Here is a 55063-nt window from a genome sequence, read left to right as displayed (position 1 = left end):
GTATGTCTCACCGTTCCACTTGCCCAAGGTGCTGGGCAGGTTCTTAGACAGATCCGCCGAGAGCTTCAGCGGCGTCAGATATTTCGACCACGCCCAGTTCGGGACGTTCGGCCCATCGATATCGACGATGCATGGCAGCTTATTCGCCGATGCAGCAGCGACCACGGAGTCGTTGTAGGAGTCCTGCGGGAAAGCCTGGACCTTGACCTTGACCTTGGTCTGGCTCTGGTTGTAAGCGTCCACGACGGACTGGATCGCCCCCAGTTCATCCGGGTTCCCGGCGTTGTGGGTCCAGAGGGTGAGTTCGCCGTTGGCTCCGTCCTTGGAGTTTCCGGTTCCTGACCCGCAGGCGGCGACGCTGCCAATGAGGGCGGCACCGGTTAGACTGGCGGCCAGGAGCCGCTTGAGACGATTGTTCATTGTTGGTGAATCTTTCTGCTTGATTCTTGCGTGGATGATTCGGTTCCGCACAAGGGAGCGTGGCCGTTGCTGCGGCCGCGCTCCCTTTTATGTGCGCACCAGGGTACTTGCGTGGGCCGCTGCCCTCAGATCTGCAGCGGCGGAGCGACAGACCCGCGCTCGATCAGCGGGCAGTCGAACATTGTGTGGACGGGTTCCGCCTCTTCCGTCCCTTCGATCTCGTCCAGGAGCCGGGTTACGGCCCAGCGGCCCATGCCGTAGTGGGGAAGTGCCACGGTTGTCAGACCCGGCCACAGGCCCCCGGCGATCAGTTCGAGATTGTCAATCCCGACAACGGAAACGTCGTCTGGAATCTTCAGACTGAGGGAGCCGGCGGCCTGGTAGGCGCCCATGGCCATCCGGTCATTGAAGCAGAACAGTGCCGTCGGACGCTCGGGACGGGAGAGCAACTGGTATGCAGCGGTTCTGCCGCCGTGGGCCTCGGATACAGCTTCGACGACCAGTGCCGGATCGAATTCGATGCCGCTCTCCCTCAACGACTGCCGGTAGCCCTGGAAACGTTCGTGCGTGGCGGGAATGTCATCGATGTTGTTGATGAATCCGATGCTCCGGTGCCCGGCGTCGATCAGGGCGCATACGGCGGTCCGTGCGGCCTCCACTTCATTTGGGACCACAGAGGACACGATTCCGTCCTCTGAAACGGCATCCAGAAGGACGGTCGGCACTCCAGCCAGTTCGGCCGGGAGCCCGATCCGCTGATGGTACATCTTCGCGTAGACGATGCCATCGACCTGGTGCTGAAGCAGGGTGCTGATTTGCCGCTTCTCCAGCTCACGGTCGCTGGCGGTGTCCAGCATCATGAGGAGCCACCCGCGCTCATACGCAGCGTCCTGGGCCCCCAGAATCATCTCGCCGGCAAAAGGAGTCGTCGCAATCTCATCGCTCACCAAACCCAGCAGGTACGAACGCTGGTTGCGGAGCCCGCTCGCCAACCTGTTCGGGGCATAACCGAGGTTTTCGGCGACCGCCCGGACATGTTCCCTCGTCAAGGCATTGACGCGGGAGCCCTGCGTATCGCTCAGGGCGTGCGACACCGTGGTGACGGAAACCTGTGCAGCTTTTGCCACGTCCCGGATGCCTACTTTTGCCACCAGTCTGCCCCTTTGCAAATCGTTTTGTATGTCGTGTAAGTCACAGTAGCCAAAACGGTTTGCACTGTCAACCATCAAGAGCCTGATAATCGGGGCCACACGTCACAGAAGGGGACGGCTCAAGCGGCGCCCCGGAAACCCGCGGGTGCCGATGTTGTCGCACAAGCCGGTCATCCGTGTCGTTGACAGGCATCGCTCAACGACTGTGAATCGAAACGCTAAATGGGTTCTTTTTGCAGCGCTAAGTGGCGCTCCTAGCAGTCGGCACCGCGTCGATCTTCAGATGCGCCTTTGTGACTCGCGGTACAACGTCGTCCAGGGCACCCGGAACAGCTCGGGCAGTTGGGACTGCTGAGGCTTTGATAGCAGGTGACTACGGCGTGCGTTGGACGATGCGGTACACCGTGCTCCTGGTGACCTTGGATAGCTCAGCGATTTCGGCGGTGGTGTGTTGTCCTCCCTTATACAGGGAGGTGAGGTGGGTTTATTGAGTTTGGGTTGTTTGCCGCGGAGCCGGCCTTTGGCTTTGGCGACCTGCGTGCCTTCGCGGTGCGGGCCCGGAGGGCGGCGAGGCCGTTGCGCTGGGCGGTCGGGTCCTGTTCGTTGGCGGATACCCGGGCGCAGCCGATGATGTGCGCGGTCGTGGGTGCAACTGTAGCTGTTGAGCGACACCTAAGCGGGACAGTTTTGCGGGGGAGGTAGACGCGAATCTCGGATTCCAGCATTTGTATGGGATTTTTCGCGCGGCGGGGGAGCGGGTCAAGGGTGTTGCGGTGGGGAACCGGGTTGCGGGCAGTGTGAATGGCGCATCGTCCCTACAGGCCGCACGCAGCTTCTATGGCCCATTATTCGGCTGGACCTTCGGTGAGCCCTCGCCGGTCGGCTACCGGATGGTGAACGGCGACAAGGGTGGCCTGTGGGACACCACGTGGGTGGGCGGAAAATCCTGGGCGATCTTCTACGTGCAGGTCGACGATGTGAAGGCGGCGATAGCCCAAGCCGAGTCACTCGGCGCGAGCGTCGCCGTCCCGTTCGTCGACAACGGCACCATCGAATTCGCGCACCTCCTCGACCCGCAGGGCAGTCGTTTCGGCGTGTGGCGACCGAAACAATCGACCTGAACGGACGGAGGCGGGTGCCGCGGATCAAGTTTGGCAGGGGACACAGCAACCCGTCTTGATAGACGGGACACTCCACGGACACAGGCCAGGAACTGTGTGCCCTGCCGACGGCTCGGAACGTCGACGGCGGCCGCAACGTCCATCGCGACAAGAGGTGAGGCCCTTCACGGCCGATAAGCAGTTTTCGCGCACCCGCGCTTCCGAGAAAAGAAACTACGCCTCGACGAGAATTACCAAGGTCTCGGGCAGTACGCCGTCATACGCCATCGCCTCGGCCCCGGCCTCGGATTGCATCATGGCCGTGAGGGCATCCATGTCGGGAACGTCCATCAGCACCGCCACTTGCGTCGGATTCTGTGGGTTGACGAACGTCCGGATGTTGGTGACGCCGAGGGGTCCGAAGACCTCTTCGCGTTTCGGTGAGGCAAGCCAATGGTCCTTGTCCTTCACATCGTGGTGGCCGATCACGGTTGGCATAGCGCGTCCTCTCGAAAGGGGGCGTGCGGTCCGCAGGCCCACTGCGCAGAACGCTACTGGTCGTTCCGCACCGAGACAAGGGCATTAGTGCCCGCATCTCGCTCAGTCTGCGGGCTGCCCGCAAGGGGTCGGCGGATTCAAGCGGTCATTGCAACAGGAGGTTTTCGATCAGTTCGATCGGTTTCTTGAACTCTAGTCTTTTACGCGGTCGGTCGTTGAGTTCCTGGGCAACCCAGTCGAGGTCTGCGGGGCTGTGGATGCTCAGGTCGGTGCCCTTGGGGAAATATTGGCGCAGCAGGCCATTGGTGTTTTCGTTGATGCCGCGCTGCCAGGGCGAGTGCGGGTCGCAGAAGTAGATCTCGATGCCGGTGTCGATCTTCACGGTCTTCCAGTCCTGCATCTCGATGCCCTGGTCCCAGGTCAGGGAATGCCGCAGCGACTCGGGGAGTGTCTTGATCTTCGCGGTCAGTGCATCACGCATCTGCTCGGCCTTGTACCCGTCCGGCAGGTGTACGAGCATCGTGTAATTAGTGGTCCGCTCGACCAGCGTCCCAATCGCGGACTGGTTTCCTTTACCGATGATTAGATCGCCTTCCCAATGCCCTGGCACGGCACGGTCCTGAACTTCGGGGGGACGTTCGGAAATGTTGATCATTCCCGGGATCCGGTTCTTGCGCTGGCCGGCCTTGCGGCAGGGCTGCCTGATAGCCCGCCCGGTGCGCAGACACACGGTCAGATCACGCTTCAGCGCCCCGCGGGACTGCACGTAAAGGGACTGGTAGATCGTCTCGGGTGACACCCTCATCTCCGGCTCCTCGGGGAACTCAACCCGGAGTCGTCCTGCGATCTGCTCGGGTGAGTACTTCTTTTTCAGGTCCTCTTCCACCTTCGCACGCAGCGCCGTGTTCGTGTGCAGTTTCGCTGGTTTCGGACGCGAGGCCCGTTCGTAGGCCAGTGCGTGCGCTGAGGTCGCCCTGTAAGGCATCCCTGCCGCCGAGTTACGCCGCAACTCCCTGGAAACCGTGGAGGCCGCTCTGCCGACCACGGCTCCGATCTGCCGCAGAGATTGACCCTGGCCACGCAGTATTGCGATCTCCTCCCGCTGGGCGAAGGTCAGACACCGGCCCTTCAGATCACGGCCCCGCCGGGGCCTGACGCCACCGGCCTCAAGCAAGACCCTGCGCCCGGTGCGCCGGCTCGTATTGATCGGAGCCACGGCATCGGTGATGAAATCGCCCGCCTGCATCCCGGCCCAAAAAACCTGCAAGAGATCAGGCCTCAAATGAATTGAATACCCCGCCATAACAACACCCATCCGCTAAGTGTTGCAATCACCGCGAGAACCCAAGGTCCGGCAGGTGGGAACGCAGGCCGTCATTGAAAGCTGCGATTGATCCGCCATCCTCAACCTACAGTCACGGCTAACGGGCGTGAAATCACGGACGATCCGCGAGGAAGAGCCATCATCTCCGGCCCCGGGCTAACCGGCGGGAATAAGGTCGATCCGGAGTTCTGCTGGTGAGAGGTCGCTGAAAGCGACATCGGACGCGACCGTGACGATGAGCTCGTTCCAACCTTCGTGAGCGGGATGGACTACCTCATCATCGGCGTCCCCGACTGAAATTCTGCCACTGGCTATCATTAGCCTTCCTCGGAACACCTCGGGCCTATCCGTCGAGGTCGGCTCCGGCTGGGTCAGAAGGCGAACGAGCACTTGAGCCTCGGCCCAGTCGAATTCGCCCTCGAACGAGTCAATGTCCTGTGCATGACGGATGAGCGCGACCACGCCATCTTCGTTGGACGAAACAGCCATCCCTGGGTCCACGTCCGGGAGCTGGCTTCCAGACACGGCATCGGCGATGACGACGACTCCCCAATGAAACGGCCGTCGGATGCACTGGTCGCGAGTGGCTGCATAGCTAGAAGGCTACCCGGTGGATGAGTGGCTGAGCTCCGGGGCTTTCTCTCCGGCTCAACTGTTGCTCAACTCGCAAAGACGACCCGACGCGCACTGGGACAGATCACAACTTAAGCGACGCATGGCCGGGCCACCCCAACGGCGGTACTCTTTCGGAATGCGACCCCTCCGGTACTCCATCAACGTCACATTGGATGGTTGCTGTGATCATCGTGCAATCCCCGCGGACGAAGACGTGCATCGTCACGCGGTGGAGAACCTCAAACAAGCCGATGCCCTTCTCTTGGGCAGGGTGACATACGAAATGATGGAATCAGCGTGGCGGCCACAGGCGCCTGTGGGTGCGAGACCGGATTGGATGGAATCCTTCGCCCAGGCGATCAACGCGGCAAAGAAGTACGTCGTCTCGAGCACCCTGGAGCAGGTCGATTGGAACGCTGAACTCGTGAACGGGAAGCTGGGCAAGGCCGTTCAGCAACTCAAACTGGAGCCGGGCAAGGGATTGTTCGTGGGAGGTGTGAAGCTCCCATTGGCGTTGACGGAACTGGGATTGATCGATGAGTACGAGTTCGTGGTCCATCCCAGGCTCGCGGGCCACGGGCCGACGTTGTTCGCGGGGCTATCGAAGCATGTCGACTTGAAGCTCGTGGGCCGACTGCCCTTCGGCTCGGGGGCAGTGGCCATGCGGTACGAGCCGAGACGGTAGGCATCGAGCTCGCAAGCCTAGCCCGAATCGCGGAGCTTGGCTCGGCGCTCGGGCAGCAGATGCATTTTTTCTTTTTTTGCCGCTTTCCGTTGGTCATACGTGCCCGCTCCGTCGGCCCAACCGTCCAGCGGGCTGCGGCGCGCCGATCGACTTTGCTCGGCGCCGCGCTTATTTCCTCCCACAACCCGTCACTGGTTTTGCCCTTCGGATTGCCCCGGCTCCGGCCAGCCACCGCTACGCGATGCGTGCCAGCAGGCAAACAACATGGTGGGCGAGGGAAGCCGGTGCGTCAGGCACCCACCCCGCCGCAACGAAACGGAGCATCACTTCAAGAGCACAGAAACCATGACCCGCACGGTCGCGAACGGTACCGCCGAACCGGTAACCACCCCGGTCATTCCCGCTGATGACCGGACCGGGGACGGGTACGACTGGATGGACACCCTCGAAGGTACTGTGTGGTCGGTCTTGCCGGCGTGGGACAGCGACGGCTGTGATGCCATGTCCTGGCCACGCATCATACGCTGTCGCCCGCACCCGTGACGGGAACGGGGGACTGTTCGGCTACGGAACCTGCGTCCAAGGGGGGATACTTTCACACTGGTTTCGGTCCCAGGACGCTGCTCCGAGGCGGTCACCGCCGAGGATGTTCTTCCAGTGGCCTCCTGCCAGTCCGACGGCCCGGACAACCTGCCCGCCACCGCAGCCCAACTGCCGGCGCAGGACCGGAAGGCCTATCCCGGCTGGACCGACTAGAAACACCTCTGGTGTTCCCGGCTACCGCGGGCCGGTGAACCCCGGCGGCACGCCAGAATCCGTTGACAACATCATGGAGACTCCTTATCAGCGCTCGGATGCCTTCGCGGCTTTGATGGCCGCCTTGGCAGCCTGCTTGCTTGCGCGCACTTTGTTCAGCGACTCGGGGTCCACGATGTCGGCGACAGAAAGAAATGCGCTCTCCTGGCCATAGGGGCTAGCAGCCTCACGCCAGCCTTGTGCCTTGAGTCCGCACTGCTTGCCGAGTAGTGCGAGGAAGATCTTTGCTTTTTGCTCTCCGAAGCCGGGCAATCCCTTCAACCTGCGCAGCACCTCCTGGCCGTCAGGGTCGTCCTGGTTCCAGATGGCAGTTGCGTCCCCATTCCAATCACGCTGCACGGTCCTGGCGAGGTCCTGGACGCGGCTGGCCATGGAGCTAGGGAAGCGGTGGACGGACGGACGCTCCTTGAAGATCTCAACGAAGCCTGCCGGGTCATGTTCGGCGATTGCGGCAGGGGCCATGGACCCGATGCGCGTCCGGATCTTCTCGGGTCCGGCAAACGCCGACTCCATGGTCACCTGCTGGTCAAGCAGCATGCCGATTAGAAGTGCGAACGCGTCGTTGCTGAGCAGTTGGTCCGCGGCGGGGTCGCCGGTGATGTGCAGTTCCATGCGCCCATCCTCCCACCTGCTCGGGGCCGCGTCATGGCACCTGTAGGGGTTGATGACGACAGCCAACTGTGCAGGCTGGGCCTACGGCGGGTTGAGTAGTCCCTCCCTGCAATGGAAAGTGACCGATTCGCTTTGACTATCGGTTGACACCTTTCGTCGTTCTGCAATGGCGCGTTCGCTGCTGGTGCGCCGAGGACCTTGTCCGGTCTCACCAAAGTTGTCCGTTTTCGCATCCCATCTGTGGCCCTACGGATGCGGGTCTGTATCCCTTCAAATCCGTCAGTGTCCACCCGAAGGCGTCCGGTGAACGGCCGGCCATCGGGCATCGCGATTTTGCACTCAGGCCGGGAGTTGAAGCCTTGCGAGGAACCGACCTGACTGCCTGTTCGTGGCTCTCTGACGCCTTGGACCATGCCGGAAGGCCGACTCGATCTGAGTACTGATCCCGTACTCTCCACACGGGTTACCGCCAAGTCGAGTAGTAGTTACGCATGACATGCCTCGGGCACGATGCGAGAGTGACGTTGACGTTCTACTACTCCACGGGGGAGCCACAAGTGAAGAGACCACCCATTCACCTCCGGGGCTCGCGACTGATGAAGCAGAGCGTGAAATCAATCTCGCTGGCCCTCAAGCGTTTCTGCCCTCACGAATTGTCACCGCCAAGTGAGATCCTGCAACATGGCGACTAAACGTCGTCGCTCAAGTAGCGCGGGCGCCGGCGCCGTCGGGTGTGGCCCCTTCCTCGCCCTCGTCGTTATCGGTCTCCTCGTCCAGTACTGGTGGGTTCTACTGATCGCACTCGGTGTGGTGGCACTGACCGTGGCACTCGTCCGCTTCGCCACGGCCCCGACCCGTCCGGCCAGGGTGCGTCCGCTCAAGTCTGCCCGTCCGCCCAAGCCACGACCGGTCATGACACCGCCCCGCCCGGCCCTCGTGAATGACGATCTCGCAGACCAGATGCGCGCCATTAAACAGGTCCGCCACATACGGGAGATGCAGGAGTGGGACTACGAGTGGATCCGACTGACCAACCCCCAGAAGAGCAGCCACGAACTCAGTGAAATTGCCAACGCCCATTTCGCGCGGGGCCGGTCGATCGGTATCAACTATGGGGACCCCTCCGTCCCCTGACTCAGAGGTCCCAAGCCTCAGCAGCCTACGGCGCCGCTATCTTCTTGCACGCTGGGCACCAGTGCGGCGGCAGCAAGCGGCATCGTGTTGCAGCATTCCGTGGACAGCGCGAGCGCCGGCTTCGAAAGCTTTGATTGCGCGGTCCGTGCCAACGACTCCCGCCTTAGGCACTGCGCCTGCCGAATCGTTGGGCACGGGGTTGAAAGCGAGGAAAGTATCTATTGCTGCGCCCGGGACCGACGACGACTGTTAGACCCGCCGTCCACCGCCCACCGCCGGAGGTTCAGGCAGGGCAGCATCGGCTGGACATAATCAGGTAGTCCCCGAGTGTCTGTTCCCCGGTTACCGGGTAACAGTCCCGTAGTGAACACTCACGACCCTTGGGGTGCGCGCGGATTAGTATCCGAAAGTGGGGCTGGTGAGAGCTTGATGCTTTTGTTTGGGCGAGGGGGAGGCCCGAAGCATCAAGGCGACTCGTCGCACTGTGAAACAGAATATTCAAGGCGGCTGAGGGTTTCCTTGGAACGAGGATGCAGGGTGGAGCCTGTGTGTAACTGGTCGCCTCGGGGCCGGACTATGGGATGCAGACATGACACTCATGAATCACCGCACCCTCTTTCGGGGGCGGACGCACCCTGGCCCGCACGTTCGGGCAACAGCGACGGCGCGCACTAAATGGGGCGCCGCCGGCGGCGTGGCGGCCCTGGTGACCAGCCTCATCGGGGGCGCCGTCTCTGCCGGACCCGCCGAAGCCGGTACTCCGCCGGTCATTACGCTTACCTATGACGATGCGAACGCCGACCAGGTTCCAGCTGCACAGATCCTGAACGCGGCCGGTTTGAGGGGCACGTTCTTTACCCCGTCGGGCTATCTGGATGCGGCCGGGCACATGAGCAAGGCCCAGGCGCTGGCGCTCCAGGCGGCAGGGAACGAAATCGGCGGGCAAAGCGTGACGCACCCGGACTTGGCCCAAATGGGTGCCGAAGAGGTCAAGCGCCAGGTCTGCGGTGACCGGGTGAACCTGACCACCATGGGATTCAGGGTCACAAGTTTCGCCTACCCGTTCGCGTCGGTGACACCGGCCGTGGAGCAGATGGTGAAGGACTGCGGATTCAACAGTGCCCGCGGCCTGGGAGCACTTCAACGGAAGGCCGCCGAAACGGCTGGCCGGGGGTTCGCCGAGAGCATTCCCCCGGCCGATCCCTGGCTGACCCGGGCCCCGGATGAGGCGGACAACACCTGGTCCCTGGCGGACCTGCAGAACCTTGTCACGAATGCGGCCCCGGGCGGCGGGTGGGTGCAGATCGCGTTCCACCACATCGGATCAGGAACCGACCCGAATACGGGCGTCGTCGATCCCCTGACCGTCTCCACGGACATCCACGCGCAGTTCGTGTCCTGGCTTGCCGCCGAACAGGGCTCCGGGTCGGTATCGGTCAAGACGGTGGATCAGGTGATCGGGGGTGCGGTACAGCCCGTGGTTGCAGGGCCGGCCGCGCCGGCACCGGTGACCACAGGGAACCTCATCAAGAACCCGGGTCTGGAAACCGCCGGACCCGCCGCTGCAGGGCCGCCGCAGTGCTGGGCAGCCCGCGGATACGGGATCAACACCCGCACCTTCACCACCGTGTCCCCGGGACATACCGGGGTGGCGGCGGAACAGATGATCGTTACCCCTTACACCGGAGGTGACGGCAAGCTCCTGCCCACCCTGGACCTGGGCGAGTGCGCACCGCACGCCGTCCCGGGACACACCTACACGATGAAGGCATGGTATCAATCCTCCGTGCCCACCCGGTTCGAGCTGTTCTACCGCACCGGCCTGGGCACCTGGAACTACTGGACCATCAGCCCCCAGGCGCCCGCGGCCACCGCATGGACCCAGGCCACCTGGACCTCGCCGCCGGCCCCGGCCGGTACCTCCGCGATCAGCATGGGCTTGAAGCTGGATAGTCCAGGCACAATCACGACCGACGACTACGAGCTCACTGACACCGCCTCAGTGGCGGCGGGCGCGTATGTCCTCCAGGCAGGAACCACAAACCCGGACACGGGTACCCCCGCCGGAACCTTGGCCTGTGTACTGAGCCCCGGCGGCTGCCACCAGACCCGCGACGGAGTGCTCCCCGGGACGGACGCCACCGGCGCCTCCGTCATCCAGAACGCCATAGACCCGGCCGGTGCGGTTCTTCTCGCCTTGACATTCCTGATTCCGCTCCTCCTCATTTTTCTCATTCCTGCCTTCCTCGTGCGGCGAAAACCCTCCGGACGAGGAAAGAACCGCGGCACCGCGGGACCGGAAACAACCAGCCGAGGGGGCACTCAGCGGGCAGGATGGTTACCGCTCCCGTTGGGTGGTCCTCCTCCCAGGGCGCTGTGGATTCGACGGCGGGTATAAGCGTTGAGCCAAGCAGATCAGAGGCTGCGCTCGGTGGCCACTAAGTCGCAGGCGTCCTTGCAGGCCCGGCCACCCGCAACCAGGGCACCTCACTTGGCGACGCGGCAGTGGGAAGGGTGGGCCTACATCCGCCTTTGATGCCCGCTGCATCAGGTGGAAGGTCATCTCGATGTGCCCGGTTTGGTGGGAAAGAGCGGGCGGCAGCTCGTGCACCCATCGCCGGCGTCCCTTCCGGTGGAGGCCGTTAGGGCTGTCCGCTCGAGTTGGAGACGCTCCTGCAGCGCCCATGCCAGAAGGGCCAGTGAGAGGAAAGCGAAGGCAGACTGGATCACTCCGGCCAGAACAATGGGGGCGGCGCCGGTGAACAGATGGGCTGCAAGGGTCCCTTGGCCCGTGGATGTTGCGATCACCAGTCCGGTAAGGCCGATCATGGGCCAGCGCGTGTCGCAAACAGTAGCTTCGACTCCGATCGGTGCGCCGAGGTAGCTGCCGACTATCAGGCCGGCCAGTACCGAGCCGGCTGCGACAATGACGGCATTCCACCACACGGCACCGATTTGGCTCATCATGCCGTTCATGGACACGACAACAGCGGCGGCAGCAGCGGCGGCGATGCCTGCGCCGGCTCTTCGGACCGGCCGCCAGCTTCGCAGCACACGGAAGTTACCGCTCAGCCGATGCCATGCTCCGGCCTTTGCCCGCCCACTGTCGTTCCCCACCAATTCCTCGACCCGGTTGTCCGTATCCATGTCTGGTCCTAGCTGTCCACGGGTTCCGGGGGCACCGATGTGCGGCGGGCGTGCAGTGCGGTCCAGATGACGACGACGGCCACCAGGGCCATGGCGAGGAAACGCAGTCCGGAATACCCCATTGAGGCAAGAACCGGGCCCGCCAAGGCCCCGCCGAGGGCGCCTGCGGCATTCATGCTGAGGTCCGAGATGCCCTGAATGGCGCCGACGCGATGGCAATGACGGCCCCGGTTCCGGCGATGAGCGCCCCCGTGGACAGCGATATCCGGCGTCCCCGGGCGACGGCGAGCCTCGCGAGGGGCACGGCAGCGACCGCAGCCCCGAGCGTGCTCATGGTGGCGGCCATGCCGGACCATGCCGTAGACCCGGAAAGCTGGGCGGCGAGCAGGGAGCCGAGGGACAATGTGGCCCCCATTCCGATGCCACCGAGGATCTGGCCCCCGACGAGAACGGAGACCACTTTGCGTTGAGGCGGGACGCCGCCGGTGGGGCTGGTCAGGGATGCGGCGGCCCGTGGTTCTGTGGACCGGGGTGGTGCCATCCTGACAGTCTCTCAGATACCCATAGGGGTATGCAGCAGGGTTGGGGGGCTTGGCGGGACAATACCCCGGGGGGTATTGTTTACCATGTACGAACCTACCTGAGGAGTCATAATGTGCAGTCCCGTCCGTTGCAATAACTGTGGAAAGATCACCTGGGCCGGCTGCGGCGAGCATGTCGAATCCGTGATGGCCGACGTTCCGGTGGAACGGCGCTGCACCTGCGCCTGACCCGGCGGGTCAGCACCTGCCCTGCGACACGTCCCCGCACTCCGGGGACGTATTACAGGGGACTGTGAGCCGGGCTGAAGCCGCGCGGCCAGCGGGCACACCTTGGCGAAGTTCGCCGGCGAACCTGCTGCGACGATCCCCGCGACCTGACTGATGCCTTGATCCAACAGGGTCTGCTGTCATGGTTGTGTACCAGCCGGCTCGATTGCCGGGCCTGGGATGGTTTTCCTTCGGCGCCAGTCGGTTGCTGCCTAGGGCGCTATCGCCGCTGCGCAAGGCTTGAATGACGCAAGGCGTGAATGACGCCCGCAGCCTCAGCCTCGGGCCTTTACGTCTGGCGATTAGTTATCCGCGGCGTCGGCGAAGGCCACCGATATCTCGGGGGTTGTTATGAGCGAGTTGTGCACGGTGCAGTGAGAGGCGACGGCAAGCAGCGCCTCGCGCCGTTCCGCGGGCACGCCGTCGGGGATCGTGAGGCGCACCTCGATCCGGGCGACGCGGGCGGGGCGTGAGCCCATGCTGAATTCCGCTGCCGCGGCCAAGCCTTCGGTGGGCAGGCCGTGCCGGTCCAGGTAGCGGCGGGCGTAGAACGCGACACAGGCCGCGAGGCTGGCAATGAACAGTTCCGTGGGGGTGGGGCCGGTGTCCTCCCCTCCGTCGCTGACCGGCTGGTCGGTCCTGATGAGGTGGCCGCGGACATTGATGTCGAAGCGGTCACCGCCCCGGTGTGCGACGTGGACCGGCTGGCTGGCGCCGGGCGCCGGGGGATGGGCCGGCTTGGTGCTGGCAGAGGCCGGGATGGCTGCTTCGCTGCTCATGTTCTTCTCGATCCGTAGCTTGGGGTGCAGGGACCCGGGGTTCTGATTTGGGTCCGGTGTGTTTCTAGGACGCAGCGGCGGCCACTTTCGCCCGGACCTCTTCCATGTCCAAGCCCTTGATGCCGGTGATCAGCTGCTCCAGCGCGGTGGCGTTCATCGCCCCGGGCTGGGAAAAGACAAGAATGCCCTCGCGGAAGGCCATGAGGGTGGGAATGGAGGTGATGCGGGCGGCGGCGGAGAGCCCAGGCTCCGCCTCAGTGTCCACCTTCGCGAAGACGACGCCCGGGTGGGTCTCGGAGGCTTTGCTGAACGTGGGGGCGAACATCCGGCAGGGGCCGCACCAGGCCGCCCAGAAGTCCACCAGCACAATGTCGTTGCCAGTGATGGTGTCGTTGAAAGTCGCTTCAGAAATGTCGATGGTTGCCATGTGGGAATATTATACCCCTGGGGGTATTCAGGCAACTGCGCTGATTGCCGCCGTCGATTCCAGCGCAGATTGCCGCAACGTCATCACCCAGGCGGTTCGGTGGCTCCGGAGTGAGGCGTCGCTTTCATTGGTTTATTTGCAGGCTGAGCCGCGGTCTTCGCCGTTTAGGGCGTCCCCAGCCCCGACCGGAGTCAGGTTGGAGAAGGCTTGAGGAATGTTTCCGCCGTCCGCCTTTCCTTCATCGAGTATCCGTCGCTGAGCAGTCCCAGATCATTGGAGGGAAGGAGGACCATTTACGGAGCCGCCGGAGGCAACATCGGGCCAAGGCTTGAACGCGCGCACGAGCGATCTGCTCACCACCCGGCCGTGCCCGGGCCACCCTTGAACGGACCAACGATCCGTGTGGTGATCCATCCGCCATAGAAGTCACCCGCCTGGAAGGTCACCTGCTCGCCGTTGACCTCGCAGGAGTCCATCTGACCAGGGTAGAGGGCCACCCTGTTCCGGAGCGCCTCGAACCCCCGGGCGGGTTCAGGGTAAGTCCACCCGGCGCGGTGCACGAGGACTCCGCCGGCGACGACGTCGAAGTAGTGCGCTTGCCCTTTGAACTCGCAGAAGGTGGCGCCCTCCACGGGCACGAGTACACCGGCAGGGAATGAGTCCAATGGCAGGTAGTAGACAGGCGGATGACTCGTCTCCAGGACCCGCACTGCCTCGGTGGTATCGGCAATCACCTGCCCGCCAAGGCGCACGATAACGTGCTCGGACCGCGGCTCGACCCTTGGCGGCCGCGGGTAGTCCCACGCAGACTCCTGACCGGCCTTGGGTGTGATGGGCTGGGGACGCCGGAAGAAGTCGGCAAAACCGTGAGCAGGAGTCATGTCCCCATGTTGCCATCTTCTGCTGGGATGCCATGGTGAACGCCGGGGAGGTCTCGGTCGGCGCATATGGCTTGGGATCATTTGGTGATCTCAACAGAAGCCCCATGCTGTCAGGATGGCGCTGACGCTTCGCACTTTGACTTGGTTGCAGCCGCCGGCGAGAAAACCGGGCTGGCACGTGAATTTGGCATTAGCCGCGATACTTTGTTTCCGTACCTGAAGGCAGCGCTGAAAGGCCGCAACGAAGGCCCGCCTAATGGGGGACAGGCGGGCCTTCGCCAACTAACGCTACAACGCTCTTGAATAGCTATCGACTAGATGACGGCCGATGGTCCGGGGAGCTGTACAAGACGAGCGGCAGCCCAGGCCCGGCCTCACTTAAGGTGACGGACGAAGAACCTGGCGGCGTCGTCGCCCGCGAAGTTGGGGACGCCGGTGTGCCCGCCCATGCTGGCGTACAGCGTCTTCTCCTGGGAGCCGAAGGCGTCGAATAGGTCCAGTGCCAGTTGCCGGTCGTTCCCCTCGTCGTCCCACTGCAACAGGACGTGCAGTGGAATGGTGATCTGACGGGCCTGGTCGAACATAGCGCGGGGCACAAAGCTCCCGGCGAAGAGACCGGCGGCTTCGATGCGCGGTTCCACCAGTGCCAGCCGGATACCGATGGCGATCACCCCGCCCGAGAATCCGACCGGGCCGCTAATGTCGGGCAGTGAAAGGAGTGCGTCCAGGGTGGTCTGCCATTCGGGGACCGCTTTTTCGACCAGCGGGAGGATCAGCCGGTCGACGATCTCGTCGAGCGGCTCTCCGGCCGCCATCGCTCGGTGTAGATCGTCGCGGGCCTGTTCGGCGGCGGCAGACCGGACCCGGTCACCGCTCCCGGGGAGTTCGATAGTGGCCGCGGCGAAGCCGTTCGCCGCGGAGTGCCGAGCCCGCCCCGCGAGCCGGGGATGCATCTTGCGCAGTCCGCCGGGGTGGCCGAGAAGGATGAGCGGCGCTGGTGACGATGGAGGTGTCCACAGGATGCCGGGAATTCCATCGAGCGTGAATTCGCGTTCGAGGACGCCGTCATCGAGGTGCTGTTCGGAAGTAAAATGCATGGTCGTGCCTTTCGGGAGTGCTCGTTGAACGGCGCTCCCGGACGACCCTATCGCCCGACCCTGACCCCCAAGAGGAGCACCCACGTCGATACGTTCACGGGTACCACCTCCTCGTTCTCTGGCACGGCCTCAGAACAGGGTAGCAGCGACCGCCGTCCTCGGCCACGGCTTTAGCCACGTCCTGCTGATCGCAATGCTCCTCGCCCACGGCCTGAGCATCCTCTATATCCCGGTCCGGATCGTTCACCATGCCTCCCGGCTGTACGGTCGGGTCTATCCTGTCGAGGCGACTGCGAAGAGACCGCCGATGCCGAGCAGGTAAAGGACGAGAACGATGAGGGAGTCCGTTCCCATGCCAAGGATCTTCTGCCGGGGTCGGAAGATCAGCCCGAGCATATAGGTCAGGGTGAGCAGGATGGCTAGGGCGGTGAGGTAGATGTCGGTTGCGTGGGCCTGGGGCAGCACGGGTTTCCCGGAGATCAGGACGGCGACGAGGAAGAGGACGGGCAGGAATGCGTTGCCGCCGAAGATGTCGCTGAATGCGAGTTTGTAGTTGCCCTGTTTCACCGATGCCAGCCCGGTGGAGATTTCCGGCAGAGAGGTCGCCAAGGCCAGGAAAGTGGCGCCGAAAAGGACGCCGGAAAGACCGATGTGCCCGGCGATCGCATCTCCGCTGCGCTCCAGTAGCACTCCGGCGGCGAGCGTGACGGTGGCGGCGATCACGAAGATGGTGACTGAGCGGGCCGTGCTCGGGGTCTTCCCGTCTTGTGCTGTGTGGGTTTTGGCATGTCCGCGGGGTTCGCCTTGGCTGTCAGGGGCGTGTCCCTGTTCATGCCACGGCAGGGACTTCTGCGAGCGTTTGACCAGGACCAGGCCGAGCCCCCAGATTAGCGGGATCAACACAGCAGCAGGGGTGAGGCGGAACGCGACCAGGGAACCCGGCATCTGGCTGCCGGCGATCACGACGCCGAGGACCCCAATGACCGTGATGGCCTCGATGACGAGGGACAGGGAGGCCGCCCGGTAGCTCAGGGGTTCTGCCCCTTTGGTGCCGAAGACGTCCAGGATGACAAGCACGACCGTTTGGATCGCGATTCCGCCGAGGATGTTTCCCACGGCGACGCTGATGTTCCCGGACGAGGCGGCGCTCACGGTGATCGCGATCTCCGGCAGATTTGTCGCCACGGCCAACAGTATGAGACCGCCCAGGGCGGATCCGAGGTGCAGCCTCACGTCGAGGACGTCGGTCTGGCGCGACAGGTGGATGCCGGCCACCCAGATAGCGGCCGCGGCCCCAGCAAAGATCAGTAGCACCACGGTCAGCGGTAAGGATTCCACCTGCGTTCACTTCTTCCGGGATCAAACGGGGGGGGCTGGTATGTTCTGTTCGTTCAGAATAACTTGCTTCAGCGCAAATAACAGCTTGCTTATGATTTCTGCCTGGCGCGGTCATGCGCGGGCTGCTACTGGGCGCACCCTTGCCGCAGCCCGGCTGGCCATCGCTTGGAGTCGCGCGGAGGCGGCCCCCCGCCTGGGGCGTACCGCAGCCCCGGCGTTGGTCTTCACGGCGGGGGCGTTCGAATAGTCTTCCTCCGGGAATTGATGGCGATCCCGAAACCAGTGAGAGTCAGTTGTGGAGATCGGCAGTGAACCGGCCGTCTTCGATGCCTTCGCCACCGTCAGCCGCCGCAAACGCGTTCAGGCCCATCGCCGCAACTCCACGCAACTCCTCCGGCGCCCGGCCCATGACCACGGCGTTTACCAGCCGGTCGCAGATGCGCGTGGAATTGGAGGGATGAACCCCCAGGTGCGTGGCGACCGCGCCGGGATTCTGCGGCCCGCGCGTGGCTATCAAAACACGCACCCGTAGTTGGGGGCTGGTAACGACGTCTTCGACTTCGACGACCGACTGCGCCACAACGCGCAACAGCACGTTGGCGGCCCGAAGGACTGCATCGACTTGGGCATCCGTGGCCCCGTCTCCGATTCTCTCCACGCACCCCAGTATCACCCCGGTACTTGCGCGGCAGAAGAATTACCCCCGGGACAGTTCCCTTCTGATTACCGTCCAGGACGCGGGGTTTTCGGGGAGGGGCCGGAGCAGGTGCGGTGCCGGCGCCTCGGGTCCGGGTCGCAAGCGGCGGGACGCGCCTCGGGAGGAGTCCTCATTCGGCAGGGAGACGGCGCGGGTGATCACGTGAGCCAGGAGAACGAACCCTCCGGCGGCTTCGAGCCCCATCATCGCTTTGGCTCGGGGCCCGGCAGTGACGGGTGGCGCCCCAGGGTCTCCGAATCTGCAACTAATGGTTGCGCATGTCAGTGTCGTGTCGTAGGGTCATATGCAACCAAAGGTTGCGAGAAATAGGGGAGCGCGATGGAATACGGCAGCATCGAGCGGGAGATCCACATCGAAGCGGTACCCGAGGTGGTATACGAGGTCATCACCACGCCCGAACATCTGCAGGAGTGGTGGCCGGATGAGGCGGAGCTCGATCCGGAGCCAGGCGCCACCGGGGTCATCTCGTTTGGCGACAGGTCCACGCCGGCGGCAAAGATCGTGAGACTTTCGGTGGTGGAGGCCGTCCCGTCCCAGCGGTTTTCCTTCCGGTGGGTGTACGACGACGGTGAGGCGCCGACGTCGTACAACTCGCTTCTGGTGACTTTCGACCTTAGCCCCTCGGGCGGGGGAACGTTGCTGCGTTTCACCGAGTCGGGGTTCCGGGAGAAGGGCTGGGAGACGGCGGTGCTTGAGGAGCAGTACCGCGATCACGTGCGCGGCTGGGACTATTTCCTGCCCCGGCTCGTCACCTACGTCGCCCGGCTGGTGTCGGCGCCTTGAGCTTGAGCGTCGACGACGATCTCTGGACGGCAGTGGGGGATTCGACCCGGCGACGAATACTGGATCTGCTGCTGACAGAGGGCGGCGGTACCGCAACCACGCTGAGCAGGCAGCTGCCGGTCACACGGCAGGCGGTTGCCAAACACCTGGGCATGCTTCTCCGGGTCGGAATGGTCCATGTCAGACCGTCTGGGCGGGAGCACGTCTACGTGGTGAGCCAGGCGCAGCTGGCCCGAGCGGCTGCGCAACTGTCCACGGTTGGGGCCACCTGGGATGCCCGGCTGCAGCGCATCAAGGGAATCGCCGAAGCAATCCAGCACGGTCGCGAAGGCTGAAGCCCCTCGAACGAAACGCCGCCACATTCGTGGCGCCAGTGAGGAATCGTGCCCGAACGTGGGCGCGGACACGGGAATGAGGAATCGGGATGTTGGACTACACCATCAGCTTTGCCGTGGAGCGCACTCCCCGGGAAGCCTTCGAGGCCATTTGAGGATGGCCGCTGGCAACGACTTTCCCGCCGGGTGTCCTTTTGACGGCACTCCGGTCGTCGTACTGGTGTATCGACCGAGAAGAAGGAGTCATCGTGGAGTACATGCTTTTCATTTGCAGCGATCCCGCGGCACCGGAATATGTGGCCGCCGAGGACAACATCGTGGAGTGGGTGGCCGAGATGGAAGCGCGGGGTGTCGCCCGTCACGGTGACAGGCTGCGTCCTGTGGAGGACGCCACCACCGTCACAGTGCGCGGCGGCGAGGTGGTGGTTTCGGATGGGCCGTTTGCGGAGACGAAGGAATGGATCGCCGGCTATGACATTATCGCTTGTGACGACCTTGATGAGGCTATCGAAGTGGCATCCAAGCACCCGATGGCACGGTTCGGCAAGATCGAGATCAGGCCAGTGTGGCCTCTCGGGGTCTAGCCATCCGTCCGGTGATCGTTGCCGATGATCGGGGAGGGACGACGTGGCATCAGGGTTGACGGAAGTGCGGACCGCCATCGAGGCCGCCTCGACCGCTGAGACCGCCCGGATCACCGCCACCCTGATCCGCGTGACCGGTGACTGGAGCCTCGCGGAGGATTGTGTCCAGGATGCGTTCTCGCGCGCCCTGGTCGACTGGCCGGTTCGCGGCATTCCGAGGAACCCCGGCGCGTGGCTGACAACCGTGGCCAGGAACCGGGCGATTGACTGCCTGCGGAGTGCGGCCAGTGAAAAGAGGGCGGTCCGTGAGCTTGGGATCCTCGCCTGTCTGGAAGGTCTGTCCGATGATGACCACGGCAATCCGGTGGCCGAGGACAACCGCTTGCGGCTGATTTTCACGTGTTGCCACCCCGCCCTGCCGCTCGATGCGCGGGTTGCACTGACGTTGCGTACTGTCGCGGGACTGACGATCGGGGAGATCGCTCGCGCGTTCCTCGTCCCGGAAGCAACCATGTCCAAGCGGCTCGTCCGGGCCCGGGCGAAGATACGGGATGCCGGGATCCCGTATCGGGTGCCGCCGCCGGAGCTGATCTCCAGCCGCACGGCCGGGGTCCTGGCCGTGTTGTATCTGATGTTCAACGAAGGCTATTCGGCCACCGGGGGGACCACACTGATCCGTGCACCCCTTGTCCGGGAAGCCATTCGCCTCAACCGGTTGCTGGTTGCGTTGCTCACCGGTTCCCCGCAGGAGCCGGAAGCCCTGGGTCTTTTGGCACTCATGCTGTTCCACCATGCCCGGGCAAGGACGCGAACCGACGCCGCAGGGGACCTGGTGACCCTCGAGGAGCAGAACCGTAAATCATGGGATCAGGCGTCGATTGCAGAGGCGCTGGCGCTGCTGGCGGACGCCGACCGGTTGGGCGTTTCACGCGGTTTCCTGCCCGGGAACTACCGGGTCCAGGCAGCCATTGCGGCATGCCATATGACCGCCCGAGACTTCGGGTGCACGGACTTCGCCCGGATCGCGCTGCTGTATGGCTCCCTTGCCCGGATCTCTCCGTCGCCGGTCGTCGAGCTCAACCGTGCCGTCGCCGTCGCGATGTCCCAGGGACCGAAGCCGGGCCTTGTCCTCATCGACCAGCTGGACCGGACCCGATCACTCGAGGGGTACTACCTCCTGCCCGCTGCGAAGGCTGACCTCCTGCGCCGTCTGGGCCGAACGACGGAGGCCAGCGGAGAATACCGCCGGGCGCGGGACCTCGCACCGTCAGAGGCCGAGCGCCGCTACCTCAGCAAACGCCTGGCCGAGACCAGCCCGAGGTCTCCGCTCTCAACTCATCCCAGTCTGACCGGAAACGCGGCACCTGCCGTGAAGGAGAAGAAATGAAACACCTCATGCTCATCCCAAACAACGTTGACACCTGGAACGCACTCTCCGCATCCGAGACCGAGGCCATCACGCGGGAGCACGCCTCGTTGCAGCAGGAACTCCGGGCCTCCGGAGAGTTCGTGGAGGCGCATGAGCTCGGTGAAGAGGCGAAATTCGTAAGAAATGACGGCAGCACCTGCACCGTGACCGACGGCCCGTTCACGGAGACGAAGGAAATCGTGGCCGGCTACTACATCATCGACTGTGCGGACATGGCCCGCGCCGTGGAGATTGCCGGCAAGCTGGGAGAGGCGAGGCTGTGGCCGATCGAGGTACGCCGGATCGACCCGTGACCCAGGCAACCGCAATCAATACACCAAGCAGCGGCCTTTGGGCCCAAGTTCAGGTCCCGGTGGGTCCGCCGGGGCCGGGTACAGGCGGGAGCAGCCTCCGCCGGATGTGGGCGGCTCCACTGCCGGTGAGTTCGTGGATCGCTGCCGGCCGGCCGGCGAGGGTTGTGACCAGCGCTGATGCGCTTCCGATCACTTCGGCGCCGGTGCCGTAGTTCCAGCCGGAGTCATGGGCAGCGAAAGCGAGCCCGTCGAGCAGGCCTGGCTTGAGTGCCCTGCGGGCCTGCGGAGTGGCCAGCTGGTCCAGGACGATGTTGGCACTCCGCGCGTCAATAGTGTGATCCACGCCGAGTGGCCGATAGATGTCCTGGGCATGGATGACCAAGTGACATAGTGGCGCCTCGGGCGGGGCGCCGGGGATGCGGAAACGGGCCTTCGCGGTCTGGCGCAGGGCCTCCGTGATGTGCCGGGTCGGACGGTTGTTTTTCCTCGCCCATCGGTCAGCCATCGCATCGAACTTGAATCCGGCGGCCGCCATGTTGCCCAGGAAGCGCGGCACGGTCAAGTGGTAGGGCATGAGCAGGTGGACGACGACGTCCCGCACCCGCCAGCCGGCACACAGGCTGGGCGCGTTCCACTGCTCGTCGTCCAATTCTTCCAGCACTCCGAGGATGCGGGTCCGCTCGGCATCCATCAAAGCGTCAATCTCATTCATGTCATGCCCCTTTGGGTCCGGCGGCCGGCCTTCGTTTACCAGGCCGGCGAGATCTCGCCAGCCTACGTCAGTTTCGTGAGGACACCAGTAATCGGCTGACAGATGCCGCAGCAGCCACGATCCCGTGGGCCTGCGGGGTGTTCTGGGCAAGTTTTTCAGTTGCAGTCGCAGTCTGCGTCGTCGTCCCTGAGGCGGCGGAAGTCTCCGGAGAGGAGGCTCCGCCGGTCACCCAACACCTCTACGGTGGCTTTGATCGGACGGGCAGGCCGCAGGTCCGGCGCCACGCACCTCCCTGAACTGCTTGCAGGTTACCAGCAGCCTGCGCTACGGTCAGCGCAGCAAGTGCCGACTGCAAGCGGTTGAGGCTGACCGTTTGGCGCGTCACCTCCGACGCCCGACCACGACCAAGGAGCCAGATGTCACTCGTCCGCGTTCACAACTTCTCCGTCTCGCTCGACGGATTCGGTACCGGTGCGGGGCAGGAGCTGGACGCACCTTTCGGGCATGCCGGGATGCGCCTGGTCGAGTGGGCTCTTCCGACACGCACCTTTAAACAGATGGGCCTCCGCGGCGGGGAAGAGGAGGGCTCCAACGGAATCGACGAAATCTTCGCAAGCCGATGGGCGTCCGGCATCGGCGTGGAGATCATGGGCCGCAATAAGTTCGGTCCTCAGCGCGGCCCGTGGGCTGACGAAAAGTGGCAGGGCTGGTGGGGCGACAACCCGCCCTTCCACACTCCGGTGATCGTCCTCACCCACCACCCACGCCCGCCACTGAGCATGAACGGCGGCACCACGTTCCACTTTGTGGACGCCGAACCCGCCGAGGCGCTCGAACAGGCACGCGCCCTCGCCGGCGATCTCGACGTGCGAATCGGCGGCGGAGTCACCACGATCCGCCAGTTCCTCGAGGCCGACCTGATCGACCAGATGCACATCGTTCTTGTCCCGATCCTTCTCGGGCGCGGCGAACGACTGTGGGACGGTCTCGAAGGACTCGAGCAACGATTCCACATCGAGGCAGCACCCTCACCCAGCGGTGTCATCCATCTGACGTTCGCCCGACGCGCCCGACGCGTCTAGCTGCCAGGAGTTGCGACGGGATTCCCCTGCCCGTGCCAGCGATGGTGCGGACCCCGGCCGTCACGAACAACCATTCATGAGACCGCCCTGAATGCTGCTTGCACTGTGAATCGCAGCGATAGCTGGAGGTGTTTTCGCAGCGCTAAATGGCGCCTCCATGTGTCCGGAAGACGTTCGGCTTACCATCGGGGTCGAGAGCGAAAATGAAGAACCGGACACACGTTCACTCCCCAAGCGATTACTACGTGTAAGGGCCTTGTCGATGTCGTCGACCGAGAAGGCCACTCGGTGCATGCCGATGTCGTTGGGGCGAGTTGGGTTCGACTCGATGGCTTTGGGAGGAAGGCCCGTCAGCCGTCCATGAGAGACGCTCCGGGAACGGACCGTCGAGGCAGCCCTCGTAACCCCCAAGGCGATGTCCCAGGCGCAGCCGGGACCGGCGCGGTGGTTGGGATTCGAGTCGGTTGGCCAAGGGTCACCCGGCCGCGGCCCGGGCTCGCATGGCGGACAGGTAGGCGGCGTAGCTCCACGTGAGGTTGTGAACGCTGCGTTCGTAGCCGGTGGCGCCGTCGAACTGCTCGGAGAGCTCCAGGTTGTCGCTGTGGTAAATGACGGCCCGCATCATGGCGTCACCGGTCGCGGCCAGGGCGGCGGCTGCTGTCGCCGGGTCCGTCGACGCGCCGATGCCGGACTGGGCGAAGAAGGGTGTGGACAGGTCGTCCACGGGTACCTTGCCGCTCGAATTGATCTCGACGGCCAGTTTGTAGTGCAGCTCAGCAATGTTGCACGTGGAGAGGGCCCACGGGTGACCGCCGGGTACCGGGTGCGAGGTGTCGCCGTCGTAGACGTCGCCCGGGTAGCGGCCGAACAGCGGCCCGATACCGAACTTCTCCTTGTCCGCCTTGTTGATCGGGTAGAAGACGGTGCCGCCTTCCTCCCATTGGGAGCGCAGCTGGGCCGCCGTGGCCAGCAGCTTGGTGTCGGTGACGGGAATGGCGCCGTAAACGGCCGACTGGACGATGTCGATGTTCGGGTCGTAGCCGCTGACGACCGGATTTTGGGGCGATGGCTGGGCCCCGTTACCAGGGTCGGCCATCATGCTCACGTACTTGCTCCCGTCCCAGTGGACTGCGAGGGCCACGCTCAGCCAGTCGATGGCGGCCTGTAGTCTGACCGGCCTGTCGATTCCGGTAATCGACGAGGCCTGGATCTCCTCGAAGCAACGCAGCTGGGCGGACCGGGCGAAGAAACTGTACCCGGTGTGCTCTTCCCATAGATTCGTAGTGGGATCCTTGTACACCTCGAGGAGGAAGGCCACGTTCGAGTTCACGAGCCCGACCGCCCGCTTCTGGGTGTCGGGATCGAGCTGGTCGTAGGCGGCCAGGAGGGTGATCGATTGCAGGGCCGGACCGTCGTTCTGCTCGGTCCAGGAGCGGGCGTCGCCGGCGATGGTGAAGCAGGCATGACCCTTGGTCGGCTGGGCGTTGGAGTGGCAGAGGTCGGCGAACGTTACGTAGTCGTTGAGCGTCTGCACCGTCCCGCCGGGGCGGGTGGGCATGGCGGCCTTAGCCACCTCCATGGCCGTGATGGCCGCGTCGCGCACCCAGTTGAAAACGTAGTCCTCGTCGATGCCGGGGGTCTCGGCGGGGAAGGACGGGGCGGCGATGATGCAACCAGGCTTTGAGTCCCGGGAAATGTCCCCCGGGGCCTGTGGATCGCTGTAGATAAAGCCGTCACTGGCGATATTCCGGAACATGAAGGTGTACATGATCGGCCCGAGCGACGTCAGGTCAACCGCTCCCGGAGCAAAGGAGTTTTGTGCGTTCGCCCGCGCTCGGGAAGCGCCGGCGCGTCGGCTCGTGCGGGCACGCATCTCGGGCGTGCCGGTGGACTCGACCATTGCTGAACTCCGTTATCTTCGATTCATGTTTCGGGAAGGCTCCTGCGGATTTCTCATTCGATCTTGACCGCCTGCGACGCCTGTTCATTTCGTTAAACCCCTCGCTGTGCCAACACTAAGTCGAGGTCGTTACGGAAGCGTTATTGGGAGTTCAATTCGCGTGTTGCGGAGCCGTGGGCATCGATTCCCATGACCTTGAGCCTCCAATGCCATGGCCTGGACTTGGTGCGTCTGGCCCTCCAAGGGTGGGGTGCATGGACTGGGGGGTGACTTTGGCCATTGTTGTTTAGACGGTGGCCATGGCGGGGCTGCTTTTCCACCGACCATGACCAGGGTCGGGACGGTGATCTTCGCGAGCCGGTCGGTGGGTGCGGTGAAGGGGGCCGGGTCCAGCGGGGTCTTGTTGGAGGAATCGAACCCGCCAGCCCCACCTGATTGGCGGACCGGCGAGATTCACCTCAAATAGTCGAACAGACTTTGTGAAATTGCCCTAGGGTAGGCTACCTAATGGTAGTAAGCCTGCTTAGCATGTGGCGGCGGCGAGTAGCAGGAGATGGCGAATGAGCACAGGCGAAGCAACGGAACCAAAAGGGGTCCAAAACTCTGTCGTCCAAGACGGCCCCGGACGCCGCAGAGGAGGATCCTGATGGCTGCCAGCCCTGTGGAGGACCTGCCGCCTCTCCGAGAGCCGCGGGACGGAGACCGGATCTGGGTCAGCTACCGGGCGAGCGTCGACGGGCAGGCCGTGGGAAATTGGCTGGTCTACAACGCTGAAGCCGGTACCTGGTATGCGGTATCCGAGCCTGGGCTGGGCGCACGATGATGCGTGACCGCGTCCGCTCTTGAATCAGTACTGCGCGTTCGCGGAGCATCTCGGGCTCGGCATAGTGCCCATTTCATTCCGCAGCCTCAGCACCGTGCTATGGAAACGATTTGCGCCGGCACGTCTCATCCGTCCTGAACGGCTCTCAGGACGAGCCGCCGCCAGCTTGATGCCCTACCAGTGCCGCATGTGGGTCCGGGTGGCCGATTGTGAACCCGAGATGTGGCCTCTGTTGGAGCTGGTTGGTTCATTGTCGCTCTTAGACATTCGTGCGGAGCAGGGCAGTGCCTCCGCATGGGACGCGGCCGGAATCTGGGCTCGTGCCACGGCTCTGCGGGATCAACTCCCCGGCGTTCCAGGGCGCGACGACAAGCTGCCGGGTATGGAATCAGCGCTTTCCTTAGACGGCGCGCTGCTACTGATGGCGCGTATCGGTCCGCGGCTCCCTCGCCCGCGCTGTCATCGGACGGTCTCTGTTCCGGTGCGAGTGTCGTCGCGGATCTGGTCGTCGGTTTCCAGCAGGGTCGCGAGGGCGGCCAGCGCGGGGACGGCGTCTTCGATGGCTTTCTGATACGCCCCGGGCAGCCGCTGCAGGGCCTGGCCGAGCCTGCGGTCGTTGGCTTCCTGCCAGGCGCTGAGCACGTCCGTTCCCTTGGTGGTCAGGCTCAGGCTTACGGACCGCCGGTCTCCCGGACGGGTCAGACGCTCGACGAGTCCGGAGGTCACCATCTGCTGGACCAGGTTGCTGACCGTGTTGGTCGCCAGACGCTGGCGCGCGGCGAGTCCACTGACGCCGAGGCCTGGCTCGTCGGCCAGGCGTTGGAGCATCTCGACCTGGGCCATGGGTAGTGATTCCCACGGGAACTCCTGGCGTACGCTGGAGCGCAATACCCGGCGCAGGCGGGTGATGGCGCCGGTCAATGACCAGGCATCGGCACCGGCGGGGGCCTTTCCGGTTTCCAGCACAGGTACCTCGGCCATGTTCATGACTTCAGCCTATCGCGATAGTTCCCTGTATAGAATAGTTCTGTGACCGAACCAATTTCTGCGCGCCCGGCTCCTGCCGGCGTCGAAAAGCACCCGGCCCGGGTCGGGTTCTTCAGCGAGCCTGCGCGGCCGGACTGGGTCCGTCGCAGGCCTGGAGCGCCCTGGCTAGTGGTGGCGACAGTGTGCATTGGTGCCTTCATGGGCCAACTGGATGCCAGTATCGTGACGCTGGCGGTTCCGAGCATCAGGACCGACATGAATGCCCCGCTGTCCCAGGTGGAGTGGGTGGCGCTGATCTATCTGCTGGTGTTGGTGGGGAGTATTTCGGCTATCGGCCGTCTGGCGGACATGCTGGGTCGAAAGCTGTTGTACGTCTACGGGTTCGCCTTGTTTACGCTTGCTTCGCTGGCGTGTGCGCTTGCCCCTGACATCATCTGGCTTCTCGTGGCCCGGGCGGTTCAGGCGGTGGGCGCGGCCATGCTCCAGGCTAACAGCGTGGCGCTGATCCGGACCAGCATGCCGGCGAACAAGCTCGGCAAGGCTATCGGTCTCCAGGGTGCGGCGCAGGCGGTAGGTCTGGCCGTGGGTCCTTCGGTCGGCGGCCTGCTCATCGGCGCGGGCGGGTGGCGGTGGGTGTTTTTCGTCAACATCCCCGCGGGGATCATCGGCATGCTGCTGGGCTGGTTCCTCCTTCCACGCACCCATGTTAAGGCACCCCGGACCGGGATGGACTGGCTCGGGCTGGTGTCTTTGATGCCTGCCGTCGGGGCGCTGCTTCTGGCATTGTCCGAGGCTTCCAGGCTCGGCTTTGGCAGCCAGGTTGTCCTGGCCCTGCTGGCGGCGTCGCTGGTTCTCTTCGTCTTCTTTGTCTTGCGCGAACGCAGGGCACCACACCCGCTGGTTGACCTGTCCCTGTTCAGGGCCGGAACATTCAGCCGGGGCATCGGGACAGGACTGCTGAGCTATCTTGTGCTATTCGGGATCCTTTTCGTGACACCTTTGTATTTGGAATCGGCGCAGTCCCTTCCGTCCACAGTGGCAGGGCTGCTTTTGACGGTTCTTCCCGTTGCCCTGGCCCTCGTGGCGCCCGTTGCGGGCATGATGGCTGACAGGTTCGGCGCCCGCTTGCCGACCTCCGCCGGCATGGGCCTGACCGCGGGCGCGCTGGTCATGCTGGGTCTTTCCTCAGGGAACCTTTGGGTCATGGGAGCCGCCCTTGCGGTGATGGGACTGGGGCTCGGCCTGTTCACCCCGGCCAATAACGCAGCCGTTGCGGCGGCCGGCCACGAGCACCAGGCGGGAATGGTCAGCGGAGTACTCAACATGACCAGGGGAGTAGGCACATCCCTGGGCGTCGCATTCGGCACCGCCGCCTACTCACTTGCCACCGGTGTCAGCAGTGGCGCGGCGGGGCCGGCTTCCTCGACACTGGGCTTCCGGATGGCCGTGGCGCTTTTTGCCGTCCTAGGCGCCGCCGCCGCAGTGGTCTCGCTTTTTGGGCGTCAGCCCTGGGCCAGGAGGCGGGCCGGCCGGGGGAGGGCCCCGGACCCTGGTGACCGCTCCGGCAGGTCTCCGCGACCGCAACCGCACACGCCTTCCCCGAAAAACTCTCGACAGGATCCCTCCCCGCTATGACTGCCAGTGATTCGTTCATTCCGTCCCCGACCGTCAGCGCCTTCCATGTGGGCCCGCTGACCATCCATTTCTATGCCCTCTGCATCATGGCCGGCATAGCAGTTGCCATCTGGCTGGGATCCCGGCGCTGGGCGGCCCGCGGCGGGCATCCGGGGCAGGTGCTGGACATCTGCCTGTGGGCGGTCCCGGCGGGGATTATCGGCGGGCGGATCTACCACGTCATCACTGACCCCGAACTGTACTTTGTTCCCGGCAGGAATCCATGGAACGCGTTCGCCATCTGGGATGGCGGCCTGGGCATCTGGGGCGCGATCGCCCTGGGGTGCGTTGGCGCGTGGATCGGGTGCCGCAGGGCACACGTCTCACTGGTCGCTTTCCTCGATGCCGTGGCACCGGGCGTGGTTTTCGCCCAGGGCTTGGGCCGATGGGGAAACTGGTTCAACAACGAACTCTACGGGGACCCCTCCACGTTGCCGTGGAAACTTCAGATCCACCAGATGGACTACACCACCGGGTCGGCGGTCACCGATGCCTCCGGCGCCCCGGTGGTGCTGGGCTATTTCCAGCCCACGTTCCTCTACGAGTCCCTCTGGTGCCTGGCGGTCGGGTTATTAATTCTCTACGTGGACCGGCGTTTCAGCCTCGGGGCCGGCAGCGTCTTTGCGCTCTACGTGGCCGGTTATACAGCGGGCAGGTTTGTCTTTGAGCTCATGCGTTCTGACTACGCCAACCTGATTCTGGGGCTCCGGGTCAACACATGGGTGGCGGCACTGATCTTTCTGGCGGGCGCAGTCGCGTTTGTGCTGCTGTTCCGCCGTGAACGTTCGGTAGCGCTCAGCGCCGCTGCCCACGCAGATGGCATGCCGGCGCCCGGCCCTCGGCCCCCAGCGACAGAACAGAACGAGCTTGAAGGACCACACTGATGCCGGGTAAAGACACCACTTGGGGGAGGGTCCTTGCCTTCGTTGCGGCCGGCATAATCTGCGGGGTTCTGGCCGCGGGGCTGTTCCTTCCCGGCGCCGCGGTGGCGGGAACGGCAGTCAGCAGTTCGATCGGCATGTTTGACCGGCTTCCTGATGACCTCGACCTGAATGCGCCGCCGCAGTCCTCGACCGTGCTGGCCAGCGACGGGTCCGTGATCGCCACCTTCTACGCGGAAAACCGGATACCTGTGTCGCTGGCGAAGATGTCCCCGTTCATCCGGGACGGCATCGTCTCTATTGAGGACGCGCGCTTCTACCAGCACGGCGGCATCGACACCACGGGGATCCTTCGGGCCATCGTGGCGACCGCTCAGGGCGGCCGCCAGGGCGCCTCCACCATCACGCAGCAGTATGTCAACAACATGATCATCGAATCCCTCGTCGCCGAGGGCAAGGCCGACCAGGTCAAGCTCGGCTCCGCCAAAACCATCGGCGACAAGCTGCGGGAAATGAAACTCGCCATTGCCCTGGAGACGAAATACTCCAAAAACCAGATCCTGCAGGGCTACCTGAACATTGTCTATTTCGGCAACGGCGCCTACGGCATCGACGCCGCAGCCAACGAGTATTTCGGGGTCCCGGCCAGCGCGCTGACGCTCCCGGAAGCCGCAGCCCTGGCCGGCGTCGTGAACAGCCCCGTCTACTATGACCCGCTCACCCAGCCGGACCACGTGGTGGCCCGCAGGAACGAGGTCCTGGACAAAATGCTCCAGCAGGGACACATCACCGTTGCCGAGCACGACGCCGCCGTGAAAGCGCCGATCGGACTCAACGTCCATCCGAGCAGCCAGGGTTGCTTCGGAGCGCTGACGGCCCCGTATTTCTGCGACTACGTCCAGCGGCTGGTCCTCAACGACCCCGCGTTCGGGGCCGATGAAACGGCCCGCAAAAAACTCCTATACCTGGGCGGGCTCACCATCCGCACAACACTGGACCCGAAGCTCCAAAAGGTGGCCCAGGACCAGGTTGACGCCTCCATGACCGCCACGGATCCCCTCCAGCGCGGTTCCTCGCTCGTCAGCGTCCAGCCCGGGACCGGCAAGGTGCTGACCATGGCGCAGAACACCGTCTACAACCCGGCGGCGGCGCCGGGAAACTACACCGGAAACTTCGCCCTGCCGGAGAAAGACGCCAATGGCCAGCCGCTCGACGGCGCCGGCGGGTTCCAGATCGGTTCGACCATGAAGCCGTTCATCTTCGCTGAATGGCTCAACTCCGGAAAATCAATGGCCGCGCAGCTGGATGGATCGGTCCGCGTCTACAAGGCCGGCTACCCCTGGAAAAACTCCTGCGGGGCCACCACAGGCTCCTACGACCCCGCCCTGGGCCAGACGCCGCTGCCGAACGACGACCCGAACCACTACTACCGGATGAGTGTCCTCCAGGGCCTGTACCAGTCCATCAACACCATCACCTTCCAGTCCGCTGCCCAGATGGATTTCTGCAACATCCAGAAAATGGCGACGGCGGCAGGAGTCGCGAACGGACACACGAACCAGCCCTACGACCTCTCGAGCATCGCCAGCCTGATCGGCACCCAGGACGTCGCTCCACTATCCATGGCCAACGCCTACGCAACGTTTGCCGCCAAGGGAGTGCATTGCGATCCGATCGCCCTGGACTCGGTCACCGGTCCGCACGGCCGGAACTATCCCGTGCCCGGCTCGGACTGCCGGCAAGCCATCGACCCTGCCGTCGCCGCCGGCGTCACCTACGCCCTGAAGAACGTGCTGACCAAAGGCTCCGGCTACAACATCCCGGTCAACAAAAACTATGACATCTTCGCTAAAACGGGCACCACCGACGGGAACACCATGACCTGGACCGTCGGTGCCACCTCGGGCATAGCCACGGCCTCATGGTTCGGAAGCTACGAGGGCATCGGCCCGCGCTGGGTCAACCAGAACATCAGGATCAACGGAAAGTACTATGCCGCCGTCGACGGGGCAGATATTGCCGGCGGCCAATGGGGGCGTCTAATGGACGCCGCGGCGCCGCAATTCTCCACCGCACAGTTCGCCCTGCCACCGGCCTCCATGGTGGGACGATGAGGCCGGTGTCCAGGCCGTATCTGGCATAGCATGCGACGGGATAACCAGCCACAGGTTTTACCCGGGCCGAAGTGCGGCCCTGCCATTGTTGAAAGAGCCCTCATGCCGGACACCCAACCTCCCAACCATGCCCCGGGGGCCGATGCCTCGCGGGAAGTGCTGGTTCACAGCGACGGACCGGCCGAAAGCGCTGGGCTCACTGCAGCCCTGCGCAGCGCCGCCAACGCGGCGGCAGCCCTCGCTCCCGGCGTCCCCATTGACGTCGTTCTCCAGGGCCGGGGCGTTAGCCTGTTGGCCAGGCTCCGCCCTGCCTGAGTCCATCAGCGAGGCCCTCGGCCAGGGCATCCGGATCCAAGTGTGCGGGAACAGCCCGCGTTCAGCGCCGTGAGGAGCGCCTACGTGGGTTACGGGGACGAGTTTCGCCGACGGGTAGTACCAGTCGACTTTTAGAGCCTTGGCATATTCTCATCTATTTAGAAGTGAGAATTGAGCCGTTCGAATAACGCATCTCTTTGGTCCATCATGCTGGCGGCCTGGCCAATTGCTGCTTGCAAAGTATTACTTTCCAGAGCTTTTATCGCTTCATTAATAAATTCGTTCACCGGCATCCCCCCATGTGTCTGGTCCCTATTCTCGCGTCGCTCGTGGCCAAGCTCAGAATCCACCGACGGGGGTGCTATCTCATAGACACGGATGCCGGTGTTTTCAAGCTGCTTGCGCAATGAGAGCGACCATGAGTGAACGGCGGCTTTGGTTGCGCAGTAGACCGGCATAAACGCGATTGGCGTGTATGCCAACCCGGAGGAAATGTTCACGATAGCCGGCTCGGCCCGGCCACGTAATTGCTCCACCACAAGCGAAGAAAGATGAATCGGAGCAATCAGGTTTGTCACAATTTCGCGCTCCACTGACGATAAATCGATCGGATTAGTCAGGTCAGCCGTCAGTTGTATGCCAGCATTATTAATAAGCATGTTCAGGTCGGGACATTCTTGAATCGCCCGCCGGACCAAGTTTTCCCGAGACGCCGCCTCTATCAGATCGCACTGGATGGTTACGAGGTCGGGATACCGCGCTTTGAGTTCTTCCAATCGATCGTTACGCCGGCCGCAGATGATGACTGTATTGCCACGTCCAAGGAAATGCTGCGCAAAAGCCTTGCCGATACCGGACGTACCACCCGTTATGAGTACGGTGTTACCGGTCGTCTTCATAGCTCCTCCTAGGCAGTAAGACAGCCTTACCGCGGTGAAGTTCTTCTTCTATGAATTTATATGCTCCACGAACATCGGTCGGCTCGAAAGTCCCCGCAATCGGCACTTGATTTTCATCAAGCAGCTGGGCGCGCTGCGGCGCTGTTCCGACTCATGCCTTGGGTTCCTTATCGCGTCAATCAATTCCATCATCAACGTGCCGGGACACGTTGACCGTGCGGGCCGGACCTGAACCCTCAAGTATTCGATGCGCGTGCTCATGCGAACCGGGCCGCCCTCATGCGAACCGGGTCGCCGCTGCCGACGGACGCGGTGCGCTGGGTGTCCCACCAGGCGTCCCAGGCGAACCGGTGCCCGGGATCGGCGGCCACGGCCCAGATGCGGCCTTCGTGCCGGACGGAGGACGGCCAGCCGTGTCAGGAGTGGGTCACTTTTCCAGTGACACGACGGCCGGGTCTTACGGTTCAACCTGACACTCTTTGTATACTCGGCACTCTTCGTAAAGGAAGGCGCCAAGTCCGGGCAGCGCATCGGATACATCAGGGTCAGCGGCCTGGATCAGAACACGGAGCGCCAACGCGATGGCGTGGAGCTGGACAGGATATTCACGGACAAAGCTTCGGGTAAGGACAGCGAGCGCACCCAGCTAGAGGAGCTTCTTCGCTTCATCCGCGACTGATCACTTTGGCCAAGGCACGCGGAGCAAACCGCGGGCGCTGGAAAGCGCTCAGGGGACGCGCTTTGACCCCTGCACCGGTCTCCGTCGTTACTCAGTTCCGCAGGACCCGGGCACTAGGGTCCGGTGCACCTCCTGCCAGGCGGGCGCAGGAGTCCTGTCGTCGGCTTGAGGTCAGGGGTAATCTGGATGGAAGTCAGCTTCGGGAAAGGCCGAACAGGAAGGCGGTGCACGCGGACGTGAACCTTAAGGACGAATGGGATCGGCTCGATCCCGAGACCCGGACATGGCTCCTGGAAAATCCGGGATGCCTGAAAGTTCCTGCCGCCATGTCGGCCAAAATCAGCCAAGAGGCACACGGTGACATCGCGTGCGACCCGAACGGGCAGGTCGTGCTCTCTCCGGCCGACCACGATTTCATCCGGGAGAAAGCCGAGGCCGCCGGAACAATCCGCGTCCCCGCAACGGATTACCAGTTCTTCGATACCGCGGCCTTGCCTGTTGTCAAGAGAGCGCCGTCTGGAAGGCACTCCGCCGCGCCGCCTGAAGAGGGTCACTAGGGCCGGGTTCCCGGGGGGGCGGTTCTGCGTTCACTCTGACGACCCCGTGTCTGTCGCTGTCCTGTTGTGGGCGGGTTGCCTTTCGAGTAATCAGGTGGAGTTCGCCCGTCCACGACTCTGGTTCCGCTTTGGGCTCTGGTTCCGCTCTGCCTGCAGTGGGTGCCGTAGGCTCACCCCAATACCTCCAAGGAGAAGAGCAGCCGACATGACAAGTGTTCCCCCGCCCCCCGAGAACCCCTGGCCCTCCGACGCGGCGCGGCTCCCTGACTCCTACGTGCCGGCCCGGGCGCGTCCGCCGTTCAGCAAGACCGCCGTCGCGGGATTCATCATCAGCTGTGTCGGGCTTGTCGTCTTTGCCATGGCCGGACCGCTTGGCGCGGCGCTGTCGGGCACGGGCTTGCGGCGTATCAGGGAACGCGGGCTGCGCGGGCGCGGACTCGCCATCGCCGGCATCATCATCGGTGTCGTTGATTTTGCGTCATACCTCGTCGTCCGCTTCCTGCTTCACTCCTAAGTCCTGATCCGTCAGTCCTGATCCGTGCCGTCGACGGCACATCGCCGATCATGCGTGAAGCCCTCGTGAGCTCCAGCGCCGGAATGGAGCGTAAACATGGCAATCGTTGTCGATACCCACCCGGTGCAGGAGCCCCCGCTCATGGTCTTGAGAAGATCTGGCCAAGGCTGGACCCAAAGACATAGGAATGGTTGAAGGCAAACCCGGGCGGCGTCATGCTTCCGCGCAGCCGCATCGGCCCCAGTGGGCACTCCGGTCTCACCAGCCGACGCAACCTCTCCGCCCGACTGATCGGACGGCGGCCGCGCGGACTCCATGGCGGGGGCCTGAAGCCGGTCAAACCGCTCCTTCCTATGACTGCAGGATGGGGCGGGAGTAGGCGGCGGCGTCCGTGGCGTCCAGGACCTCAAGGACTGTCAGGTGCGCCGCCGCGGCGACGTCCCTGATGGTTTTCCCGTGTGTGACAGCGCCGGCCACGGCGGAGTGAAGGCTGGTCCAGTCGTTGCCCCCGTAGGGGCCTGAGGATTCGAGCCGCGCGGCGGCCTCTTCCACGGCCAGTAGGTCGTTATCGTTCACCGTTGAACCTCCGGTCCTGTGCTTCAGGTGACCTCGTCCGTTAGGGTGTCCTTGTTGAGCCGGACCCGCTCCACCGGGACAGTCTCCTTCTCCACCACCGGGCGTTCCTCGTGCAGGGTGACCTCGTGTTCCTCGTCGCTGAGGTCCGGGCCCGAGGTGGCGGCGGCGCGGTTGTCCTCGGTGATGGGTTCGCGTTCGATGCGGACTTCCTCGCGCCGGACCGGAACGGTCCGGGTGACGTTCTCGGTGGTGACATACTTGCGCAGGCGCGCCCGGCCGGTCGCCTGCCTCTCCGTGCCCACGTTCAGCCGCTCCTCGGAGCGGGTCATGGCGTCATCGGTGGCGGGCCCGGAGGTGTCGCGACCCACGGCGCCGGCTGCGTCGCCGGTGTCGTAGCGGCCCGTGCCGCCCGTGTTCCTGTCCCCGGTATCCGGTCCCGCGGCGGCCTCGGTGTAGGTTCGAAGACCTCCGAGCCGGTAGTGCTCGTAGAGCCGGTCCTCCTCGGAGGGATCGAGGTGCCCGTCCACGTCGACCCGTGGCGCGTCCTTGACCTGGTCCTTGCTGTAGGGGACCACGATGTTGCTGCCTTCGATCCGGGCCCCTTCGAGCGGGACGAAGGACTCTGAGGTGCCGAACAGGCCGGTCCTGGCCGTGACCCAGGTGGGCTGGCCGTTATCGTCATCAGCGTAGATCTGTCCGATGGGGCCGATCTTTGCCCCATCAGTGGAGAGGATGTTTCCGTCACGGTGAAGCACGTCGTCGAGATGTTCCTTGGCGAGCACGGTGTCTCCTTCGATCCTGGATATGGGGTTCGGTCCCGGGGGGACCGACCCGGCACGGCAGCGATGCCTGCCGACCCGTCAGCCGGGAGAGGGTTCCCTCCCGGCTGACGGAACATGGTTTCGTCTCTACACGCGGGATCTGCCGCGGATGAAGTGGAAGATCAGAACGACCACTGCAATAACCAGAAGCAGGTGAATGAACCCGCCGCCGATCCCTCCGATCAAGCCGAGAAGCCAGAGAACGGCGATAATGATGGCTATCCAAAGCAACATGAGAGTCTCCCTTATTTGTCTACGGATGGAAATGCTGGTTCTGCGCCCCGGTCGCTCTGTCTAACTTGGTGCGCGGCGGGAATGACATGAGGGTCAGAGGCCTCCATGCCTTCACTGACCCCACCATAGGCATGCTTACTGCTATTTGGGAAGCATGCTTATCATTATTTTCCCTGATTCATTGGGTACGGCACCGCTGTGCCGTGTATGGGGTTAGCCTCCGGTGATGGTCGTCCAGAGGCCGATGCCGATGCCACGGGCCACGACAATGATGGCCGTGGTGGCCCAGCCGATGGCGCCGAGTTTGCCGATGTAGTTGTGAGGCTCCGGAAGCGGAGGGCAGATCCGCGCAGATGCTCGAGCCGGCCATTGACCGCCTCACTGGGTGCATTACTAGTGCCGGGTTGGACGAAGTCCGCCAGCACGTCCGCTGCTCTGCGCTTGAGGGTGCGTCCGAGGGTGATCAGCCCGGCCAGCGGCGCGGGCACGACACGTACGCCCCCAAATGCGATGAACCCGATATCGTTGAGTGACCCCGGTGGCGGGAATAATCGGTCATTTTGATTTGGATATATATGGAATTCAGAGACAATATGGTTCAACGGCCGGTACTTATGCTCTTTTGTGGTTTACCCGGATCCGGCAAGACGACTGTTGCGCGCGAGCGAGAACGGGAGACGGGTGCCATCCGTTTTAGCACCGATGAATGGATGGCAGATCTAGGCGTCGACTTCTTTGATGAGATGCGCGACAGACTACAGGTACGGCTCAATGGATTGTGGAAAGAATTGCTCGAACATGGGCAGAGCGTCATTCTTGAAGACGGAACTTGGAAGCGAGAAGAACGTGACGGGATCCGCCAGGTCGCGGAGAGGCTCAACGTCATTACCGAAATACACTATTTCGACATTACGTTTTCCGAACTGTGGCGGCGCCTTGAAGTCCGCAATGCGAACCCGACATACGGAACAGTACCCATAAAAATAGAATTACTAGCTGAATGTTGGCATAGCATCCAAAGACCTGATAAGGCCGAGCTATCACTATTTGATCGATGCATTGTACATAATTAGTCAAGCAAAACCTGTACGCCATCACCGAGCTCTCATCGGCCGACGAGAAGGTCATCGCGGAGCGTGTACGGAAGGCCACGTGCCAGCTCTGAGTCGCATCGCCCCGATCCCGGTTGGGGCTACCTCACGTAGACGACCGTTCGTGAGACTGCCCTGACGAAGACCCGAGCGCGCCGCACGGCTCATCGATCAGTCCAGCCGCCGCTTCAACTCACAGGCCCTGCGCGACTACACAAAGGAAGGGCACCGCCCCGAGCGCTACCGCAAGTCGGCGAGAATGCTGTGGGGCCATTCCTGGGTGAGTACATCGTTGAACAACGGGTCGGGGCTGCTCACGCAATACGGTGTGTGGTCCGGATTCACAACGGCAAGGTCCACTGGGACGGCGAAGAGGCCCCAGGGTTCGACCCTGTTTGCCAGGTAGCCCGTGATCTTGAGCGCGCTGTATGCCGGCCGATTCCAGACTGCCGCGGCCCGCTGAAGTTCATCCGCGTGGATCGCGATCCAGACACCAAAGCGGAGGGCATGGCCTCCATCGAGCCGGACGGGAAGCAGTGCCCGAACGAACGGACTGATATCCGGGATCTGCATGAGCGCGGCGACGTTAGGATCAGGGTCACTCAACCAACTCCCTTCGGCACGATGCTGCTCCGGGCTGTGGAACACCGGGTCCGGGAGCCTAAAGCGGACGTCCCGTTCGTGCTCCGATACCGGTCGCCCGCACATTTCACAGGCAGCTGCTGTCGAAGAGTCCATGAATCCCCCCAGGAATGGTTGTCGTCCGGCCGAGTCTACGCCGCAGCCGGAAGCGCGCCTCAGGGGAGGCACTAACCCCCCAGCGTCCACCCCGTACAGCCGGAGGGCCTCCTGAGCCACCGCACGCTCCCGGCTGCCTCCACGGGGCGGACGGCCAGCCTGAAGACGAGGTTGGCAACTGGCACGTTGCCTACAAGCCAATGCGCGACTCCGTCCCGGTCCGGGCACGTGCCGGACCCGTGCACGGAACTCTTCCATTAGGGTGCAACAGATGAAGTCTTGCCTCGCCCAGCAGTTCGGTTTATGAAACGGGGTGGGAGCGCCAAGATAGCGTAGTCCACCGACCTGGGCTGGACGATGCTCGTCCCGACGGATTGGTCATCGAGGTGGGCGGCGCCAACTCCCACGGCGCCCGCGTCGGCCTGAACGCGCGGTCCCCGCCGCCGTCGGGGTTCCGATGCGATGTCGCTGATCACCGGCGGTAAGCGGATAGCGGTCGACGGCGTTTCGGGCACGGAATCTTCGGATGAATCATGTCCGAGCATTGAGCGTCAGCTTCTTAGCGTTTAACCGTTAGCGCACGTGGGTGACCAGGCGGGAACTGCTCGCTGCCGTCGGCTCCAGCTGGAGGTTCGCGACGCCGTCGAGCAGCCGATCGCCCGCTCCCAGGAAAATGGGTCGATGGAGCCGGAGCTCGTAGATCAGCCCCGCGAAAGGTATTGGCGGACGGGGTGCGCTCCTCCAACAATGGCCACGGCCTTGCCCCCAGCGGCCTTCCGTGCCTGTGCCAGCGCCGATTCGATCCCGTCGGTCACGAAGGTGAACGTGGTGCCGCCGCAGCGTGAAACCATGTAAATCCATTTGCATGATTTAGCTAGGAGCCACTGGTTCCGGCCACCGCGCCGTCCAGAAGCAACCCCTCCGGCCGGGGGGAAAGAGCGTGGTCCAGGACGATGCAGGCTGCGCCTACGGCAGCGATGTCTTCTCCGAGGAGTGACCCGGTGACCTGTACTTGATGAATGCTGCCGACCGCGAGCCGATTCGCCAACGTGGATCGTAGTATTCCCAGGTAGCGTTTGCTGATCGGCGACCAGGATGGTCCTCCGAATACAATGCGGTCCACGTCCACCAGGTTGGCTATGTCTTCGACCGCCCAGGCTAATCGGGCCGCCGCGCCGTCAAGAATTTTTGCGGCGCGGGCGTTCCCTGAGTCGGCCTGCGCCGCAAGTTGCCGGAATTGGGCGGCGATGTTCTGAAGGTCGGCGTCGTCGAAAGGTGCGTCGATCACTCCTGCTGCGATGCCTTCCCCTACGAGGTACGCGGGCATGATGGCCAGTCCCACGCATCCTGTCCGGCCGCAGCCGCACCGCGGGCCGCCCGGGCCGGTGGAAAAGTGCCCGATTTCCCCGACATTGTTTGATGATCCGCGTACGACCTCGCCGTTGGTGACCAGCCCGGAACCCATCCCTGTTCCCAGATAGATAAACGCGAAGTGCTGGGCCGCCCGGTCTTCGCTGATCCACAGCTCGGCATGTGCTGCTGCGGTCGCGTCTTTGTCCAGGAACACGGGAAAGCCCGTTGCCTGCTGCAATGACGCGCGCAACTCCACCCGGGCCCATCCTGTCAGCAAAGGCGGGCCGACCACGGCACCTCTCTGCTGATCGATGGGGCCTGGAGAGGCAATCCCGACGCCAAGAACCCGATCGCGTGATATTTCCGCCTGATGGATGAGACCGTCGACTGCCGAGGACATCTTTTGAACGGTCGCGTCCGGGTCGGCCACGGCCTGGATTGGCACGTGCGAACGGGCCACGACTGAACCGGCCAGGTCCAGCAAAACGAAGGTGATGACGGACGGGTCCAGATGAATGCCAACGGCGAACCGGCTGCTCGGATCGATGTTGAGCACGGTCCGGGGCTTGCCGGTGCGTCCGCTGATCTTTCCGGTTTCATTAATTAGGCCCAGGTCCAGCAGCTTCCGGACGATATTGGAGACCGTCTGGGTTGACAGCCCGGTGATCTGGACCAGTTCCACCCGGCTGATCCCGCTGTCCGAGCGTCGCACATGGTCCAGCATGACGGCTTGATTGAACGTGCTGACACGCTCCAGATTCGACCCACGCGGCACGGAAGCTCCTTTCTCAATTCAGTTGACTAATACTATACGATGACTATAGTGGTCTGCATCACACGGTTTGTCAGGTGGTAGGGACAACCGATTAAAGCTGCTCCGCCTGAGGCGGAGCCCTTCAGACCAGGGAACCCATATGACTCGGAAGAGATTTGTTGTGGCTGTGGCGGGCGTACTTGCGGGCACCGTTGCCCTCACTGCCTGCGGCGGCTCGGATGCGGGAAGTTCAAACGCAAGCCAGAACGCTGATGCCAAAGACGTCACTCTCACCATCACCTCAAACTCGATCTCCGGCGGCAAGAACGCAGCAGGGGCTGACTGGATCACCAACTATGTGATCCCGAAGTTCGAGGAAGCCGAGAAAGCAAAGGGTGTCACCGCCAAGGTGAACTTCCAGCCCAATGGCGTAGACGACCAGGCGTATAAGACAAAAATTTCCCTGGATCTGTCTACCGGCCAGGGTGCCGACATCGTGTCCGTCGACGGCATCTGGCTGGGGGAGTTCGCCGATGCCGGCTACATCAAGCCCCTGAATGATGTGGTGGGTAAAGAGAAAGTCACCCAATGGGATGGCTGGAAGCAGATCAAGCCGGCGGTCCAGCAGGTCACCAGTTATGACGGCAACCTCTACGGGGTTCCTGACGGTACCGACGGCCGGGTCATCTATTTCAACAAGAAGCTTTTCGCCAAGGCCGGCCTCCCGGCCGACTGGCAGCCCAAGAGTTGGAATGACATCCTGGATGCGGCCCGGAAACTCAAGAGCATCCCGGATGTGACCCCCTTGCAGATCAACGCCGGGACGGCCATGGGTGAGGCGACGACTATGCAGGGTTTCCTGCCGCTGTTGCAGGGCACAGGCCAGCCCGTCTACAAGGACGGCAAATGGCAGGGAAACAGTCCGGCGGTCCAGGACGTCCTGAATTTCTATTCCACCGTTTACGGATCCGAGAAGCTCGGTGACCCGTTGCTTCAGCAGGATGCCAAGGGCCGGGACAAGTCGTTCCAGGAGTTCTCCCAGAACAAGTTGGGTATCCTCATCGAAAGCGATTATCTGTGGCGCGGCGTGATCAACCCCAAGTCCGGCATTGACCCCATGGCTGACCGCGACTCTTCGGTCGGTTGGGCCAAGATTCCTGCGCAAACGGCAGGAAAAGGTCCGGGGGGAGCCGACTTCGTGAGCATGTCCGGTGGTTCGGGCGAGGTCATCAACCCTAAGTCCAAGTACCCACAGCAGGCATGGGAACTTCTGCAATTCATGAATTCGGCCGATGCGATCAAGGCACGTATCGGCGCTAACCCGCAGATCTCACCTCGAGACGATGTCAACAGCCAGATTCTGAGTTCGGACCCGCTCCTTACGTTCATCTCGACGCAGGTACTTCCGATCACCGCCTACCGTCCGGGTCTCGCGGACTACACACAGGTTTCCGCGGCGTTGCAGGGCGCTACCGCTCAGGTATCGGCCGGCAAGACTGCCCAGGATGCCGGAACCGGGTATGAGAAAACGCTGGAGGGAATTGTCGGTGGCAATGACAAGATCTTCAAGTGACACACTCGTAAAGGCCGATGCCCCTGAGGCCGCCTCAGGCCCGGCCGCCCGCCGGGCAGCCCGTGCCGTCCTCGACGACGGCGACGTGGCGGGCCTGGGCAAGACCCGGGCGGCGGTGTTCCTAGCTCCGGCGCTTTTGTTAATTTCGATTTTCCTGGTCTTTCCAGCGTTGTGGACGCTGTATCTGGGTGTCACGAACTTCCGGCTAAGCGGATCGGCGGCCAAGAATCCGGTCTTCGTGGGCCTCGATAACTACATCAACGCCCTCACCGACGGCCGTTTTCTGAACTCGCTCGGCCTGACACTCGTTTTCGTGTTCTGTTCCGCGGTGCTGGGCCAATCACTACTTGGGTTCACGATCGCCTGGACCATGAGCAGGGTCCGGAAGTCCGTGCGGGCCGTTGTCGAGTTCTTCGTGCTGCTGGCATGGATCATCCCCAGCTCGGTCACCACCTTTCTTTGGTACGCGCTTCTGGACCGCAGCAATGGAACGTTGAATGCGATGCTCTCGAGTGGACACGTGGCGTGGCTGCTCGACTACCCGCTACAGAGCATCATCGTGTTCAACACCTGGGTGGGAACGGCGTTCTCGATGCTGTTGTTCAGCTCTGCCTTGGCTTCGGTACCGCCGTCCCAGCTGGAGAGCGCGCGAATGGTCGGGGCAGGAGCCTGGGCCCAATTCCGCGATGTCGTCTTCCCACACATCCGGGGACATGCGCTCACCAATACACTGCTGATCACCCTCTGGACGTTCAACACTTTCACCCCGTACCTGCTCACGGCGGGCGGGCCTGACGACCGATCGAACATCCTCCCGATCTTCATCTACCGGCTGGCCTTGAACGATGGTGCGCTGGGCCAGGGCGCGGCCATTTCGCTGATCATGATCATCATCAACCTCGTCATCGCCACCGTCTACCTGCGTCTCTTGAAGGAGAAGAAATCATGACCGGCCCGAGAGGCTCCAGTGCTGTTGTCAACAGTGAAAGCCGGCAGATGATGGCCCATTTCACGGGCCTGATTGGCAAGACGGTGTTTACGGCACTGATCCTGGCTTTCTTCGTGGTCCCGGTGCTGTGGCTGGTGTTTGCTCCGTTCGACGCGCACCCGAGCCTGAATGTGAAGCTGCCTGACTTCACCTTCAATAACTTCAAGGTTCTGTTCGAAAATCCCAATGCGATCGCTTCGTTGGGGAACTCACTGATTCTGGCGTTAGGGTCCATGGTTCTGGTTCTGGTCCTTGGGTCCTTGGCGTCCTATTCGCTGTCGCGTGTGAAAATCCCCGGACGCGACGTGCTTCTGTACACCTTGTTGCTGCTGTCCTCGATCATCACGGGCACCGCGGCAATGGTGCCGACCTTCCTGCTGATGGTCAAGCTCGGGCTGATCGACTCACAGTTCGGTGTCATCCTGGTGCTCAGCGGCGGCATCTTGCCCACGGTCATTTTCATTCTCAAGGACTTCATGGACTCGACCCCCAAGTCGTACGAGGAATCGGCCCGCCTGTACGGCGCCAAGCCACTACAGATCCTCTGGGACGTGGTCATCCCGCTGGCCAGGCCAGGACTGGCAACCATCGCGGTCTGGGCCGTCGTTCAAGTGTGGGGCAACTTCCTGGTCCCTTACATCTTGCTGCGTTCGCCCTCGAAGTCTCCGGCCGCTGTGGTCATGTACACCTTCTATACCGAAGGCGGCCAGCCAAACCTTGCACTGATCTCGGCCTTCTCCCTGCTCTTTTCAATTCCCGTCATCGCCATGTACTTCTTCGTCAACCGGCGCTACGGGTTCCGCTTCCATGGAGGTATCAAAAGCTAATGGCCAGTATCACGACCAGCTCCCTGATCAAGGAGTATCCCGGCGGGGTTCGCGGGGTCGACGAAATGGACGTCACTATCCACGACGGCGAATTCTTCGCCCTTCTGGGCCCGTCCGGCTGCGGAAAGACCACCCTGCTGCGCACTATCGCCGGACTGGAGAAATCCACCTCGGGCACCATCAAGATCGGGGACCGGGAGGTTACGAACCTCGAACCCGGCCAGCGCCGGGTGGCCATGGTGTTTCAGGACTATGCTCTCTTCCCGCACATGTCCATCGTCGAGAACATTGCCTATCCGCTGAAAATTCAGAAAGTAGCCAAGAAAGACCGTCTGTCCAATGCCGAGGAAGTTGGGGACAGTCTCTCCCTTCAGGGCCTGATGGAAAGGCGGCCCGGCCAGCTTTCCGGAGGCCAGCAGCAACGCGTCGCCCTAGCACGTGCCGTGACGAGCCGGCCGGACGTGTTTCTTTTCGATGAACCCCTTTCGAACCTTGACGCACGCCTTCGGCTCGAGGCACGCACGTTCCTGAAGAAGCTGCAGCTGGATCTTGGCATCACCACGGTGTTCGTCACCCACGACCAGGCCGAGGCCCTCGCCCTGGCCGACCGCATTGCGATCATGCGGGCGGGCAAAATGCAGCAGCTGGGCACCCCCCGAGAAATCTTCCAGCGCCCGGCCAACACATTTGTTGCTTCGTTTGTGGGCTCCACCTCCATGAACCTGATCAAGGGCAGCGTTGCCGGCAACAAGGTCGTGATCGGCGACCACCACATCCCGTTGCCTTCCGCCGCCCATGGCAAAGTCACCGAGAACCAGGAAATCACTTGGGGCGCACGGCCGGAGTATCTCGCGATCGCAACGGAGCCGGTGCCGGATTCCCTCGACGGAATCGTCACGGTATCGGAAAATCTGGGGGCGGCGGTGCTGCTGACTGTGGATCTGAACGGCGATGACAACCAGGTCCAGGTCGTCGTCGGCGAGGATGAAGAGCCGGCGATCGGAACATCCGTGTGGGTGACTATTGAGCCGCGTCGGACTCTGTTGTTCGATGCTGAAGGATTGCGGATCGGAGACTAAGCATGCGTCTGGCACGTACCCTCACTCCCGGGGACCGGATCGATACGCCCTATTTTGAAGTGCCCTTCGAGGTCAAGGGCGTCCGGTCCCTGGAAGTGCTGCTTGAGTATGACAGGTCGCGTGCGGTCATCGACCTTGGTTGCCAGGGTCCGGCTGGCTGGAGGGGATGGTCCGGCGGTGCCAAGGAGCGCTTTGTGATCGCCTCGACAGCGGCTTCCACCGGCTACTGTCCGGGTGATATCGAAGACGGGGAATGGAAGATCATCCTCGGATTGCACCATGTTCCCGCCGACGGGACCGCAATTGTCCTGACCATCAACACCCCGGCGGTCGGGAGCGTAGTACCAGAACCGGTAGCTCCCCGCCCGGCGGGGCCGCGCTCAGCAAGCGCCCGCCGCAGCCTTCCGGCCGGAGCAGGTCTGACCTGGTTCGCGGGGGACTGCCACGCGCACAGTCTTCATTCGGACGGTACCCTCAGCATCCGCCAGCTCGCAGCACGGGCCGCCGAGGAAGAGCTCGACTTTCTGGCCGTTACGGACCACAACACGGTCAGCCATCACCGTGAGCTTGCACCTGCCGGAGCCGAGTATGGCGTCACCCTGCTGCCGGGACAGGAAGTCACCACAGGCCGCGGTCATGCCAACGCGTACGGCCGGCTCGGCTGGGTCGACTTCCGCTGCCATCCTGACACTTGGCTGGACCAGGTCGAGGATGAGGGCGGCTTCCTCTCCATCAACCACCCGGTCGCGGGCGACTGTTCCTGGCAATGGTCCCTGGGCCGCAAGCCCACCCATGTCGAAATCATGCACTCAACCTGGCTTCGGGACCGCACCGACACGAGCATCTGGTCCTGGTGGAACGCCTGGGGAACAGACATCATCCCGCTTGGCGGCGGAGACTTCCATCGGCCGGAAGACGGCTACCCGCCGGGACTGCCCACGACGTGGGTAGCGGCCGAAGACCCCGGTGAAGAAGGGATCTTCTCCGCCTTGAAGGCCGGTCCCACCGCTCTGAGCATGGGCACCGACTCACCCCTTCTTCTTCGCGTCGAGGGCGAGCTTCTAGCCGTCGACGCTGAAGGGGCCGTCCTGATGGACTTCGAGGGCCGACGGAGCGTCATCCGCGGTTCGCATCAACGACTGGCCGATGCGAACCGCGGACCGTACCGGCTCGAAACTCCAGAACGCAAAATCCTGGCGATCAGCCCGTGACCGCCCTGGGGTCATGGAACGAAAGCCTTGGACCCCTACTCGTCATAGCATGCGGTGTCAGCCTCCGCACTGAATTTTCATGGCCCGGTCCGGGAGACCGCTGGCCCGTGATCCATTTTTCCTACGAAGGAGTATGACTTGATCTCTGTTGCAGGTGCACCGGTGAGTTTCGGGGTGTTCGAATTGGGGTCGGTGCAAGGAGCTGTCCTTCCCGGCCCGGACCAGGTATGCGAGATCCTGCGAAGGCGCGGTTACACGGGCATTGACCTGGGACCGGTCGGCTTTCTCGGGCACGGCAGCGCTCTCACCGACCGCCTTCGCCGGTACGGCCTTTCCCTCGCCGGCGGCTGGATCGACCTGCCGTTCAGCGACGACGAGGCCTTCGCCAAGGCCGTGCCGTCGCTCAAGGAAACGTTGGACATCTTTGCGGACGCAGCATCCGAGGGCACACGTCCCGCACCGTTGCCCACTCTGGCGGACCGTGGTTCAGACCGACGTCGCGCCAATCCCGGCGGCGGAGAGAATCTGGCGCTCGATGAACAAGGCTGGGACGTCTTTGCCCGGAATCTTGAGACCGCCACGGAACTGGTGCGGGAATGGGGCTTGGAGCCGACATTCCACCACCATGCCTGCACATTCATTGAAACGCCGGAGGAAATCGACCGACTCCTTCAGTGTTCAGACGTCGGCCTCACCTTCGACACCGGCCACCTCATCCTCGGCGGAGGAGACCCTGTCGCTGATCTGAAGCGCTGGGACACCCGGATTAACCATGTACATATCAAGGATGCCCGCGTTGAGGTCCTCAGGTCCGTCGTCAGAGACAGGGGCGCCATGCGGGATGTATGGGCCGGTAAGGCGTTCGTGCCGCTTGGCCACGGCGATCTGGACGTCGACGGTTTCATGGATGCGCTGCTGTCGACGGACTTCAGCGGCTGGCTGGTCGTCGAGCAGGACACCATCCCGGTGCCGGGTGAAAGCGTCGAAATCGCAGACCGGGATCACGCCATCAACCGAGACGTACTCAGAAAGTGGATACCCTAATGACTTTACTTCGAATCGGCGTGATCGGGCTCGGCGCTGTGGCACAGTCCGTCCACCTGCCCCTAATCAAGCGGCGCTGGGACCTGTTCGATCTTGTCGCCCTCGCTGACCTCTCGCCCGCACTACTGGAGCAGGTTTCAGACCAGTACGGGATCGCGCCAAAGCACCGTTACCCAACCCTGAACGAGATGCTCGCCGGCGAACAGCTTGACGGGGTTATTCTGCTGACCTCGGGTTCCCATGGCGGTCCGGCGCTGGAAGCCATTGACGCCGGAGTGGCCGTTTTCTGCGAAAAACCACTCGCTTTTTCCCTGGCGGAGATCGAGTTGCTGCGCAAGGGGGAGCGCAATCAGGGGCGGCCGATGCTCCTGTTGGGCTACATGAAGGAATATGATCCGGCAGTCCGAACCCTGAAGTCGACCTTGCCCGCTGGAGCCGACCTCCGCTACGTCAACGTTGAAGTGCTGCATCCCAGCGGCGGAGCGCAGCTGGCCTACGCCAATCTCCGGCCGCCCGCCGGTGATGTCCCGCCCGCGACACTTGCCGCCCTGGCCGCCGACGATGAACAGCGGCTCGACACGGCATTGGGCAATGGCGCTCCCGCACTGATTCGTCGACTCTACGCCAATGTCATCCTCGGGAGCCTAATCCACGACATCGCACTGATCAGGGCGCTGGTGGGCCCGGTCCGGGCCCTCGACGCGGTTCACTATTGGGCCCAACAAGACGACCCAGGATCGCTCGAAATTTCCGGGACCATCGGCGACGACATCCGGGTCCATGTCAACTGGCATTTCCTTGCGGAGTATCCGATCTACAGGGAAACGGTGACGGTGCACCACACTCGGGGATCGGCGGAGCTGGAATTCACCGTTCCCTATCTGCTGAACGCTCCCACTCAGTTGCGCCTGACCGAGAAAGCCGGGGACGGCGCCTCCACGCAGACCATCCGCGACGTCACCGAGCCCTTCGAGCTCGAACTCGCCGCGTTCCACGAAATGGCTGCCAACCAGGTCCGCCCTCCTACGGGGATTGACGAAGGCGAAGCAGACATCAGGGTCGCCCAGAGCATTGCGGCGGCGCTGGCAAAGTCATTGAACATCACCCTTGACGGAGAGGCATCCGCGCCATGAACCACACGGACGAAACCGGCATTGTCCTGGTGCCGCACACCCACTGGGATAGGGAGTGGTACGAGCCGTTCCAGGTCTTCCGTTTCCAGCTCGTCCGGATGTTCGATGAAGTCCTGAAGACAGCCGAGGCCGACGCCGGTTTCCGTTTCACCCTCGACGGACAAACGGCAGCGATCGATGACTACCTGGAAATCCGGCCGGAAAACCGGGAACGGGTGAAGGCTATGGTCAGCCGGGGACAGCTCGCACTCGGACCCTGGCAGATCCTGCTGGATGAATTCCTATGCTCGGGCGAGACAATCATCCGCAATCTCCAGATGGGCATCTCCGGCGCACAGGCACTCGGGGGTTACATGAAGGTCGGTTATCTTCCTGACATGTTCGGGCACGTGGCCCAGATGCCCCAGATCCTTCGGAGCGCCGGGATCGGCCACGCCTGTCTGTGGCGGGGAGTGCCGTCGGCGGTGACCGGCCACTCTTTCCGCTGGGAAGCGCCCGACGGTTCCGCAGTGCGCGTCGAATACCTCTTTGACGGCTATGGCAGCGCTCTTGACCTGCTGGCCATTCCCGAGAACATTCCGCACGCCCTCGCCGAATACCGCACCATGACAGCTCAGCGCTACGACCGCGACCCGGTTCTGGGCATGGTCGGTACGGACCATATGGCTCCCGATCCGATGCTGATGAACTGGGTTGGCGCGTATGACAGCCCGCAATTCCCCATCCGAGTCGGTACGTTGGAAGAATATGTGGGCCGGTTTGACCCCGACGAACCGTTGCCTGCTGTCCGTGGGGAACTGCGCTCTCATGCCCGCGGGAACATCCTGCCCGGTGTCTTCTCGATCCGTCGCAACCTGAAAACGGCCATGGCCGTCGCTGAGCGCATGGTCACCGAGGCTGAGCGTCTGGCCGCCACTCACACCAGGAGCGATTTCGAGCCCTTCGTCAGCATGTCCTGGCGACGGATCATTGAATCCACCGCGCACGACTCGGTCGTAGGCTCGGGAACGGACGAGACCGTGGACCAGGTAGACGCCCGACTCCGTGAAGCCGCACAAATTGCCCGTGCCGTCCGCGATGAGGTGACACGCTCCATCGCTGAAAACGTTTCCAGTGATTCCTATCTCGCGGTGAACACCCTCCCGACAGGCCGCAACCTGATGGTCGAGCTCGAGGTGCCCGCGCCCCAGCAGGACATTCCCGTCGTCGCGGAAGCATCGGACGGCACGATCCTGGTGGTCCAGGAAACTGGACATGCGCCCACGATGCTCGGCGATGAAGCCATGGACTCATCGATCCTCATCGAACGCATCATGAACCGTATCCATGGCCGAGAGCTGTTCGGCCAGCAGATCGAGACATACCGGATCGCTCCGCACACCCTGGACTTCGATGTGGCCGAAGTACCGTCCGCGGATGTTTTCGATATCACCGCACTCAGAGCCGATCTCGAAAATGCCATTGAAGTGCACCCGGGGGAGTGGAAGGTAAGGATTACCGCCCAACCTCGTCGCCGTGTCCTTGTCGACGTCCCGGTGCCAGCCATGGGCACCACGCCCTTCAGGGTGTACCAGGCACAACGTCCGGCGCAGGCGGGCGTCACTTATGAAGACGGCCTGCTGCGAAACGGACTCGTCACCGCGGAAGTCGGCCACGACGGCACCGTGACACTGACTGGAACCGACGGCACCGTGCTGACGGGGCTCGGCAAACTCGTTGACGGCGGCGACTGCGGTGACAGCTACAACTACGGACCGCCCGCCTCGGACGTGCTGGTGGAGGAACCCTCCCAGACCTGGGTCGACGTCGTCGAAACCGGCCCCGTGCGGGCGGTCCTTAGAGTCACACGCCACTACCAGTGGCCGCGGGCCCTGAACCGGCACACCGGCTGCAGGGCCACTGATGTGATCGATGTGCCCGTAAGCATGCTTGTCGAGCTGCGGCGCGGGGAACCCTTCGTTCGCCTGCGTCTGCAGTTCATCAATGAAGTTTCCGACCACCGGCTCAGGATCCATATCCCGCTACCGGGAGACGTTCAGGAGTCGGCAGCTGAAGGCCAGTTCTCGATCACGGCCCGGGGGCTGGACGCCGAAGGCGGCGGCGGGGAATACCCGCTTCCGACCTTCCCCGCCTACAGTTTTGTCTCCGCGGGACCGGCCACCGTCCTTGTTCACGATGCCACCGAATACGAAATCGTTGGTCGGAATGAGATTGCCCTTACTGTGCTCCGCGCAGTCGGTTCCATCAGCGTGAACGTCCACCCGTTGCGCGACGAGCCTGCCGCGTCGGAGATTCCGATTCCCGGGGCACAGGAACAAGGCACCGGGATCGATATCGAATTCGCCGTCATGGCATCTTCGGCCGGGTACCGCAACGCCGACTCCATCCGATTTTCCGACCACTTCAATGCCAGCGCTCTGTCAGTCCGGGGCCGCGGCAGAGACGGCATCGGCCTCCCGCCAGCGAGCGAGGGCCTAAAGCTTCGCGGCGAGAACGTGCGGATGAGTAGCCTGCGCCCCGTGGACGACGGAGTCGAAGTGCGCGTCGTCCTCCTCTCTGACGAGGCCACCTCGGCGGTCCTGGAAGGAGACTTCGATCGTACGACGACGGTAGACCTTACCGGTCGCATCCTTAGTTCGGCGCAGGCGGACGGTGAATACAAATTCACGCTGGCACCTTGGGAGATCCGAACGCTGATACTCCGCACGGCCGGCACTGCCTCCCGGGCGCACGAATGACCAATGCGCGTGATGGTGATATGCGTTCTCGTTAGCGTGCCAAGAGTTTTTGGTGCGCCGCCCGTCGAGAGCTACGGGGCGGTGCGCGAGCCCGAACTTTTTCACGCGCCACCGATCGAACCCTGACTGTTATCGGGGGACTCCTAAGTCTGCGGTACGCCGTACACGGCAGTCATGCCCGGATCTGTGCTTCCCACCATGCAGGCAATGGCGACCCCACAATGGAGGATTCCTTGGACGACTATCCCGACTACGTATCCGAACGCATCCTGATCAGCCCCCGGAAAATCCGTATCCTGCAATTGCTAGCTGAAGAACCCGCCACGCCCTCCACGCTCGCAGCCGCCCTCCAAGTGGGGGCGGGCACGGCATCGAACCACCTGGCGGCGCTCCATGGATTCGGAACCGTCACCTTCATCGCGAGCGGGAGAAACCGAATTTATTCCATATCGTCTCAAGAATTTGTCGCCAGCCTTCTGAAGAAAATAGATGAAAATACTCATACGTGACGGGAGTCAACCCCCTTCCTTGGGAAAGGCCGCCTTCGAGCGAATTGGGCCCGCAGCCCTCTCACGCCAGATTCTGGCCCTCACCGCGGTCCTGGAAGCCTTGCCCTGGCCAAGAAAACCGCACCCCTCAGACCCCGTCAACACCGTCTGGAACCCACCTTCCCCGCCACTACGACACCGCCTAGCCGGAGGTTGTCACATGAGGCAACGAGTCACTCTTCGCGGAGGTATGGCAATGAGGCCACAGGCAGGCCGCAGGGCTCCGGACCGCCCTGGCCCCTTGTCTAGGGGCGCTGCACCTATGGTGGTCGGATTCCGTGCGGGGTGTAAGGTGACGCCGTGCTCGGTATGAAGCTGACGGTGCGGATTGGCTGGGTCTGCCTCGCGACCGTTAGCTTGGGCATCCTCGTGTTTGGGCTCGTGGTCGCGGTCGTTCCGATGGATGGGGATGCCGCCTTGTATCGTGCGGGCGGTCTCGCGTCGACCGGACTCGGCCTTTTCGGTGCGCTGATCGTACTGGTGCCGTATCGGCGCATCGAGCGGTGGGCGTGGTGCGCGCTCTGGTTCTACCCTGTTTTCTGGCTGGCCCACCTGCTCGGAAACCTCCCGCCGGGCACGGATCACATCCACCAGGTCGTCTTCATCGCCCTCTCGGTGATCGGGCTCGTGCTCCCTGTGCGCGTTTTCTTCCCGCCGCGTCGCAGCCCAGCAGGTCCCTGAGTTCGTTTCCTCGACCGGCGAGCCGCCAAGTGGGCTCGACTCTAACTGCAGAACTGGTCTCCATTCAAACAGCCATGATCGGAAGCTGGCGGACATGGCGCGCACCATGGCCCCCCAGTCAATCCTGGCACCGCACCATCTGGCGTTCGCCCTCACCCAGGACGGGTTGCTGCGGAATATACCCGGAGCCGTCCTGGCACTGGTCGCCATCCTGGGTCGTGGCATCGGAGGGATGCTGCGCAACAGCGTCGGCGGGATCATGCCGACGCTGATCCTGATCCTGCCCGTGGTCGCCGCGATCCTCTCCGGCCAGAACAAAGTCATCGCGGAGATGAACCGTTTCCTGCCCTCCTAGACGGGCGCCAACGGGTGCTACTTCTTCTCGGGACCTTTATTGATGACCAGGATGCCGTAAATGACTCCGGGCACATGCCCGAGCAGCTGCCAGAGAATCGCCCAGAGGACCTTTTTGTTTGGCCCTTGCTGGATCAGAATCGCGAGGAACGGCAGGAACAGGCACAGGATCATTAACAGGATTTTCTTCATGCACCCATCCTGCCCTACCGCAGGTGAGACCCGCGGGCCTGCGCGGACGCTTTTGGTCCTGAAGCACCTGCGTCGCCACTGCTCGTCAAAGGAACTGCTGTTCTCCCGGCAGGGAGGGTCCATCCAATAAGCTGACGCTGCCGCCGCAGGTCCAAAGTCAAGGAGCGAGGCTGTGATCGAATCAGCGGACTTCAACATCAAAGCGTGGGGCCATGTTGTGGACCTCGTCGTGGATCCAGCCCGCCCTGATGATCCGGTGAGGCCGGAGCCCTTGCGGTGGGCACGGCGGTGCCGGGCCCGGTGTTGCGGTGGAGCAACCGGAGGCGGCGAGGGCGATGCCGCCCAGGGTCACGGCGACGGGGTGGATCTTCTGGACAGGAAACTGCTTTCAGAAGGGAACAAAGACATAACCGACCGGCCCTTTGCAGATCCGCAGCCACCGCGGTCACGGATCAGCAACACCTCCTATTTGAGTGGAAATGATGATGGACGGGGCAACCCGCCGACCGGCCGTCAAGAGCCGCTGCCGCGGGTGGGGGGGGCACCACCTTCGCCCCCCACCCGGTGGTCCGTGGCGTGTTGTTGGCAAATTTTCAGGAGAGCGTGCTCACTTAGCTCTCTTCTGGTTGGGAAGGCGCCTTTGAAGATCCGGAGCCGGGTGTTTGTCGCTCATGTTGTGGCGGCTGGAGCCTGGGGAGGGCGTCGCGGACGAGCGTCAGGTAGGAGTCGCTGGTGTAGAGACCGTGCGTGTAAATATCCAGGGCCGGCAGCGCCAGGCGGAGGAGCATTTGCTGCTGTGATGCGGGCAGTCCGAGAGCGCGTTCGATGTGCGGGGCCATGGTCATCATGCCCAGCACGGTGGTGGTGATCAGGACGGCCAGTGCGCGCGGGTCATCGGAGGGGCGCATGGTGCCGTCCGTAATGCCGGCTCTGATGATTGTTTCGCTTTCATCCACGAGGACGTCGATGAACCGGGCTGCAGCGGGAGTGTTTTCTGCCACGACGCGTCCCAGGTAGCTCACCTGTGTCTGGTAGCCGCGGGGGTCAGCCTGATAGGACCGCATGACCACTCTCATGCCCTCCAGCGTGGCTTTTTCATGTGCCCACCCGACCAGGGCCTGGAGGACGTGGTCGTCGCATGTCCGGCGAAGTCCGTCTTCGTTACCGAACAGGGCAACGATGTCTTCCGGGGTGACTCCGGCAGAACTCGCGATCTCATCGAGACCGGGTTTACTGAACCCAAAAGCCGCGAAATGGGCGATGGCTGTGTGTCGAGCACTCTCGCTCTCGCATCGTCGTCCCGTTGGCCGCCGGACAAGGCAGGAGCGGGTGTCTGCTCCTCTGCCGTCAATGACGTTTGGATCAGCAACCGGATGATTCCACTCACGGGGACCACGTTCCCTTCGCCGCGTCGTGAACTTGACCTTTCCCTTGTCTTCAGTGAATCTGCTCTCCTCGTGCCGCGACAGAGAACAAAGCCCTATCCTGGGACCTAACGGCGCAGGTTTACGGCGGTCTGCGGACTCTGGTAGCGGAAGAACCCACACTTTGGGCCGGTCGGCCGGCCGTGGGTGCTAGCTACCTCCCCCAGAAGTTGCTTGACGGACCCGGAACGAGGCTTGGAACGGCGCAATGCCAGCAAGCGCGGGAGATTAGGAGGAGGCCGTCGTGGCTTCAGCGCCCACGGGACCGCTGGGTCTTCCGGCGATTCCCGCCGGAGCTGGCCGAAAGCTCAGGTGTCGGGGATGTCCTGCGGGAACTCTTCGCGATACATGAGGTAATGCCGGTCGGTCAGGGCCAGCGTCCTCCGGAGCATACGGTGAGGCCGGTAGAGGTGTTCGTAGGGGTCCTGGACGATCGTTTCTGGCAGGTTTGTTGCTTTGAGCAGCAGGTCGTTGACCGCATCCAGGGATTCAAGATGTAGCGTCCGGCCGGGCTGTCGCACCTTCCAGGTCCAGCCTTGGACGGCCCCCGTAGTTGTTTCTTGGAGCACTTCGAAGAGGGAAGTCAGAAATTCGGCATCCGAGTCCGGCATCACCCGTTCCAAGGGGTACCTTTTGGGATTCTCCTGCTGCGCGGTCTCCCACGCCGCCCGCAGCCAACCAAAATCCGCTTTTCCTGAGGATTGCCCCAGCTTGAGGTGTCCGTGTTCACCAGCGAGCAGCGGATAGCGGTTGCCAGCCCTGTCCATGATCGTTTCGGTCTGGCCTGCGTATTCGAAGCTGCGGACCACGGCCTCAGCTGAAGGTGCGTAGTCGAACAGTCCGCCGTCCACTGTAATGAAATCCCTATTTTCGGCCGCGGGTTCGACATCAATATCTTCGACGGGCATCCACGACACCGGCTGCACCCACAAGCGGACTCCCCGCCATATTCCCATCTGATCCTCCATCCGCTCCAGACTGGGGGGCCCGCGCCCCGGTAACCGGATCCACGTCTTCCCCGGGTTCCCGCGGAAGGCATTCCTAACCGGATAGCGCCCAAAGTCGAATCCTTCGACTGCTGTAATGCTCCGGCCGCCGTGAGTGTTCTCCCGCAGGCAAAGGTCACATTCCAGGTTCACGCGGTCTAGTTAGAACACCAGTATGACAACAAGTGACCCCCGGCGCTGCTTGCCCCTCGTTGGCCTAATGCTGAGCATTGGGGCTTCCCGAGTTGTGGCCGTTTCTGGTCTCACGTTTTCATTCCTGGGCCTGCCCTGACCGGCAGCCGTTTTAGTGGGCACTTCACCGCCGTGTGTCCGCATACGGTGTTAAGAGCGCGTGAAGATCCATGTCCCCGGCGTTAGGGAGTCATTAGGACTCTACTGTCCCGTCCCGTCCCGGTATTGACTGAGATGAACCCCGCCTCCGGGGTGCGGATGAGAGGAACCTGCAATGGCCGATATGGCGGTAATCGGAATCCTTATGGTGTCCATGGGGTTTGTGATGTGGGCCGGTCACCTCGTAGCCGGCTTGGTCGGCGTTGCCGATGACCGGCCGGAGCAAGAACAATGAGCGCCGATGCGCTCATGTGG

At 63.1% G+C, this 55063-nt stretch carries 59 protein-coding genes and 4 pseudogenes (2 of these 63 running past the window's edge); 31 read left to right on the top strand and 32 right to left on the bottom strand.

Translation table 11 applies throughout. The features are described 5' to 3' along the window. The 3 genes and pseudogenes from ACP4XC_RS13125 to ACP4XC_RS13115 all read right to left on the bottom strand — a co-directional run. On the bottom strand, positions 1-420 hold the start of the coding sequence (locus ACP4XC_RS13125) for a sugar ABC transporter substrate-binding protein (protein ID WP_427170298.1). 873 nt of this gene lie to the left of the window's left edge; 420 of the gene's 1293 nt are visible here — the first part of the coding sequence; its start codon is at positions 418-420; its stop codon lies off the left edge, out of view. A 125-nt stretch (positions 421-545) separates the two neighbouring features. Continuing rightward, the gene (locus ACP4XC_RS13120) at positions 546-1571 is read right to left on the bottom strand and encodes a LacI family DNA-binding transcriptional regulator (protein ID WP_427170296.1); all 1026 of its coding nucleotides are present in this window, start codon (positions 1569-1571) and stop codon (positions 546-548) included. A 373-nt stretch (positions 1572-1944) separates the two neighbouring features. Continuing rightward, a pseudogene (locus tag ACP4XC_RS13115) lies at positions 1945-2120 on the bottom strand (helix-turn-helix domain-containing protein); the annotation flags it as partial. Between the two features lie 224 nt (positions 2121-2344). On the opposite strand from ACP4XC_RS13115, the gene ACP4XC_RS13110 reads away from it, so the two are divergent. Further along, positions 2345-2692 carry a VOC family protein gene (locus ACP4XC_RS13110; protein WP_427170294.1) on the top strand — a complete coding sequence of 116 codons (348 nt, stop codon included), beginning with the start codon at positions 2345-2347 and terminating at the stop codon, positions 2690-2692. 213 nt (positions 2693-2905) lie between these two features. Here the strand turns inward: ACP4XC_RS13110 and ACP4XC_RS13105 are convergent, their stop codons facing one another. The 3 genes from ACP4XC_RS13105 to ACP4XC_RS13095 form a co-directional block, all read right to left on the bottom strand. After that, positions 2906-3169 carry a hypothetical protein gene (locus ACP4XC_RS13105; RefSeq protein ID WP_427170292.1) on the bottom strand — a complete coding sequence of 88 codons (264 nt, stop codon included), beginning with the start codon at positions 3167-3169 and terminating at the stop codon, positions 2906-2908. A 145-nt stretch (positions 3170-3314) separates the two neighbouring features. After that, positions 3315-4484 carry an IS30 family transposase gene (locus ACP4XC_RS13100; protein ID WP_427170290.1) on the bottom strand — a complete coding sequence of 390 codons (1170 nt, stop codon included), beginning with the start codon at positions 4482-4484 and terminating at the stop codon, positions 3315-3317. Between the two features lie 165 nt (positions 4485-4649). Next, positions 4650-4982, bottom strand: a complete 333-nt coding sequence (locus tag ACP4XC_RS13095; protein WP_427170288.1) for a hypothetical protein — start codon at positions 4980-4982, stop codon at positions 4650-4652. A gap of 262 nt (positions 4983-5244) precedes the next feature. Here ACP4XC_RS13095 and ACP4XC_RS13090 point away from each other — a divergent pair, with 262 nt between their 5' ends. Continuing rightward, positions 5245-5793, top strand: coding sequence for a dihydrofolate reductase family protein (locus ACP4XC_RS13090; RefSeq protein ID WP_427170285.1), 549 nt, complete (start codon positions 5245-5247; stop codon positions 5791-5793). Positions 5794-6116: 323 nt separating this feature from the next. Here the strand turns inward: ACP4XC_RS13090 and ACP4XC_RS13085 are convergent, their stop codons facing one another. Continuing rightward, entirely contained in the window at positions 6117-6296 is a 180-nt protein-coding gene (locus ACP4XC_RS13085; protein ID WP_427170283.1) for a hypothetical protein, read from the bottom strand. 340 nt (positions 6297-6636) lie between these two features. Continuing rightward, positions 6637-7221 carry an HhH-GPD-type base excision DNA repair protein gene (locus tag ACP4XC_RS13080; RefSeq protein WP_427170281.1) on the bottom strand — a complete coding sequence of 195 codons (585 nt, stop codon included), beginning with the start codon at positions 7219-7221 and terminating at the stop codon, positions 6637-6639. Between the two features lie 681 nt (positions 7222-7902). Between ACP4XC_RS13080 and ACP4XC_RS13075 the strand changes: the two genes are divergently transcribed. Then, positions 7903-8355, top strand: coding sequence for a hypothetical protein (locus ACP4XC_RS13075; RefSeq protein ID WP_427170278.1), 453 nt, complete (start codon positions 7903-7905; stop codon positions 8353-8355). Positions 8356-8944: 589 nt separating this feature from the next. Further along, entirely contained in the window at positions 8945-10753 is a 1809-nt protein-coding gene (locus ACP4XC_RS13070; RefSeq protein WP_427170276.1) for a polysaccharide deacetylase family protein, read from the top strand. Between the two features lie 161 nt (positions 10754-10914). Here the strand turns inward: ACP4XC_RS13070 and ACP4XC_RS13065 are convergent, their stop codons facing one another. The 9 genes from ACP4XC_RS13065 to ACP4XC_RS13025 all read right to left on the bottom strand — a co-directional run bounded on the left by ACP4XC_RS13065 (position 10915) and on the right by ACP4XC_RS13025 (position 17491). Continuing rightward, complete coding sequence (locus ACP4XC_RS13065; protein WP_427170274.1) at positions 10915-11502, bottom strand: hypothetical protein; 588 nt, start codon at positions 11500-11502, stop codon at positions 10915-10917. Positions 11503-11510: 8 nt separating this feature from the next. Continuing rightward, positions 11511-11678: a hypothetical protein gene (locus ACP4XC_RS13060; protein WP_427170272.1), complete on the bottom strand. Its 168-nt coding sequence runs from the start codon at positions 11676-11678 to the stop codon at positions 11511-11513. Next, positions 11675-12043: a hypothetical protein gene (locus ACP4XC_RS13055; protein ID WP_427170270.1), complete on the bottom strand. Its 369-nt coding sequence runs from the start codon at positions 12041-12043 to the stop codon at positions 11675-11677. The genes ACP4XC_RS13060 and ACP4XC_RS13055 overlap by 4 nt, the downstream gene beginning before the upstream one ends. Positions 12044-12613: 570 nt before the next feature. After that, positions 12614-13090 (bottom strand): OsmC family protein, encoded by a 477-nt coding sequence (locus ACP4XC_RS13050; RefSeq protein WP_427170268.1) that lies wholly within the window; start codon positions 13088-13090, stop codon positions 12614-12616. A gap of 64 nt (positions 13091-13154) precedes the next feature. Beyond that, positions 13155-13517, bottom strand: coding sequence for a thioredoxin (gene trxA / locus ACP4XC_RS13045; protein WP_427170266.1), 363 nt, complete (start codon positions 13515-13517; stop codon positions 13155-13157). 353 nt (positions 13518-13870) lie between these two features. Further along, on the bottom strand, positions 13871-14398 hold the full coding sequence (locus tag ACP4XC_RS13040) for a DUF427 domain-containing protein (RefSeq protein ID WP_427170264.1): 528 nt from the start codon (positions 14396-14398) through the stop codon (positions 13871-13873). A gap of 374 nt (positions 14399-14772) precedes the next feature. Beyond that, positions 14773-15495, bottom strand: coding sequence for an alpha/beta hydrolase (locus ACP4XC_RS13035; protein WP_427170262.1), 723 nt, complete (start codon positions 15493-15495; stop codon positions 14773-14775). 273 nt (positions 15496-15768) lie between these two features. Then, positions 15769-16833, bottom strand: coding sequence for a sodium:calcium antiporter (locus ACP4XC_RS13030; RefSeq protein WP_427170260.1), 1065 nt, complete (start codon positions 16831-16833; stop codon positions 15769-15771). Positions 16834-17122: 289 nt separating this feature from the next. After that, positions 17123-17491: a hypothetical protein gene (locus ACP4XC_RS13025; protein ID WP_427170258.1), complete on the bottom strand. Its 369-nt coding sequence runs from the start codon at positions 17489-17491 to the stop codon at positions 17123-17125. A gap of 378 nt (positions 17492-17869) precedes the next feature. Here ACP4XC_RS13025 and ACP4XC_RS13020 point away from each other — a divergent pair, with 378 nt between their 5' ends. The 5 genes from ACP4XC_RS13020 to ACP4XC_RS13000 all read left to right on the top strand — a co-directional run bounded on the left by ACP4XC_RS13020 (position 17870) and on the right by ACP4XC_RS13000 (position 20975). Then, the gene (locus ACP4XC_RS13020) at positions 17870-18334 is read left to right on the top strand and encodes an SRPBCC family protein (protein ID WP_427170256.1); all 465 of its coding nucleotides are present in this window, start codon (positions 17870-17872) and stop codon (positions 18332-18334) included. 2 nt (positions 18335-18336) lie between these two features. Further along, positions 18337-18669: an ArsR/SmtB family transcription factor gene (locus tag ACP4XC_RS13015; protein WP_427170254.1), complete on the top strand. Its 333-nt coding sequence runs from the start codon at positions 18337-18339 to the stop codon at positions 18667-18669. A 257-nt stretch (positions 18670-18926) separates the two neighbouring features. After that, positions 18927-19253: a YciI family protein gene (locus ACP4XC_RS13010; RefSeq protein ID WP_427175106.1), complete on the top strand. Its 327-nt coding sequence runs from the start codon at positions 18927-18929 to the stop codon at positions 19251-19253. A 43-nt stretch (positions 19254-19296) separates the two neighbouring features. Continuing rightward, positions 19297-20640, top strand: coding sequence for an RNA polymerase sigma factor (locus ACP4XC_RS13005; RefSeq protein WP_427170252.1), 1344 nt, complete (start codon positions 19297-19299; stop codon positions 20638-20640). Continuing rightward, positions 20637-20975 (top strand): YciI family protein, encoded by a 339-nt coding sequence (locus ACP4XC_RS13000; protein ID WP_427170250.1) that lies wholly within the window; start codon positions 20637-20639, stop codon positions 20973-20975. The genes ACP4XC_RS13005 and ACP4XC_RS13000 overlap by 4 nt, the downstream gene beginning before the upstream one ends. 49 nt (positions 20976-21024) lie before the next feature. On the opposite strand, the gene ACP4XC_RS12995 is transcribed toward ACP4XC_RS13000, so the two are convergent. Continuing rightward, positions 21025-21687 (bottom strand): maleylpyruvate isomerase family mycothiol-dependent enzyme, encoded by a 663-nt coding sequence (locus ACP4XC_RS12995; RefSeq protein WP_427170248.1) that lies wholly within the window; start codon positions 21685-21687, stop codon positions 21025-21027. A 416-nt stretch (positions 21688-22103) separates the two neighbouring features. Between ACP4XC_RS12995 and ACP4XC_RS12990 the strand changes: the two genes are divergently transcribed. Further along, positions 22104-22769, top strand: a complete 666-nt coding sequence (locus ACP4XC_RS12990; protein WP_427170246.1) for a dihydrofolate reductase family protein — start codon at positions 22104-22106, stop codon at positions 22767-22769. Positions 22770-22979: 210 nt separating this feature from the next. Here ACP4XC_RS12990 and ACP4XC_RS12985 read toward each other — a convergent pair. Together ACP4XC_RS12985 and ACP4XC_RS12980 are read right to left on the bottom strand one after the other, a co-directional pair. Continuing rightward, positions 22980-23108: pseudogene (locus tag ACP4XC_RS12985) on the bottom strand (VOC family protein); the annotation flags it as partial. A gap of 136 nt (positions 23109-23244) precedes the next feature. Then, positions 23245-24669: a glycoside hydrolase family 15 protein gene (locus ACP4XC_RS12980; RefSeq protein WP_427170244.1), complete on the bottom strand. Its 1425-nt coding sequence runs from the start codon at positions 24667-24669 to the stop codon at positions 23245-23247. A 646-nt stretch (positions 24670-25315) separates the two neighbouring features. Between ACP4XC_RS12980 and ACP4XC_RS12975 the strand changes: the two genes are divergently transcribed. Continuing rightward, complete coding sequence (locus ACP4XC_RS12975; RefSeq protein ID WP_427170241.1) at positions 25316-25492, top strand: hypothetical protein; 177 nt, start codon at positions 25316-25318, stop codon at positions 25490-25492. Between the two features lie 459 nt (positions 25493-25951). Here ACP4XC_RS12975 and ACP4XC_RS12970 read toward each other — a convergent pair whose 3' ends face one another. After that, positions 25952-26479, bottom strand: coding sequence for a MarR family winged helix-turn-helix transcriptional regulator (locus ACP4XC_RS12970; RefSeq protein ID WP_427170239.1), 528 nt, complete (start codon positions 26477-26479; stop codon positions 25952-25954). Positions 26480-26521: 42 nt separating this feature from the next. Between ACP4XC_RS12970 and ACP4XC_RS12965 the strand changes: the two genes are divergently transcribed. The 4 genes from ACP4XC_RS12965 (at position 26522) to ACP4XC_RS12950 (ending at position 31463) form a co-directional block, all read left to right on the top strand. Continuing rightward, positions 26522-28114: a DHA2 family efflux MFS transporter permease subunit gene (locus ACP4XC_RS12965; RefSeq protein ID WP_427170237.1), complete on the top strand. Its 1593-nt coding sequence runs from the start codon at positions 26522-26524 to the stop codon at positions 28112-28114. Further along, the gene (gene lgt, locus ACP4XC_RS12960) at positions 28111-29037 is read left to right on the top strand and encodes a prolipoprotein diacylglyceryl transferase (protein ID WP_427170235.1); all 927 of its coding nucleotides are present in this window, start codon (positions 28111-28113) and stop codon (positions 29035-29037) included. Before ACP4XC_RS12965 ends, lgt begins: the two co-directional genes overlap by 4 nt. Then, positions 29037-31148: a transglycosylase domain-containing protein gene (locus ACP4XC_RS12955; protein WP_427170232.1), complete on the top strand. Its 2112-nt coding sequence runs from the start codon at positions 29037-29039 to the stop codon at positions 31146-31148. The genes lgt and ACP4XC_RS12955 overlap by 1 nt, the downstream gene beginning before the upstream one ends. 102 nt (positions 31149-31250) lie before the next feature. Then, positions 31251-31463 (top strand): hypothetical protein, encoded by a 213-nt coding sequence (locus ACP4XC_RS12950; protein WP_427170230.1) that lies wholly within the window; start codon positions 31251-31253, stop codon positions 31461-31463. Between the two features lie 158 nt (positions 31464-31621). Here the strand turns inward: ACP4XC_RS12950 and ACP4XC_RS12945 are convergent, their stop codons facing one another. Beyond that, positions 31622-32362 carry an SDR family oxidoreductase gene (locus ACP4XC_RS12945; RefSeq protein WP_427170227.1) on the bottom strand — a complete coding sequence of 247 codons (741 nt, stop codon included), beginning with the start codon at positions 32360-32362 and terminating at the stop codon, positions 31622-31624. A 469-nt stretch (positions 32363-32831) separates the two neighbouring features. Here ACP4XC_RS12945 and ACP4XC_RS12940 point away from each other — a divergent pair. From ACP4XC_RS12940 to ACP4XC_RS12930, 3 genes and pseudogenes are all read left to right on the top strand, one after another. Beyond that, positions 32832-33038 (top strand): annotated as a pseudogene (locus ACP4XC_RS12940) (recombinase family protein); the annotation flags it as partial. A 239-nt stretch (positions 33039-33277) separates the two neighbouring features. Then, positions 33278-33598, top strand: a complete 321-nt coding sequence (locus tag ACP4XC_RS12935; protein ID WP_427170226.1) for a hypothetical protein — start codon at positions 33278-33280, stop codon at positions 33596-33598. Between the two features lie 205 nt (positions 33599-33803). Then, positions 33804-34112: a DUF4190 domain-containing protein gene (locus ACP4XC_RS12930; RefSeq protein WP_427170224.1), complete on the top strand. Its 309-nt coding sequence runs from the start codon at positions 33804-33806 to the stop codon at positions 34110-34112. Positions 34113-34463: 351 nt separating this feature from the next. Here ACP4XC_RS12930 and ACP4XC_RS12925 read toward each other — a convergent pair whose 3' ends face one another. The 4 genes and pseudogenes from ACP4XC_RS12925 to ACP4XC_RS12910 form a co-directional block, all read right to left on the bottom strand. Beyond that, complete coding sequence (locus tag ACP4XC_RS12925) at positions 34464-34688, bottom strand: hypothetical protein (RefSeq protein WP_427170222.1); 225 nt, start codon at positions 34686-34688, stop codon at positions 34464-34466. 23 nt (positions 34689-34711) lie between these two features. Then, positions 34712-35470 carry a YsnF/AvaK domain-containing protein gene (locus tag ACP4XC_RS12920; protein WP_427170220.1) on the bottom strand — a complete coding sequence of 253 codons (759 nt, stop codon included), beginning with the start codon at positions 35468-35470 and terminating at the stop codon, positions 34712-34714. A 126-nt stretch (positions 35471-35596) separates the two neighbouring features. Further along, positions 35597-35743, bottom strand: coding sequence for a lmo0937 family membrane protein (locus tag ACP4XC_RS12915; protein WP_427170218.1), 147 nt, complete (start codon positions 35741-35743; stop codon positions 35597-35599). Positions 35744-36009: 266 nt separating this feature from the next. Next, positions 36010-36231 (bottom strand): annotated as a pseudogene (locus ACP4XC_RS12910) (transposase); the annotation flags it as partial. A gap of 87 nt (positions 36232-36318) precedes the next feature. Between ACP4XC_RS12910 and ACP4XC_RS12905 the strand changes: the two are divergent. Continuing rightward, the gene (locus tag ACP4XC_RS12905; protein WP_427170216.1) at positions 36319-36816 is read left to right on the top strand and encodes an AAA family ATPase; all 498 of its coding nucleotides are present in this window, start codon (positions 36319-36321) and stop codon (positions 36814-36816) included. Positions 36817-37074: 258 nt separating this feature from the next. Here ACP4XC_RS12905 and ACP4XC_RS12900 read toward each other — a convergent pair whose 3' ends face one another. The 3 genes from ACP4XC_RS12900 to ACP4XC_RS12890 all read right to left on the bottom strand — a co-directional run bounded on the left by ACP4XC_RS12900 (position 37075) and on the right by ACP4XC_RS12890 (position 39700). Next, entirely contained in the window at positions 37075-37542 is a 468-nt protein-coding gene (locus ACP4XC_RS12900) for a DUF2199 domain-containing protein (protein WP_427175105.1), read from the bottom strand. A 731-nt stretch (positions 37543-38273) separates the two neighbouring features. Further along, complete coding sequence (locus ACP4XC_RS12895) at positions 38274-38423, bottom strand: hypothetical protein (RefSeq protein WP_427170213.1); 150 nt, start codon at positions 38421-38423, stop codon at positions 38274-38276. Between the two features lie 23 nt (positions 38424-38446). Continuing rightward, positions 38447-39700 carry an ROK family transcriptional regulator gene (locus tag ACP4XC_RS12890; protein WP_427170211.1) on the bottom strand — a complete coding sequence of 418 codons (1254 nt, stop codon included), beginning with the start codon at positions 39698-39700 and terminating at the stop codon, positions 38447-38449. 139 nt (positions 39701-39839) lie between these two features. Between ACP4XC_RS12890 and ACP4XC_RS12885 the strand changes: the two genes are divergently transcribed. The 11 genes from ACP4XC_RS12885 to ACP4XC_RS12835 all read left to right on the top strand — a co-directional run bounded on the left by ACP4XC_RS12885 (position 39840) and on the right by ACP4XC_RS12835 (position 51856). Further along, positions 39840-41252: a sugar ABC transporter substrate-binding protein gene (locus ACP4XC_RS12885; RefSeq protein ID WP_427170208.1), complete on the top strand. Its 1413-nt coding sequence runs from the start codon at positions 39840-39842 to the stop codon at positions 41250-41252. Continuing rightward, the gene (locus ACP4XC_RS12880) at positions 41233-42201 is read left to right on the top strand and encodes a carbohydrate ABC transporter permease (protein ID WP_427170206.1); all 969 of its coding nucleotides are present in this window, start codon (positions 41233-41235) and stop codon (positions 42199-42201) included. Before ACP4XC_RS12885 ends, ACP4XC_RS12880 begins: the two co-directional genes overlap by 20 nt. After that, positions 42198-43067, top strand: coding sequence for a carbohydrate ABC transporter permease (locus ACP4XC_RS12875; RefSeq protein WP_427170204.1), 870 nt, complete (start codon positions 42198-42200; stop codon positions 43065-43067). The genes ACP4XC_RS12880 and ACP4XC_RS12875 overlap by 4 nt, the downstream gene beginning before the upstream one ends. Beyond that, positions 43067-44146, top strand: a complete 1080-nt coding sequence (locus tag ACP4XC_RS12870; protein ID WP_427170201.1) for an ABC transporter ATP-binding protein — start codon at positions 43067-43069, stop codon at positions 44144-44146. The genes ACP4XC_RS12875 and ACP4XC_RS12870 overlap by 1 nt, the downstream gene beginning before the upstream one ends. A gap of 2 nt (positions 44147-44148) precedes the next feature. Then, positions 44149-45357: a CehA/McbA family metallohydrolase gene (locus ACP4XC_RS12865; protein WP_427170199.1), complete on the top strand. Its 1209-nt coding sequence runs from the start codon at positions 44149-44151 to the stop codon at positions 45355-45357. A gap of 138 nt (positions 45358-45495) precedes the next feature. Continuing rightward, a complete protein-coding gene (locus ACP4XC_RS12860; RefSeq protein ID WP_427170197.1) occupies positions 45496-46401 on the top strand; it encodes a TIM barrel protein in 906 nt (301 codons plus the stop codon). After that, entirely contained in the window at positions 46401-47534 is a 1134-nt protein-coding gene (locus ACP4XC_RS12855; protein ID WP_427170195.1) for a Gfo/Idh/MocA family protein, read from the top strand. Before ACP4XC_RS12860 ends, ACP4XC_RS12855 begins: the two co-directional genes overlap by 1 nt. Then, the gene (locus tag ACP4XC_RS12850) at positions 47531-50272 is read left to right on the top strand and encodes a hypothetical protein (RefSeq protein WP_427170193.1); all 2742 of its coding nucleotides are present in this window, start codon (positions 47531-47533) and stop codon (positions 50270-50272) included. The genes ACP4XC_RS12855 and ACP4XC_RS12850 overlap by 4 nt, the downstream gene beginning before the upstream one ends. A 233-nt stretch (positions 50273-50505) precedes the next feature. Continuing rightward, positions 50506-50781: an ArsR/SmtB family transcription factor gene (locus ACP4XC_RS12845; RefSeq protein WP_427170191.1), complete on the top strand. Its 276-nt coding sequence runs from the start codon at positions 50506-50508 to the stop codon at positions 50779-50781. Positions 50782-51120: 339 nt separating this feature from the next. Next, positions 51121-51501 carry a hypothetical protein gene (locus tag ACP4XC_RS12840; protein ID WP_427170189.1) on the top strand — a complete coding sequence of 127 codons (381 nt, stop codon included), beginning with the start codon at positions 51121-51123 and terminating at the stop codon, positions 51499-51501. A gap of 106 nt (positions 51502-51607) precedes the next feature. Beyond that, complete coding sequence (locus tag ACP4XC_RS12835) at positions 51608-51856, top strand: hypothetical protein (protein WP_427170187.1); 249 nt, start codon at positions 51608-51610, stop codon at positions 51854-51856. A gap of 17 nt (positions 51857-51873) precedes the next feature. Here the strand turns inward: ACP4XC_RS12835 and ACP4XC_RS12830 are convergent, their stop codons facing one another. The 3 genes from ACP4XC_RS12830 to ACP4XC_RS12820 form a co-directional block, all read right to left on the bottom strand. Continuing rightward, complete coding sequence (locus ACP4XC_RS12830) at positions 51874-52047, bottom strand: YqaE/Pmp3 family membrane protein (protein WP_427170185.1); 174 nt, start codon at positions 52045-52047, stop codon at positions 51874-51876. A gap of 611 nt (positions 52048-52658) precedes the next feature. Continuing rightward, the gene (locus ACP4XC_RS12825) at positions 52659-53123 is read right to left on the bottom strand and encodes a hypothetical protein (protein ID WP_427170183.1); all 465 of its coding nucleotides are present in this window, start codon (positions 53121-53123) and stop codon (positions 52659-52661) included. Between the two features lie 656 nt (positions 53124-53779). Further along, a complete protein-coding gene (locus tag ACP4XC_RS12820; RefSeq protein ID WP_427170181.1) occupies positions 53780-54427 on the bottom strand; it encodes a hypothetical protein in 648 nt (215 codons plus the stop codon). A gap of 612 nt (positions 54428-55039) precedes the next feature. On the opposite strand from ACP4XC_RS12820, the gene ACP4XC_RS12815 reads away from it, so the two are divergent. After that, a protein-coding gene (locus tag ACP4XC_RS12815) for a potassium-transporting ATPase subunit F (protein ID WP_427170179.1) crosses the window boundary here: on the top strand, positions 55040-55063 show its 5' end (the start). Its footprint extends 75 nt past the window's final position; 24 of the gene's 99 nt are visible here — the first part of the coding sequence; the start codon lies at positions 55040-55042; its stop codon lies off the right edge, out of view.

Origin of the sequence: Arthrobacter sp. 92 (genome assembly GCF_050260325.1) — a bacterium.
In the GTDB taxonomy this organism is placed as follows: Bacteria; Actinomycetota; Actinomycetes; order Actinomycetales; family Micrococcaceae; genus Arthrobacter.
The sequence above is the reverse complement of the archived record's forward strand: the minus strand, read 5'-3'. Positions and strand labels throughout refer to the sequence as shown.

What these genes read in the sequence shown, in the direction of transcription:
- ACP4XC_RS13105 (WP_427170292.1), bottom strand. Translation starts at nt 3,169, where the DNA reads ATGCCAACCGTGATCGGCCACCACGATGTGAAGGACAAGGACCATTGG.
- ACP4XC_RS13100 (WP_427170290.1), bottom strand. Translation starts at nt 4,484, where the DNA reads ATGGGTGTTGTTATGGCGGGGTATTCAATTCATTTGAGGCCTGATCTC.
- ACP4XC_RS13095 (WP_427170288.1), bottom strand. Translation starts at nt 4,982, where the DNA reads ATGGCTGTTTCGTCCAACGAAGATGGCGTGGTCGCGCTCATCCGTCAT.
- ACP4XC_RS13090 (WP_427170285.1), top strand. Translation starts at nt 5,245, where the DNA reads ATGCGACCCCTCCGGTACTCCATCAACGTCACATTGGATGGTTGCTGT.
- ACP4XC_RS13085 (WP_427170283.1), bottom strand. Translation starts at nt 6,296, where the DNA reads ATGGCATCACAGCCGTCGCTGTCCCACGCCGGCAAGACCGACCACACA.
- ACP4XC_RS13080 (WP_427170281.1), bottom strand. Translation starts at nt 7,221, where the DNA reads ATGGAACTGCACATCACCGGCGACCCCGCCGCGGACCAACTGCTCAGC.
- ACP4XC_RS13075 (WP_427170278.1), top strand. Translation starts at nt 7,903, where the DNA reads ATGGCGACTAAACGTCGTCGCTCAAGTAGCGCGGGCGCCGGCGCCGTC.
- ACP4XC_RS13070 (WP_427170276.1), top strand. Translation starts at nt 8,945, where the DNA reads ATGACACTCATGAATCACCGCACCCTCTTTCGGGGGCGGACGCACCCT.
- ACP4XC_RS13065 (WP_427170274.1), bottom strand. Translation starts at nt 11,502, where the DNA reads ATGGATACGGACAACCGGGTCGAGGAATTGGTGGGGAACGACAGTGGG.
- ACP4XC_RS13060 (WP_427170272.1), bottom strand. Translation starts at nt 11,678, where the DNA reads ATGAATGCCGCAGGCGCCCTCGGCGGGGCCTTGGCGGGCCCGGTTCTT.
- ACP4XC_RS13055 (WP_427170270.1), bottom strand. Translation starts at nt 12,043, where the DNA reads ATGGCACCACCCCGGTCCACAGAACCACGGGCCGCCGCATCCCTGACC.
- ACP4XC_RS13050 (WP_427170268.1), bottom strand. Translation starts at nt 13,090, where the DNA reads ATGAGCAGCGAAGCAGCCATCCCGGCCTCTGCCAGCACCAAGCCGGCC.
- trxA (WP_427170266.1), bottom strand. Translation starts at nt 13,517, where the DNA reads ATGGCAACCATCGACATTTCTGAAGCGACTTTCAACGACACCATCACT.
- ACP4XC_RS13040 (WP_427170264.1), bottom strand. Translation starts at nt 14,398, where the DNA reads ATGACTCCTGCTCACGGTTTTGCCGACTTCTTCCGGCGTCCCCAGCCC.
- ACP4XC_RS13035 (WP_427170262.1), bottom strand. Translation starts at nt 15,495, where the DNA reads ATGCATTTTACTTCCGAACAGCACCTCGATGACGGCGTCCTCGAACGC.
- ACP4XC_RS13020 (WP_427170256.1), top strand. Translation starts at nt 17,870, where the DNA reads ATGGAATACGGCAGCATCGAGCGGGAGATCCACATCGAAGCGGTACCC.
- ACP4XC_RS13010 (WP_427175106.1), top strand. Translation starts at nt 18,927, where the DNA reads ATGCTTTTCATTTGCAGCGATCCCGCGGCACCGGAATATGTGGCCGCC.
- ACP4XC_RS13000 (WP_427170250.1), top strand. Translation starts at nt 20,637, where the DNA reads ATGAAACACCTCATGCTCATCCCAAACAACGTTGACACCTGGAACGCA.
- ACP4XC_RS12995 (WP_427170248.1), bottom strand. Translation starts at nt 21,687, where the DNA reads ATGAATGAGATTGACGCTTTGATGGATGCCGAGCGGACCCGCATCCTC.
- ACP4XC_RS12990 (WP_427170246.1), top strand. Translation starts at nt 22,104, where the DNA reads ATGTCACTCGTCCGCGTTCACAACTTCTCCGTCTCGCTCGACGGATTC.
- ACP4XC_RS12980 (WP_427170244.1), bottom strand. Translation starts at nt 24,669, where the DNA reads ATGGTCGAGTCCACCGGCACGCCCGAGATGCGTGCCCGCACGAGCCGA.
- ACP4XC_RS12975 (WP_427170241.1), top strand. Translation starts at nt 25,316, where the DNA reads ATGGCTGCCAGCCCTGTGGAGGACCTGCCGCCTCTCCGAGAGCCGCGG.
- ACP4XC_RS12970 (WP_427170239.1), bottom strand. Translation starts at nt 26,479, where the DNA reads ATGAACATGGCCGAGGTACCTGTGCTGGAAACCGGAAAGGCCCCCGCC.
- lgt (WP_427170235.1), top strand. Translation starts at nt 28,111, where the DNA reads ATGACTGCCAGTGATTCGTTCATTCCGTCCCCGACCGTCAGCGCCTTC.
- ACP4XC_RS12955 (WP_427170232.1), top strand. Translation starts at nt 29,037, where the DNA reads ATGCCGGGTAAAGACACCACTTGGGGGAGGGTCCTTGCCTTCGTTGCG.
- ACP4XC_RS12950 (WP_427170230.1), top strand. Translation starts at nt 31,251, where the DNA reads ATGCCGGACACCCAACCTCCCAACCATGCCCCGGGGGCCGATGCCTCG.
- ACP4XC_RS12945 (WP_427170227.1), bottom strand. Translation starts at nt 32,362, where the DNA reads ATGAAGACGACCGGTAACACCGTACTCATAACGGGTGGTACGTCCGGT.
- ACP4XC_RS12930 (WP_427170224.1), top strand. Translation starts at nt 33,804, where the DNA reads ATGACAAGTGTTCCCCCGCCCCCCGAGAACCCCTGGCCCTCCGACGCG.
- ACP4XC_RS12915 (WP_427170218.1), bottom strand. Translation starts at nt 35,743, where the DNA reads ATGTTGCTTTGGATAGCCATCATTATCGCCGTTCTCTGGCTTCTCGGC.
- ACP4XC_RS12905 (WP_427170216.1), top strand. Translation starts at nt 36,319, where the DNA reads ATGGAATTCAGAGACAATATGGTTCAACGGCCGGTACTTATGCTCTTT.
- ACP4XC_RS12900 (WP_427175105.1), bottom strand. Translation starts at nt 37,542, where the DNA reads ATGTGCGGGCGACCGGTATCGGAGCACGAACGGGACGTCCGCTTTAGG.
- ACP4XC_RS12895 (WP_427170213.1), bottom strand. Translation starts at nt 38,423, where the DNA reads ATGGTTTCACGCTGCGGCGGCACCACGTTCACCTTCGTGACCGACGGG.
- ACP4XC_RS12885 (WP_427170208.1), top strand. Translation starts at nt 39,840, where the DNA reads ATGACTCGGAAGAGATTTGTTGTGGCTGTGGCGGGCGTACTTGCGGGC.
- ACP4XC_RS12880 (WP_427170206.1), top strand. Translation starts at nt 41,233, where the DNA reads ATGACAAGATCTTCAAGTGACACACTCGTAAAGGCCGATGCCCCTGAG.
- ACP4XC_RS12875 (WP_427170204.1), top strand. Translation starts at nt 42,198, where the DNA reads ATGACCGGCCCGAGAGGCTCCAGTGCTGTTGTCAACAGTGAAAGCCGG.
- ACP4XC_RS12870 (WP_427170201.1), top strand. Translation starts at nt 43,067, where the DNA reads ATGGCCAGTATCACGACCAGCTCCCTGATCAAGGAGTATCCCGGCGGG.
- ACP4XC_RS12865 (WP_427170199.1), top strand. Translation starts at nt 44,149, where the DNA reads ATGCGTCTGGCACGTACCCTCACTCCCGGGGACCGGATCGATACGCCC.
- ACP4XC_RS12855 (WP_427170195.1), top strand. Translation starts at nt 46,401, where the DNA reads ATGACTTTACTTCGAATCGGCGTGATCGGGCTCGGCGCTGTGGCACAG.
- ACP4XC_RS12850 (WP_427170193.1), top strand. Translation starts at nt 47,531, where the DNA reads ATGAACCACACGGACGAAACCGGCATTGTCCTGGTGCCGCACACCCAC.
- ACP4XC_RS12835 (WP_427170187.1), top strand. Translation starts at nt 51,608, where the DNA reads ATGGCCCCCCAGTCAATCCTGGCACCGCACCATCTGGCGTTCGCCCTC.
- ACP4XC_RS12830 (WP_427170185.1), bottom strand. Translation starts at nt 52,047, where the DNA reads ATGAAGAAAATCCTGTTAATGATCCTGTGCCTGTTCCTGCCGTTCCTC.
- ACP4XC_RS12825 (WP_427170183.1), bottom strand. Translation starts at nt 53,123, where the DNA reads ATGAGAGTGGTCATGCGGTCCTATCAGGCTGACCCCCGCGGCTACCAG.
- ACP4XC_RS12820 (WP_427170181.1), bottom strand. Translation starts at nt 54,427, where the DNA reads ATGGGAATATGGCGGGGAGTCCGCTTGTGGGTGCAGCCGGTGTCGTGG.